Source organism: Klebsiella sp. 2019SCSN059, assembly GCF_021739525.1.
GTDB classification, from domain to species: Bacteria; Pseudomonadota; Gammaproteobacteria; order Enterobacterales; family Enterobacteriaceae; genus Klebsiella; species Klebsiella quasipneumoniae.
On record NZ_JAKKOM010000028.1, the window covers coordinates 1 to 57,671 of the forward strand.

The 57,671-nt window shown below is 45.4% G+C and carries 59 protein-coding genes and 3 pseudogenes (1 of these 62 running past the window's edge); 27 read left to right on the forward strand and 35 right to left on the reverse strand.

What is annotated here, in order from left to right; all coding sequences use genetic code 11:
• The first annotated feature begins 107 nt into the window (after positions 1–107).
• Positions 108–221, forward strand: a complete 114-nt coding sequence (locus L2I46_RS22285; protein ID WP_048336589.1) for a small membrane protein — start codon at positions 108–110, stop codon at positions 219–221.
• Positions 222–578: 357 nt separating this feature from the next.
• A complete protein-coding gene (locus L2I46_RS29825; RefSeq protein ID WP_223226702.1) occupies positions 579–869 on the forward strand; it encodes a LuxR C-terminal-related transcriptional regulator in 291 nt (96 codons plus the stop codon).
• A gap of 190 nt (positions 870–1,059) precedes the next feature.
• On the opposite strand, the gene L2I46_RS22290 is transcribed toward L2I46_RS29825, so the two are convergent.
• The 4 genes from L2I46_RS22290 to L2I46_RS22305 all read right to left on the reverse strand — a co-directional run bounded on the left by L2I46_RS22290 (position 1,060) and on the right by L2I46_RS22305 (position 4,847).
• Positions 1,060–1,806 carry a hypothetical protein gene (locus L2I46_RS22290; RefSeq protein WP_017901081.1) on the reverse strand — a complete coding sequence of 249 codons (747 nt, stop codon included), beginning with the start codon at positions 1,804–1,806 and terminating at the stop codon, positions 1,060–1,062.
• Positions 1,807–1,872: 66 nt separating this feature from the next.
• Positions 1,873–2,631, reverse strand: a complete 759-nt coding sequence (locus tag L2I46_RS22295; RefSeq protein ID WP_017901080.1) for a hypothetical protein — start codon at positions 2,629–2,631, stop codon at positions 1,873–1,875.
• Positions 2,632–2,882: 251 nt separating this feature from the next.
• A complete protein-coding gene (locus L2I46_RS22300; protein ID WP_024266320.1) occupies positions 2,883–3,617 on the reverse strand; it encodes a plasmid SOS inhibition protein A in 735 nt (244 codons plus the stop codon).
• A gap of 630 nt (positions 3,618–4,247) precedes the next feature.
• Entirely contained in the window at positions 4,248–4,847 is a 600-nt protein-coding gene (locus L2I46_RS22305; protein WP_025999330.1) for a hypothetical protein, read from the reverse strand.
• A gap of 1,351 nt (positions 4,848–6,198) precedes the next feature.
• On the opposite strand from L2I46_RS22305, the gene L2I46_RS22310 reads away from it, so the two are divergent.
• Positions 6,199–6,531, forward strand: coding sequence for a hypothetical protein (locus L2I46_RS22310; RefSeq protein WP_049593900.1), 333 nt, complete (start codon positions 6,199–6,201; stop codon positions 6,529–6,531).
• Positions 6,532–6,541: 10 nt separating this feature from the next.
• On the opposite strand, the gene L2I46_RS22315 is transcribed toward L2I46_RS22310, so the two are convergent.
• Complete coding sequence (locus L2I46_RS22315; RefSeq protein ID WP_024266313.1) at positions 6,542–7,027, reverse strand: hypothetical protein; 486 nt, start codon at positions 7,025–7,027, stop codon at positions 6,542–6,544.
• Between the two features lie 395 nt (positions 7,028–7,422).
• A complete protein-coding gene (locus L2I46_RS22320; RefSeq protein ID WP_024266312.1) occupies positions 7,423–8,694 on the reverse strand; it encodes a DUF1173 family protein in 1,272 nt (423 codons plus the stop codon).
• A 179-nt stretch (positions 8,695–8,873) separates the two neighbouring features.
• Between L2I46_RS22320 and L2I46_RS22325 the strand changes: the two genes are divergently transcribed.
• From L2I46_RS22325 to L2I46_RS22335, 3 genes are all read left to right on the forward strand, one after another.
• On the forward strand, positions 8,874–9,368 hold the full coding sequence (locus tag L2I46_RS22325) for a thermonuclease family protein (RefSeq protein ID WP_017901073.1): 495 nt from the start codon (positions 8,874–8,876) through the stop codon (positions 9,366–9,368).
• A 108-nt stretch (positions 9,369–9,476) separates the two neighbouring features.
• A complete protein-coding gene (locus tag L2I46_RS22330; RefSeq protein WP_024266310.1) occupies positions 9,477–10,298 on the forward strand; it encodes a phospholipase D family protein in 822 nt (273 codons plus the stop codon).
• 244 nt (positions 10,299–10,542) lie between these two features.
• A complete protein-coding gene (locus L2I46_RS22335; RefSeq protein WP_024266308.1) occupies positions 10,543–11,337 on the forward strand; it encodes a DUF4942 domain-containing protein in 795 nt (264 codons plus the stop codon).
• A 26-nt stretch (positions 11,338–11,363) separates the two neighbouring features.
• Here the strand turns inward: L2I46_RS22335 and L2I46_RS29830 are convergent.
• Positions 11,364–11,450, reverse strand: a pseudogene (locus L2I46_RS29830) (YceI family protein); the annotation flags it as partial.
• A gap of 267 nt (positions 11,451–11,717) precedes the next feature.
• On the opposite strand from L2I46_RS29830, the gene L2I46_RS22340 reads away from it, so the two are divergent.
• From L2I46_RS22340 to L2I46_RS22355, 4 genes are all read left to right on the forward strand, one after another.
• Entirely contained in the window at positions 11,718–12,074 is a 357-nt protein-coding gene (locus tag L2I46_RS22340; protein ID WP_017901071.1) for a hypothetical protein, read from the forward strand.
• Between the two features lie 373 nt (positions 12,075–12,447).
• Positions 12,448–12,846, forward strand: a complete 399-nt coding sequence (locus L2I46_RS22345) for an H-NS family histone-like protein (protein WP_014839899.1) — start codon at positions 12,448–12,450, stop codon at positions 12,844–12,846.
• Between the two features lie 136 nt (positions 12,847–12,982).
• Positions 12,983–13,591 carry a DUF2913 family protein gene (locus L2I46_RS22350; protein ID WP_024266306.1) on the forward strand — a complete coding sequence of 203 codons (609 nt, stop codon included), beginning with the start codon at positions 12,983–12,985 and terminating at the stop codon, positions 13,589–13,591.
• A gap of 535 nt (positions 13,592–14,126) precedes the next feature.
• Positions 14,127–14,441: a hypothetical protein gene (locus L2I46_RS22355; protein WP_017900830.1), complete on the forward strand. Its 315-nt coding sequence runs from the start codon at positions 14,127–14,129 to the stop codon at positions 14,439–14,441.
• Between the two features lie 76 nt (positions 14,442–14,517).
• Here the strand turns inward: L2I46_RS22355 and L2I46_RS22360 are convergent, their stop codons facing one another.
• The 11 genes from L2I46_RS22360 to L2I46_RS22410 form a co-directional block, all read right to left on the reverse strand.
• Positions 14,518–14,862 carry a hypothetical protein gene (locus tag L2I46_RS22360; RefSeq protein WP_017900829.1) on the reverse strand — a complete coding sequence of 115 codons (345 nt, stop codon included), beginning with the start codon at positions 14,860–14,862 and terminating at the stop codon, positions 14,518–14,520.
• A 121-nt stretch (positions 14,863–14,983) separates the two neighbouring features.
• Positions 14,984–16,618, reverse strand: a complete 1,635-nt coding sequence (locus L2I46_RS22365; protein WP_017900828.1) for a Na+/H+ antiporter — start codon at positions 16,616–16,618, stop codon at positions 14,984–14,986.
• A 293-nt stretch (positions 16,619–16,911) separates the two neighbouring features.
• Positions 16,912–17,487, reverse strand: a complete 576-nt coding sequence (locus tag L2I46_RS22370; RefSeq protein WP_223226691.1) for a hypothetical protein — start codon at positions 17,485–17,487, stop codon at positions 16,912–16,914.
• 103 nt (positions 17,488–17,590) lie between these two features.
• Positions 17,591–18,580, reverse strand: coding sequence for a hypothetical protein (locus tag L2I46_RS22375; protein WP_017901392.1), 990 nt, complete (start codon positions 18,578–18,580; stop codon positions 17,591–17,593).
• A gap of 265 nt (positions 18,581–18,845) precedes the next feature.
• Positions 18,846–19,448: an HAD domain-containing protein gene (locus L2I46_RS22380; RefSeq protein WP_017901393.1), complete on the reverse strand. Its 603-nt coding sequence runs from the start codon at positions 19,446–19,448 to the stop codon at positions 18,846–18,848.
• Positions 19,445–19,960: a hypothetical protein gene (locus tag L2I46_RS22385; protein ID WP_087549171.1), complete on the reverse strand. Its 516-nt coding sequence runs from the start codon at positions 19,958–19,960 to the stop codon at positions 19,445–19,447. The genes L2I46_RS22380 and L2I46_RS22385 overlap by 4 nt, the downstream gene beginning before the upstream one ends.
• Before the next feature lie 80 nt (positions 19,961–20,040).
• The gene (locus tag L2I46_RS22390) at positions 20,041–20,985 is read right to left on the reverse strand and encodes a DsbA family protein (RefSeq protein WP_017900919.1); all 945 of its coding nucleotides are present in this window, start codon (positions 20,983–20,985) and stop codon (positions 20,041–20,043) included.
• Positions 20,986–21,047: 62 nt separating this feature from the next.
• Positions 21,048–21,257 carry a hypothetical protein gene (locus L2I46_RS22395; protein ID WP_017900918.1) on the reverse strand — a complete coding sequence of 70 codons (210 nt, stop codon included), beginning with the start codon at positions 21,255–21,257 and terminating at the stop codon, positions 21,048–21,050.
• A gap of 63 nt (positions 21,258–21,320) precedes the next feature.
• Positions 21,321–21,662, reverse strand: coding sequence for a hypothetical protein (locus L2I46_RS22400; protein WP_017900917.1), 342 nt, complete (start codon positions 21,660–21,662; stop codon positions 21,321–21,323).
• Between the two features lie 13 nt (positions 21,663–21,675).
• The gene (locus L2I46_RS22405; RefSeq protein WP_017900916.1) at positions 21,676–21,981 is read right to left on the reverse strand and encodes a hypothetical protein; all 306 of its coding nucleotides are present in this window, start codon (positions 21,979–21,981) and stop codon (positions 21,676–21,678) included.
• Positions 21,982–21,997: 16 nt separating this feature from the next.
• The gene (locus tag L2I46_RS22410) at positions 21,998–22,726 is read right to left on the reverse strand and encodes a thioredoxin fold domain-containing protein (protein WP_017900915.1); all 729 of its coding nucleotides are present in this window, start codon (positions 22,724–22,726) and stop codon (positions 21,998–22,000) included.
• Between the two features lie 133 nt (positions 22,727–22,859).
• On the opposite strand from L2I46_RS22410, the gene L2I46_RS22415 reads away from it, so the two are divergent.
• Positions 22,860–23,453: a lytic transglycosylase domain-containing protein gene (locus tag L2I46_RS22415; RefSeq protein ID WP_017900914.1), complete on the forward strand. Its 594-nt coding sequence runs from the start codon at positions 22,860–22,862 to the stop codon at positions 23,451–23,453.
• Between the two features lie 301 nt (positions 23,454–23,754).
• On the opposite strand, the gene L2I46_RS22420 is transcribed toward L2I46_RS22415, so the two are convergent.
• Entirely contained in the window at positions 23,755–24,423 is a 669-nt protein-coding gene (locus L2I46_RS22420; protein WP_024266297.1) for a DEAD/DEAH box helicase, read from the reverse strand.
• A 268-nt stretch (positions 24,424–24,691) separates the two neighbouring features.
• Between L2I46_RS22420 and L2I46_RS22425 the strand changes: the two genes are divergently transcribed.
• Positions 24,692–24,979 carry a hypothetical protein gene (locus L2I46_RS22425; protein WP_017900912.1) on the forward strand — a complete coding sequence of 96 codons (288 nt, stop codon included), beginning with the start codon at positions 24,692–24,694 and terminating at the stop codon, positions 24,977–24,979.
• 107 nt (positions 24,980–25,086) lie between these two features.
• A complete protein-coding gene (locus L2I46_RS22430) occupies positions 25,087–26,415 on the forward strand; it encodes an IS4 family transposase (protein WP_017900911.1) in 1,329 nt (442 codons plus the stop codon).
• A gap of 36 nt (positions 26,416–26,451) precedes the next feature.
• Here the strand turns inward: L2I46_RS22430 and L2I46_RS22435 are convergent, their stop codons facing one another.
• The 6 genes from L2I46_RS22435 to L2I46_RS22460 all read right to left on the reverse strand — a co-directional run bounded on the left by L2I46_RS22435 (position 26,452) and on the right by L2I46_RS22460 (position 35,233).
• Complete coding sequence (locus L2I46_RS22435; protein ID WP_025999309.1) at positions 26,452–30,390, reverse strand: conjugal transfer protein TraG N-terminal domain-containing protein; 3,939 nt, start codon at positions 30,388–30,390, stop codon at positions 26,452–26,454.
• A 1-nt stretch (position 30,391) separates the two neighbouring features.
• Entirely contained in the window at positions 30,392–31,801 is a 1,410-nt protein-coding gene (locus tag L2I46_RS22440; protein ID WP_017900909.1) for a conjugal transfer protein TraH, read from the reverse strand.
• Positions 31,791–32,828 (reverse strand): conjugal transfer protein TraF, encoded by a 1,038-nt coding sequence (gene traF, locus L2I46_RS22445; RefSeq protein WP_017900908.1) that lies wholly within the window; start codon positions 32,826–32,828, stop codon positions 31,791–31,793. Before traF ends, L2I46_RS22440 begins: the two co-directional genes overlap by 11 nt.
• Positions 32,829–33,200: 372 nt before the next feature.
• Positions 33,201–33,743: a hypothetical protein gene (locus L2I46_RS22450; RefSeq protein ID WP_024266295.1), complete on the reverse strand. Its 543-nt coding sequence runs from the start codon at positions 33,741–33,743 to the stop codon at positions 33,201–33,203.
• A 16-nt stretch (positions 33,744–33,759) separates the two neighbouring features.
• Positions 33,760–34,284 carry a hypothetical protein gene (locus L2I46_RS22455; protein ID WP_017900906.1) on the reverse strand — a complete coding sequence of 175 codons (525 nt, stop codon included), beginning with the start codon at positions 34,282–34,284 and terminating at the stop codon, positions 33,760–33,762.
• Positions 34,285–34,477: 193 nt separating this feature from the next.
• Positions 34,478–35,233, reverse strand: coding sequence for a hypothetical protein (locus L2I46_RS22460; RefSeq protein WP_017900905.1), 756 nt, complete (start codon positions 35,231–35,233; stop codon positions 34,478–34,480).
• A gap of 608 nt (positions 35,234–35,841) precedes the next feature.
• On the opposite strand from L2I46_RS22460, the gene mobI reads away from it, so the two are divergent.
• The 8 genes from mobI to L2I46_RS22500 are packed head-to-tail and all read left to right on the forward strand — an operon-like array spanning position 35,842 to position 45,894.
• The gene (mobI, locus tag L2I46_RS22465; RefSeq protein WP_017900904.1) at positions 35,842–36,306 is read left to right on the forward strand and encodes a conjugative transfer protein MobI(A/C); all 465 of its coding nucleotides are present in this window, start codon (positions 35,842–35,844) and stop codon (positions 36,304–36,306) included.
• Positions 36,306–37,115 carry a hypothetical protein gene (locus L2I46_RS22470; RefSeq protein ID WP_014839910.1) on the forward strand — a complete coding sequence of 270 codons (810 nt, stop codon included), beginning with the start codon at positions 36,306–36,308 and terminating at the stop codon, positions 37,113–37,115. Before mobI ends, L2I46_RS22470 begins: the two co-directional genes overlap by 1 nt.
• Before the next feature lie 14 nt (positions 37,116–37,129).
• Positions 37,130–40,066, forward strand: a complete 2,937-nt coding sequence (locus L2I46_RS22475) for a TraI domain-containing protein (protein ID WP_014839911.1) — start codon at positions 37,130–37,132, stop codon at positions 40,064–40,066.
• On the forward strand, positions 40,056–42,182 hold the full coding sequence (gene traD / locus L2I46_RS22480; RefSeq protein ID WP_014839912.1) for a conjugative transfer system coupling protein TraD: 2,127 nt from the start codon (positions 40,056–40,058) through the stop codon (positions 42,180–42,182). The genes L2I46_RS22475 and traD overlap by 11 nt, the downstream gene beginning before the upstream one ends.
• Before the next feature lie 2 nt (positions 42,183–42,184).
• Positions 42,185–43,282 carry a hypothetical protein gene (locus L2I46_RS22485; RefSeq protein ID WP_014839913.1) on the forward strand — a complete coding sequence of 366 codons (1,098 nt, stop codon included), beginning with the start codon at positions 42,185–42,187 and terminating at the stop codon, positions 43,280–43,282.
• Between the two features lie 12 nt (positions 43,283–43,294).
• Complete coding sequence (locus tag L2I46_RS22490; RefSeq protein ID WP_024266292.1) at positions 43,295–43,969, forward strand: DUF4400 domain-containing protein; 675 nt, start codon at positions 43,295–43,297, stop codon at positions 43,967–43,969.
• Between the two features lie 8 nt (positions 43,970–43,977).
• On the forward strand, positions 43,978–45,114 hold the full coding sequence (locus tag L2I46_RS22495; protein WP_014839915.1) for a S49 family peptidase: 1,137 nt from the start codon (positions 43,978–43,980) through the stop codon (positions 45,112–45,114).
• A 6-nt stretch (positions 45,115–45,120) separates the two neighbouring features.
• Positions 45,121–45,894 carry a nuclease-related domain-containing protein gene (locus L2I46_RS22500; protein WP_017900900.1) on the forward strand — a complete coding sequence of 258 codons (774 nt, stop codon included), beginning with the start codon at positions 45,121–45,123 and terminating at the stop codon, positions 45,892–45,894.
• A gap of 51 nt (positions 45,895–45,945) precedes the next feature.
• Here the strand turns inward: L2I46_RS22500 and L2I46_RS22505 are convergent, their stop codons facing one another.
• From L2I46_RS22505 to L2I46_RS22525, 5 genes are all read right to left on the reverse strand, one after another.
• Positions 45,946–46,302, reverse strand: a complete 357-nt coding sequence (locus L2I46_RS22505) for a hypothetical protein (protein WP_014839917.1) — start codon at positions 46,300–46,302, stop codon at positions 45,946–45,948.
• Positions 46,303–46,929: 627 nt separating this feature from the next.
• The gene (locus L2I46_RS22510) at positions 46,930–47,277 is read right to left on the reverse strand and encodes a hypothetical protein (RefSeq protein ID WP_014839918.1); all 348 of its coding nucleotides are present in this window, start codon (positions 47,275–47,277) and stop codon (positions 46,930–46,932) included.
• Positions 47,278–47,438: 161 nt separating this feature from the next.
• Complete coding sequence (locus L2I46_RS22515; protein ID WP_017900898.1) at positions 47,439–47,843, reverse strand: hypothetical protein; 405 nt, start codon at positions 47,841–47,843, stop codon at positions 47,439–47,441.
• A 167-nt stretch (positions 47,844–48,010) separates the two neighbouring features.
• A complete protein-coding gene (locus L2I46_RS22520; RefSeq protein WP_025999308.1) occupies positions 48,011–48,298 on the reverse strand; it encodes a hypothetical protein in 288 nt (95 codons plus the stop codon).
• 89 nt (positions 48,299–48,387) lie between these two features.
• Positions 48,388–48,603: a hypothetical protein gene (locus L2I46_RS22525; protein WP_017900896.1), complete on the reverse strand. Its 216-nt coding sequence runs from the start codon at positions 48,601–48,603 to the stop codon at positions 48,388–48,390.
• Positions 48,604–50,137: 1,534 nt separating this feature from the next.
• Here L2I46_RS22525 and L2I46_RS22530 point away from each other — a divergent pair.
• Entirely contained in the window at positions 50,138–50,515 is a 378-nt protein-coding gene (locus tag L2I46_RS22530) for a hypothetical protein (protein ID WP_014839919.1), read from the forward strand.
• A gap of 360 nt (positions 50,516–50,875) precedes the next feature.
• Here the strand turns inward: L2I46_RS22530 and L2I46_RS22535 are convergent, their stop codons facing one another.
• Positions 50,876–51,847, reverse strand: coding sequence for a hypothetical protein (locus L2I46_RS22535; RefSeq protein WP_009653249.1), 972 nt, complete (start codon positions 51,845–51,847; stop codon positions 50,876–50,878).
• Between the two features lie 540 nt (positions 51,848–52,387).
• On the opposite strand from L2I46_RS22535, the gene L2I46_RS22540 reads away from it, so the two are divergent.
• The gene (locus L2I46_RS22540) at positions 52,388–52,648 is read left to right on the forward strand and encodes a hypothetical protein (RefSeq protein ID WP_009653224.1); all 261 of its coding nucleotides are present in this window, start codon (positions 52,388–52,390) and stop codon (positions 52,646–52,648) included.
• A 207-nt stretch (positions 52,649–52,855) separates the two neighbouring features.
• Here the strand turns inward: L2I46_RS22540 and L2I46_RS22545 are convergent, their stop codons facing one another.
• The 3 genes and pseudogenes from L2I46_RS22545 to umuC form a co-directional block, all read right to left on the reverse strand.
• Positions 52,856–52,978, reverse strand: a complete 123-nt coding sequence (locus L2I46_RS22545; protein WP_223256846.1) for a type I toxin-antitoxin system Hok family toxin — start codon at positions 52,976–52,978, stop codon at positions 52,856–52,858.
• Positions 52,923–53,075 (reverse strand): annotated as a pseudogene (locus tag L2I46_RS22550) (DUF5431 family protein); the annotation flags it as partial. The pseudogene L2I46_RS22550 and the gene L2I46_RS22545, both read right to left, overlap by 56 nt.
• 605 nt (positions 53,076–53,680) lie before the next feature.
• A pseudogene (gene umuC, locus L2I46_RS22555) lies at positions 53,681–54,823 on the reverse strand (translesion error-prone DNA polymerase V subunit UmuC); the annotation flags it as partial.
• A gap of 61 nt (positions 54,824–54,884) precedes the next feature.
• On the opposite strand from umuC, the gene L2I46_RS22560 reads away from it, so the two are divergent.
• The 3 genes from L2I46_RS22560 (at position 54,885) to arsH (ending at position 56,663) form a co-directional block, all read left to right on the forward strand.
• Positions 54,885–55,400: a phage integrase N-terminal SAM-like domain-containing protein gene (locus L2I46_RS22560; RefSeq protein WP_224050183.1), complete on the forward strand. Its 516-nt coding sequence runs from the start codon at positions 54,885–54,887 to the stop codon at positions 55,398–55,400.
• A 211-nt stretch (positions 55,401–55,611) separates the two neighbouring features.
• Positions 55,612–55,944, forward strand: coding sequence for an ArsR/SmtB family transcription factor (locus L2I46_RS22565; protein ID WP_001549890.1), 333 nt, complete (start codon positions 55,612–55,614; stop codon positions 55,942–55,944).
• Between the two features lie 5 nt (positions 55,945–55,949).
• Positions 55,950–56,663 carry an arsenical resistance protein ArsH gene (gene arsH / locus L2I46_RS22570; protein WP_025801347.1) on the forward strand — a complete coding sequence of 238 codons (714 nt, stop codon included), beginning with the start codon at positions 55,950–55,952 and terminating at the stop codon, positions 56,661–56,663.
• 57 nt (positions 56,664–56,720) lie between these two features.
• Here the strand turns inward: arsH and arsC are convergent, their stop codons facing one another.
• Positions 56,721–57,149 (reverse strand): glutaredoxin-dependent arsenate reductase, encoded by a 429-nt coding sequence (arsC, locus tag L2I46_RS22575; protein WP_001549888.1) that lies wholly within the window; start codon positions 57,147–57,149, stop codon positions 56,721–56,723.
• A 435-nt stretch (positions 57,150–57,584) separates the two neighbouring features.
• Between arsC and frmR the strand changes: the two genes are divergently transcribed.
• Positions 57,585–57,671 carry the beginning of a formaldehyde-responsive transcriptional repressor FrmR gene (frmR, locus tag L2I46_RS22580; RefSeq protein WP_001141270.1) on the forward strand. Its footprint extends 189 nt past the window's final position, so 87 of the gene's 276 nt are visible here — the first part of the coding sequence; the start codon lies at positions 57,585–57,587; its stop codon lies beyond the right edge, outside the window.

Here is a 57,671-nt window from a genome sequence, read left to right on the forward strand (position 1 = left end):
CTCATGATGAACCCTGTTCCATGGCTCCAGATGACAAACATGATCTCATATCAGGGACTTGTTCGCACCTTCCTTAGTTACTGTTCCCATTCATCCGGAGATACATGATGTCTAACCTGTTTGCACTGCTGGCCGCTATTGTACTTCTTTTCATCGCTGTGTATTCACTGGTGTCATATCTGAAAGACCAACGTAGATCAAAAGGAAGCTTTAAACGCTAAAATCATGACAGTATTAGCTACCGTCACCGTGTATCATTCACAGACGGAGCGGATACTATACATGGAGTGACAGAGAGCATGATTTACGTCATTACGGACAACCAGTTTCTGTTTGCTGGAATTGAGTTAATACTCAGAAAGTATGAGATCACCGTATACCAACTATCAGCGGATGACCTCAGAAGCCATAAGGTCCGTAAGGACCATGTATTTTTCATTGAATGCCCACTACGTGAGGAAAATTTACATTCACTGAGGAAGCTCTATCAATACGGTGCACGTGTCTGCTATCTGATGCGCAGTTCAATAGAATGTGACCGAAAGAATGCCTCACAGTTTATCGATATCACAACCGAAATGAATGTGTTTATCGCTAAAGTACTGAAAACGATCAATAACTCTGCATGTCCACCAGCAGTTAATATTGTCCGGTTGACTAATCAGGAATTCACCGTAGCGCGTCTCGTACTTTGTGGCCATTCCGATGTGGACATAGCGTCTGAATTATTAATCACCAAACGATCATCCCAGGACCATATCAATCGGGTTCTGAAAAAACTGGGGGGTAAATCCGTCGCGGATATCTACCTTCAGCGGAATGTGATTTACGGGAGTGGTACAACACTACAGAAACAGAAGTCACGGTAGTGACGTACATCCGCCTGATGTAACCCCGCCCGCATGCTTCCCGTCGCCAGTGCGTAAACCCGCCCCGATATTCCTTGGGGGGCCATTTGTGAAAGTTACTTTTACTGAATGTGAACCACTCTTTCTTCGATGCTGGTGGATAACCTGTCCCGCCGAACCAGCCACCTGGCTCAACGGGATAGTATTAAGATTATGACCGCACAAGCAGGGATGCATCATCATGGTAGGAATGACGATCAGGCTCAGCACTACCAATTTGCACCCCGGAGTGGTCCGGCGTCAGAATCAAGCCACCCTGTGCTACATGCATATGCAGGAGGATATCACCTCCGGCCACGTTAAGATGCAAAGCAGGGACACCGTGGTTAATCTCCAGCCGTACACCAAAGGATGGCTCACCAGACTCGTCCTCAAGTTCAAGTGATATCTGGTTTGCTATATGGAGGGTAGCGGTGTAAGGCCTTCCGTCTTCCTCATGCAACAGCTCACAGCCTTCCGCAATTCGCCAGTCTGCCATTTTGAGTTTTAACTGCTGTTCGATACCCAGTGCAAGACCGGCATTACTTAACATCCCCTGAATATCTGCTCGCTGTGATTTCACTGTTGCAGGAACAGATACAGCCTCCAGAACATCAGCTTCTTTCCAGCCTTCAATGTGATAGTTTGCCCAGACATTTTGCTCCAGCGAAGGGAGACGGTCATCTGCTTCAATATGCAGACAGGGTGTGCTGTAGACATCTGAAAGATAGGGACTCGATATATCTCCGTCAGTCACCCCGTTAACGATACCACCACAGAAATCAGCTACAACACATCCTATGGCCTTCATGAACTCCTGATGAGCGACACGTGTGTCCAGTTCGCCCAGCAGTTCAGGTTTAACCAGTAGAGCGGTTACAATTTCGGCCAGTTCAGCAGGTAAAATTTGTTTTGTCATCTAGTCACCGGAGTTTCAGTTAAATAGTGTGTTAAGAGGCGGGAGACCAATTCCCGCCTCCGTGGATCACATCACCTTAAGGTACTTTGCCATCACCCGGTACTCATCCGGAGTAACAGGCTCCAGGAGGGCATTTTTGAGAGATGAACAAGAGGAAAATTTAATGCTACCGTCGATATTGGTTTTTCCACCACTTCGATAGTTAAGCAATATTTCATTATAGCGCTGAGATGCATCTACATTAGACGGGCAACATAGAATGAAAGTCACAGGACATTCCAGCTCACCGATAACCTCAGTAAAAGAACAGAAGTAATAGTGCATGCGTTCAGTAAAGGCGGTTTCTTCAGCTTCAAGAAAATCGTAATTCCCCGTCCAGCGAATAAATTCACGGGAAACTACGCAGGCAGCACCGCCATAACCATCAGTACGTCTGAAGTTATCGCATGTATAAGATATCTGAAAAGATAAAAGCTCATCTTTCCCGAAGGCAATTAGAGAAGCCTGGGCAAAAAGCGCTGCATGCTCTGAATTGAAATTACCGCAATCACTGTGGACAAGGAAACCCTCAGAACATATTTCACCATCAAATGACCAATCGCAGTCTTCAATAACTTCAACTGTAGTTTTGTCCGGGTGATTCAGCACACAGTGACGCACAACACGTTCCATTTCAGAAAGACCGTCATGGCTATCACCAGATGTAATGCGTTGAATAAAATCATTGTCAGGCTCAAACAACTCATGCATTGCTTCTAACAGAACTTCACTTTGCGCTGGTGTAGCTTCAATAACAAACGCAGAATTTGAATAATAGTCAGCCATTTAAATCACCTCGATATTAACATTTGCTACAAATCAATTGCCCGGATAGAGAGTCCATCATACTAAATAAAAACTGTGCATCAAGAGTCTATTTTTATTTAAAACAAAAACAAAAAACATTACCGAGGTGTTTTCTGAATGTTTTCGGCATGCCGTGGAATTTATAATATAAACACTCACAAATTACAATAAAAATATATTGGCTCATCATGCCGTAATTTCTTAAAAAGTACACCAGTTAACTTACAAGTTCATTTATCTGACTGAAAAGCAATACTCAATGGCAATGCTGAAACACACAAATTGTATTCCAATAAAGTCATTGAGCTAAGGACATAATCAATTTCGTCAAGTAATTCATGTAATGAATTGCACCAGATATAATCACTACGATATCGGGTAACCCAAAATTTTGACCACCATGTTCTTAGCATCATGTAGATATCGCTTTCACGAAGACACTGACCGTGGATCTCATCGTGCCAGTCCCTGAGCCATTGTTTATGCTCTCCTGGACGGCAGAAAATGAGGCGCTGGCTTGAAACGGTCTTAGCGTTCTGGAACGATATTTCTTTTGATTGCAAATGGCTGGTGGTCTTACGCTGGTCACGCAGTTCCATAATTTTTTCACGGTGATCGCGTCGCTGTGATACCCGGTTCTGTATGCCTGGAAACATCGCAACAGCCACAGACCATGAGAGCGGCAGGGTAAAGACTTCTCCACGCGTATCAATAAGGAGATCGATAGCACGCATGTAATCCATTTTTGTCGACTCACCGCGAACTGACGGGTCATAAGATGCATCGACCTGACGGACATCACTCGATGTAATTTGAGCCTTACCCGTTAATGCTCTGAAAAAGGCTTTTGCATAGGCCAGCTCCCCCAGATTCCTGCCCATTGTTCGACGGTGTTCCACGTAGGCTACAGAAGCCATTGCACAGTGTTGATACACGCCAAGAGGAACAAGTGCTGTACTTTCCATGAAATTAACCCCTCATTTAAAAAATGGACTAGTTGATATGAATATCCTACCAGGTTTTATTTCTTACGTAAGGGGGGTGTTTTTAAATATGAAATCAACAGGAACCAAAAAACCCGGATAAACACTGAATGTATATGAAAGGGTACAAAGAGTGAAAAAAAATCCTTTTGAAAACCTCAGTGTTAAGATGATTTCGTGAATGTTATCTTTGGTTTTAAAGGGGCAGCATGAAATATAAGCCCTAAGGGTTGTAAGTGGCTTCGTAAACTACTATGCGCCAACCACTATCTCACGAATACTATATCTTTTAACATCTTCAGTCTTTTTCGTGTCAAGCGTTGCATTCCACTACATACTTACAATGCCGTTTATAAGGGTCTGGTATGTTATTTCCATGGTTTACTTCAGAGATGCCGGGATATCCCATTTAATGGAAAAGATGAAAGATGGGATAGAGATATGTTATTTTTTAAATCTACCGGCATCATGTTTATATGTGGCATATAAAACTTGGATAGATTACAGAAGCGATACGATTACGCTACCTTAAAATTCAATACCAATGGATATCATCAAGTCCGGCAAATAGAAAAGGGAAGACCAGATAATGCCAAGGCCTTCCCATGCAAACTAACTGATAATGCTCTCAATTAAAGAATAAATATAGACTCTGTCAGCATGGCAACCCGTTAGCGTTACGGGATCAAAAACGATATTGTCAGTATCGACATAACGGAGACGAAGGTAAACATCCTTCCTTAGTTCATTTCTCCTGTTTTCCATATGGACTGGAGAATAATCCCTTGGAGCTATTAGCATTATACATAAGGCAGCGACAATGCCTATTATCATATAAAAGTAAAACGAACTTTCAAATAACTCTACTGCTGTCTTTGACAACTCAAAGTCAGTGAGAATGAGAACTCCATATGCACCATAAGTGAGAATGTTCAATGCGATGAATCCCACAGCCAGGTACATTAACAGTTCATGCATTCTCGATATATCCGGTTCTGCTGTTTTGCCCTGAGGAGGCGCAAAAATAGCCGATCGCCCCGTCTGATTTGTTTCGCTACCAGAGTATCCGCCACCTCCCAGAACTACGCCGGACTGTGATAGTCCACCGCCTAAAAGTGCGCCGGATTTTTGAGTGGTTGTCGTCTCTCGCAGATATAAACCACTAATGGATACTCCATCAGTGGGGCCGTAGCTGACCTCAATAATTTTCATAAAATCATCCGTTTGTTCAGGTGACAACCATCTTAACAACTGCGGTACCCGGCGTTTTTCCATACGGGCAGGAAAATTGCTTTTAACCAGAAATTTTTTAGCTCTTCATATCTGGACATAAAAATGTCGAGCAGGACTGATCACTACTCGCTGGGTAAATGCTATTCTTCGTGAAAACCGGCAAAGGATTCAACTAACCAGGGGTGGTTTGTTGAATGTGGAGCATTCGGCCCTTTGCCGGTTTGACACTTCCCGGCTGTACCCGACAACTCTGAATCTGCAGGATATTAAACTCTGTCCTGACCATCTCGTTGAACACGACTGCGCTGCTCAATTCCTGTTCATAACCATGGTAGTTGCGTGACAGTGTCACATATCGCCGAAAATATGAGTAGTACCGCATCGTGAATGCCACATGCAAAACAGATAGCATGCTAACACTAACTCCGTGCATCTGGTTTTAGATTAATGAAAAAGCATTTCATTAATCTCACCACAATCCGTCCGGAAAGATAACTTCAGATTTTAAGGATTATGGCGATCGGGTATCTATTTGGTTGAGTTTCAGGCATTTTAACACTTCGAATAAATACCATTATTCCATGTGTTAATATTATGTTAATAACCATAAAGGGGGTACCCGGCTTCTAAATCAGTCCAAAAGTTGCTTTTCGAGTGGTTTTCACACAGGTGGCGCTACGTGAAATCTGGAAAAAAACGGAGGGGTGAGTACGTCAGATTTCACGTAGCGCACGCGATGTAAAATATACCTTCTGGATGAGAACGGGCCGGTTTACGGTTCAGAATGGAAGTCACCGGATGAAGGACTGCAGGGCTGAACCCCTTTATACGCCAAAAGTTACTTTTACACTTGGCGGGAAGAAGAACGGTAGGGGGCAATCTCGTCCTTGTTTGCCGTCATGAGCAGCATGGTCATGTTATTTAAGAGTCTTGCGAGAAAGGCAGGCAGGCTTTCCGGTCAGAATGTTTAAAATAAAACATTAACGATATAGTTGATACTGGTCTGGATTATTAAATAATTTTCAAAACAAACACATTGAAACCATGCCCTATAATTTATAATGTGATATATAATTATAAAACTGAATCATGTTTAGAAAAGTAATGGACTCAACAGCACACGACCAGGTGTATTTATCACCCTGTGTAATATACACATGAAAATAGACCAGCAGCATAACGAGGAGGATGGCGGTAAGGCCCTGAAGCTTTTTTAAACCACGTCAGTAGCGAAACGATACGACTAATCCCGAATACCCAATAAATCTTAATGACAGTAAGCATGTTAAGTTTTAGAAAAATAACTTTCTACATTGATAAAGGAACGACTATGAACATCAAAGATATACCACACTCTCAAGACACTGGATTAGATTTTAATTCAAAATTAAGCGACGACCTTACGCTCAGGAGAACCCTGTTATTTGTGACTTACTCAATCATTCCTGTTATTGCTCTCTATTACTTCTCACCGTTTCTGGCTGAAGCCACGATAAATGGTGTCTTATCAGTTGGAATTGAGCTTAAATATGCGATGCTTTTTCATTTTCTGGTAACCTGGGTGATTTTCTGGGGAGCAATAAGTGTACAACGTGATTTATATCAAGGCTTTAGGTTGGTGTATTTCGGCGTTAAATCTTTAATAAACAAAAAGGGCCAATAGGCCCTTTTTACTATAAGCGTATGGCTGAAAAACAACTTCCATTGGTTATACAAACTTTAACAAAAGGTACATTTTTACTATTCTTAACTACGCTTTCGATAAAAGAGAATTCTTCAAACTTTTTTAAACGTCCGTTTCTGAGTTCTTCTTGCACTTTTTCAGTGGGTGAGGTAATCGTTAGGATGTCACCCTCTTTGATTTGATGGTAACTAAAAACCCCGATCGTATCGTTTTGACCGATTCTATAATAGTTCCACTTAACGCCAGTAACTCTCTCCTGGGTCGTTGTTTTTCTGACATCGGAAGGGTCAACTTTCTTTACTGATATTGGATTACCTGATACAAACCCTTCACTATCATTGTAAGTGGTAGCCACTTCATGATCGAGGCCTCTCAACATGAAATGAGATAATGATAAATATGCTATGTAAAGTACTATTGCCAGCCAGATGCTAAAAAAGAAAACTTTAGACACAACTGTTTTTACTGTTGGCATGATGATCTCCTTAACGATGTAAAGCAGGTAATAATCTCAGGATAAGAATAACATGATTAGTTTGTAAAAGTTTAAAATAGGGGCTTAATTAAATTTTATTATCCCAGGTAAAGAAGGGAAGGGTGATATAGCCAGAAATGGATTAAGTGTTCTTTTGCAAACTGTACTGTCTGCAAAAAAAGTAACTTTTCTGAGATCGAGCAAATAGCATGCGTAATCAATCACAATTATTATGTGAAGCAATACAGTTGCCAGGATTGAAAGGCGGCGTAGCTGTGACTAACAAACGAATGAGAGGGGCAATAAATTGCCTTTTATCAGTCAGAACTCAACCATGGTAGTGGAGATGTGAAGCCGGGGAAGGAGTAAAGGGCCGAAGCCCTTATAACCTGGGGCTAACTTCTGGCTTTCGGTGGCAACTGAGGTAAGGGGCCAGCCGGTGCAACCCATGATGCCCAACCGTTCTTTCCATATCGTTCATTATAGTAACTTTCTTTAATCGCCTTACGGGCCAGATATGAAGCTGTATCCATGCCAAATACCTCAATAGGAAACAGTTCATGCCCCCCTGTATCCGTCAGGCAGAAATCAGGAAAGACATCATTATTAGAGGCGTCATATCTTAGTGGCTTGATGAAAGCTCTTCCCTGGTTATGAAGATAATTAAGCATAGTCAGTTCATAGCTGGAATCTGCAGGGATCCAGTTATCATCAACGTTCATCAGGGCGATCTGGAGGGGCTTGAGGTAGTACGTATCTTTACCCTTAAACTTACCAGGTTCGCCTATAGCAATACAGATGACATTGCCACCTGCTCTCCAGTTTGCTATCTCAGAGGGGAATCTCTTCTCCAGTAACGTCCAGTCCTCTGTATTCATCAGCACGACCGGCACGCCAGAAAAATACCTTACCGGAAGCCGCTTTGACACATTCGAATGTTTCTCGTAGTTATATTTAGACAACGCATTGATGCAAATCAGACGCTCCTTGCTTTGCATAACCGCATCTGTCATTTTTATGTTTTTGGTTTCCTGAGGAGTAGAAGGATATGTGCCAACCAGTAAATGTGTGGAGAGTGGATGTGATGCAATTTTAATTTTTTCCGATGAACTGGTAATAAGGTTGAATACCTTTCCTGGATTACGTTTCCCGGTCATTTTGGGATACCAGCGATTCAGACCACTGTCATCCCACAGGAACTGGAGCAAACCTAGCAGCGACATGCTATTTTGCGAAACGCCACCAGGTGTGTTCCTGTTATCTACAGGCACGATCGAGGTAGATTCCGAGTCAGATGAAGCTAATGCAACGTCGAGTCTGATGCCGAAGCCACCATCTTTAAGGTCTTTGACTACGCCATGTGTATAGCATTTTAACCCGGAATTATCTTTATCCAGTGTGAAGAAAATACAATCAGGAGAATGCTGGCTACCTGTATTCGGATACCGTGCCAGAAAATACGTATCGCCACCTGTATGATATTTTACGGCAAGTAACTTTGGACCTTTACCCTTACAGGAACAGCTTACCTTCGAGTCTACAGAAGCGTGCGCACGAGATAAAACTGCATACCAGCTCTTTTTAAATTCCTCTTTGGTCTGGAAGTCTTTTGAATACCTTTTACTGTCCACTCCATAAGATACAATCACATCATTTACAGTAGACATAAGCCCCCCTTTTCCTGAGCTGACATGCTTTTTTATTCGCTTTCGGCAATAATTTTCATATAGATTGACACAATAGCATGTAATTAATAAAGTAACCTATACTTCGAAAGTAACTTTTCAAATTCATTGTGTTTTTTCTGTTCAACTCACAATAAATGATTATCACCCAGAGACAGCAAATGATTAAATTCCGGATGACCAGATTTGCCATTGTCCCTTTGTCCGTATTTATTTTATCGGTGCCGATGCTTTCCTGTGCTCAAACCATTTCAGGGAAAGTTGTGCGGGTAATTGATGGCGATACTGTCCAAGTTTATGACGGCGCTACAAATACCAGAGTGCGGCTCTATGGGATTGATGCCCCGGAGAGTAAGCAGGCCTTCGGTCAGAAGGCAAAGCAAGCCATGACTCAGATGGCAGCAAACAAAGTTGTCGTTATTGAGGACCACGGGCAGGACGTGTATGGGCGTATGCTTGGTACCCTCTATCTGAATAACCAGGATCTTAATGCCGTTATGGTCGCAGAAGGCATGGCATGGGCATATCGTTATCAGGGGCGGCTAACGGTTCCTCAGTATGGGTCTCTTGAGCTAAATGCACGTAACGCAGGTAAAGGGTTATGGTCTGACCCACACGCGGTAGAGCCACGCCAGTGGCGTAAAGCAAATAATTAAGCACTGAGTGACATTTCATCCTTTAAGGCATCGAACCAGCGGCCATTTAAAAAGTAACTTTTATTTTGTCGCTGTCATTCAGAAATTACAGAAAAATCGAGGTTTTTTATGGTCCAGATTCTCAATACAACGGGTTTGAATTATCACGTAGAGCAAACTATAGCGAATGCCGAAGAGCGCATTATCCTGATAAGCCCTTACCTGAAACTAAGCGCCAGAATTAAGGAGCTAATTGAAGATAAAAACCGTATGAAGGTAGATATTCGTATCATCTACGGTAAATCTGAACTCAACCCAAAAGACCATGAATGGCTAGTCAGTTTGCCCTACGTTCGGCTCAGTTTCTGCCAGAATCTGCATGCTAAATTTTATGCTAATGAAAGTCAGAGCCTGATATGCAGCCTGAATCTGTATGATTTTAGTCAAATCAATAACCATGAACTGGGGGTATTAATTGTAAAAGATGAAGACCGGGAAGCATTCAATGCTTCTATTACCGAGGCCCAGCGTTTAATCCGGATCAGCACAGAAAACATTCCATCCCCAACATCATTGCAAACCGCTGACTCTGATTCGAAAAAAAATCAGGAACAGAAAAAAGATTTTTCGAAATCATCCACAAAAAATGACGAAAAAACTTTCGTATCCATTGATAACAAAACAACTGATTCGGATGACAGCGCAGGAAAAGACGATGAAGCTAATGCCGAGCCTGCAAATAAACTAACCACTACAAATTTATCAAAACAGCACAAGATGGGGTTATCCGACATGTATACGAAGCTTATCACTGCGGGATACCTCAAAGATAATGATGGTAAGTATGAATTGACACCGTTAGGGATTTCCATTGGCGGTGAAAGCAAACCTAATCGATACAAGAAAAATGGAGAGATGTATTTCCTGTGGCCTTATGATATCTCTATCTAATCTGGCCTGCGGCTAAAATAGTAGGGTGGTTTTGATAACAAAGCCACTCTTGATTGAATCATTGCTTCAATGCTTCTACCCAGTCATCATTCTCTTAACGATACCCGCCTGAAAGTTACTTTTCTCCAACTACAGCAATATTATGGTCAAAATTCCGCGTTCGCTCTATATGAGTATGTGAATTTAAAACAGGGTATTGACGAAGCGATCTAATATGTCATCCTTTTAAAAAAAAGGAGATAATATGACATCCCACGAACTGAAAGAAACTAATCTTGTAGAAAGCGTTGTGTCAGAGCGGGACATGGCAATGAATCTTTTTATTAATGGATTAACTGCAATATCCGAAGCGGAAAAACTGATGGGCATCTCCCTTATTGATCAGCTCAGAATTGCATATGTTCGCTTTAACCCTGCCCATTTAGATAAACAGATAGAGAGGGCGAGAGTTTTGATTGATAGAGAATCATGGAAGAGACTCATCGACAGAACATCATTAAATATCTACTGGAATGCACCTCAACTAAAATCATTTATTGACGAACTGGTAACAGAACCACCAATTATGACGATTCAGTCAGCAAGAGAGAAAGTGGCTCATACGGTTAACAATCGGGCAGACATACTCTGCGAGGGTCTGGTTTCATGCCTGGGTAATCTGAGCCATGATTTTAAAAAGAACGCCCGTAGCTTTGTTATTAATGAAAATATGGTTATAAAGAACGGGTTCAAGAAGGATGTATACTACCTTGACATGACGGATCGAGACCTGAACAGCCTCAATGATCTTTACAGGATTTCCCGGTACATAGAAGGGCTATCTTACAGCCAGCAGGATGTTATCGTACCTAAGCTTTTTGCTCTTAGAGAGAAGAATGATTATCAGAAAGTTGACTATATCGACACGGATTTAAATATTAAATTTATTGTGTATGGAAACGGAAACATCCATATGCGGTTTATGGATAAAAAGGTCCTGGATGGTCTTAATGATGTGCTTGCATCATACCAGAGAAACAACCTGCCTGACGTGAAGTAAATGCCCCGGCACTGGGTGCCGGGGTTTTAAATACCTTCGACAGAGATAATAAGCTCAACGTCCTGTGAGGCAGGTCCAGGGCCGGTATTGATATGATTGAGCTTAACATGACCTCATACCGTGGCTATTTTATATGACGAAATAATTTCACTGGTCGAAATTTAAACTCGTCCCGGATGTGCTGCCCGTCTTATCGACTACTCCATCTTAAGATGTACAAGCTCATTATCATTGTGGTTTAACAAACCTACATTGAGAAGCTTCAATTTTTGGTTTTGTATACTCCAGGGTCTGATACTGTAGGTTTTCTGAACTTTGGTTTGATTCTTAAGTCTGTAGTATAATTTTACAATCTGTATAGAAATTTCTTATGGTGAAATATGAGCCTTAATGTGAAGAAGCTCTTTGCTATGAAACGGCCTTGCAAAGATTGTCCCTTTCTTAAAAATAATCCTATTCCCTTAGTAGAAGGACGCATCGATGACATAAAATCGACGCTTCTCGCCAATGACAATATTCCTTTTTTTTGCCATAAAACAACATACACTACCGGTGCTTTCAATGACGATGAGACGGGCCAGTATCAACCTTCAGGGCAGGAAACATATTGCATGGGGGCTATGGCATACCTTTACGCAAAACAAAGAGTTAATGTGCCGATGCGGTTAGGTTTAATCCACGGACTGTGTGATATAGATGATATTGAAAAATCAGTTCCATACATAATCGTTGAGTAAACATTCAGACTTCACTGTAATGGTTAAGCCTGGTGATATAGACATCATCCTGAAAAAATGAATCAAAGAACATTGATTATTTTTTTTATGACCTTTACAATTTAAAAATCACCTGTTCATTGGACTCTTTTACTTGAGTCATAAACGGAGTGGCAGATTTTACGAGATGCAATTGTTCGTTTTCTATAAGACAATGAACATACCAACACCAGGGCGTATCCGGGTTACAGAACATACAGACAGCATGAGAGCCAGAATTTTTTAAATCATCTCACGATGATAATAATTTAGCTTGCAACGCCTCCTGCTGACATTTAACTGTAAATTTAATGTTGTTATGTAGCTGCATAACGATGTTCAAGAAGAGGTAACTATGAGCGAGACATTACAAGTTCTTAATAACATCCGTACACTTCGCGCCCAGGCGCGTGAACTGCCTTTAGAGGTTCTCGAAGAACTACTGGAAAAACTCACTACGGTTGTCTCTGAACGCAGTGAAGAAGAAAAAGAGCTCGAAGCCGCTAATCGCGAGCGTTTGGAAAAACTCAGTCACTATCGTGAAATGATGATCGCTGACGGTATTGATCCGAGTGAGTTGATGGAAGCAGCCGTTAACGTTAAAGTGCGCAAGCAACGTGAACCACGTCCTGCTAAATATGCGTACATCGACGATGCTGGTGAGCGTAAAACCTGGACTGGTCAGGGTCGTACACCATCTCCAATTAAAGCTCAACTGGATGCCGGTAAAACTCTTGATGATTTCCTGATTTAAGCGAAAAAGCTGAGTCATTCCGAAACCACCTTAAAAAGGTGGTTTTTTTTCATCCTGAAAAGCCTGGGGTACGTCAGTGGTTCTCTTGTGGTATTCTTGGTCTTTCACCAGTTGCTGAACTACGCCGGAGAATTCTTTGACTGTTCTGCCTACCAAACGGCCAGATACTGAACTGGCGCATTTTTCATGGTGTATCCTGATCGCAGTTGCGCTTGCCCGAAGGGAAGGAAAGATTCAGTCTTCGCTACAAATCCATATGTTTATTATGCAATGGCTATCCACTGCCCAGAAACGCAAATTGTTTCCCAGGTCATTAGCGCAGGATATTCTCTGGTTGCAGGAACAGGGCAAGGTTAAAGGCCCGTCTGCACGCTTATATCAAAAGGTTGAATACCTGTGGCTGGCAAGTTCAGGTGAGTTTACAAAACAGAGTACCTTATTCCGGTTCACCTGCATGATTGACACACTTCGAACAATGGGGTGGCAGGATTATCTGCTGTCGGATACAGACTGGCAGAATGGCTGGACATCCAGCCCCGGAAAGCCTTCTATTTATACGCAGCAATCAACGCTTTCGGATAAATTTACTCAATCAGGAAAGCTCATCCAGCCTCTTAGTTTACGCCTGTCCGGGTTAACTGACGGCATTTTTCCCTTGTTAGAGCAGTGCAAGCTAAGTTACGTGTCTCTACCTTCAACCCAGAAATTTTCCGTTCTGCAGTTAAATGCTGATACTAAAGAATGAGCACGGTATCCCGGGAAGAAAGACGATCTCCTCAAAAAGTGAGATAGAATACAATGTTTGACGTTCAAATTGAGACAGTTATGGATTTGTTTAACGGTTCAAGATATCTAATCATTGCTGGTATTCTTCTAATTTATCTGGTGTTGATATTGCGTTTAGTCAGTCATTATGAAATTTATGCTGTCATGAACCGTAGACAGGCAGCATCCAGAACTGGTGATTATAAAGATGAGTCCCCAGATTTAACTAAACTTTTCATAAACAAGAGTATTGTTTCACTGTGGCTTAACGTTATTACGTTAGTCTTGATGAATGTTCTCATTGTAATGATGTATGTGTCAGCCTGAGTTTGTTGTGTTCATATTGGCATTTCGTATATCAGGCCATACCCATATAAAATCAAAAAAAACCTGTAAAATCAAAGACTTAGTGCACATAATGTACGTTATGTTAAATACGTACTGTATATGTATACAGTATTTTTTTATCGAGCACTAACCTCTCACTTTGTAAGTCTTGCATCAGGGTTAATGCTATGAATGTCCATAAGAGTTATCAAACTATCACCCACTACCATTTTGATTGGTTGACCCCAGCTGGCGACTACCCCAAGTCTGCTATTATGGTAGTTGAATGCAAGGATGGCCGGTGGATGATAGTTCAGGAGTTTGGGGAAGATTACGGTTGCTTCGAAGGTGTGCTGAAGAATGAAAGCGATCTTATCACTAAGCCTGCTTTTTATCCCGACTTGCGAAGTGCAGCTATGTCCGTTTTTGGTATGATGAAGCAAATATACCCACTGTACGATGATAATCTCTTTAATGAATTCCTCTCGGAAATTCCGGGATAGCTACTCTTCTGCAATAGTCAGCTCATTATCGCTGCAGGCGTGGCTTCATTCGGGATAGATGGAATCTTTTCTGGCTTTAATGCCATGAAACTTCAAATACGTCACCAGCTGATACGATGTTGCCTGATCCAGAAACAGATAAATGCTGACCTGTTCTGATGACTCCGTTACCCATTTGCCCTACGACCAGATTTTGCCCATCAATACGGGTCTCGATATGCCTGAACCCGTCCAGGTCCCGGGCAGCCACCACCAGTTGAAGCTTAGATCCACAAAAAATGACGACCGGCCATGCACCTTTGATAATGACTTTCCTGATTGTCTGAACCGGCCTCTCTTCTTTTTGGTAGCCGTTCGCGCGTTTCCACTCTGAATCATCTGCAGCATCAACCATTAAGTTTAAAGAGGAACTGGTATTCATGATGTTTTCCTGGGGTTACATTACGAACCGCGTGTCGTCGAAGAAAAGTAATATGCTGAATTAACAAAGCCTTCAGCCTCCCCGCTCATCTCTGAACAGGGAGGACTGGTACGGACACCGGTTAATGAAGGCTTTCTTCTTTGAGGTCGATCGCCCTGAGCGCCTGATGGAAGGCGGTATCGCTGATAGTACGGGCCTTTCGCATACGGAAAAGCTCATTACGTTGCGCGATAATGGCCTCACGTTGCATAAACTTCTCAAGCCTGGTGCGTTTCATCAGCTCCAGCCCGACGTCGGTTTGTTCATCGCTGTAGTTGTAGTGAAGCCGTCGCTGGTATGTCTCAAGGAGCATATTTCCGGCATCAGCGCGTAAGGCCTGCTCATCGGGATCAGCGACTGGCTGGCTGAGCAAATCGGTCAGTCGGTTGATGGCCGCTTCCGTCAACGCTGCTCCGATATTGCCGCTCCCGGCGTCATGAGGCAAATCCTCTCCGAGAGAGCGCGTCATGAAGGGAAGACCTACAGCAGCCACAATAAGTGATAACAGGATCACCGCCATTGAGAGAAAAATAAGCAGCTCTCTTCCCGGGAACGGTGACCCGTCATCCAGTACGGCCGGAAGTGTCAGTATCCCCGCCAGAGTGACGGAACCCTTCACACCGGCGAGAGCCATCACAGCCATCGCAGAGAACCGGGTGCGCACCGTCGTGACCTTGCCCCGCCGTTTCTGACGAAATACCGTCAGGGTTATGGACAGCCATACCCAGGCAAAACGCATCACACCAAGAGCCAGTGTGATAACCACGGCATACAGCAGTAAGTACCACGGAGATGACACTCCCGCTTGCTGTGCCACTTCCGGCAGAGTCAAAAGCATACGTGGCAACTGCTCACCCAGCATCAGGAAAATCATCCCGTTCAGCGTAGTCTGAAGCATATTCCACACGGCACCGCTTTTCATGCGTGTGGCCGGTAAACGAGGACCCGACAGCTGTTCATAGTGCATGGCGATGCCAGCAGCTACCGCAGCCAGGATCCCCGAGACATGGAATGCCTCAGCGAGAATATACGCGGCAAACGGGATAAGAAGGCTAATCAGTATCTGGATGGCCGGTTCCTCGCGTGTCCGTTTCACCAGAAAATTATTGCACTTACCGGTTACCCAGACGACCACAAGACCGCTCAGAATACCGCCGAAGGCCATCAGGAAGAATTTGGTCACCGCCTCTCCCGGGGAGAAGGTACCGGTGAGCACTGCAGCAATCGCAAAATTAAAGGCCACAAGGCCGGATGCATCGTTCAGAAGGGATTCGCCTTCGAGGATATGCGCCATTCGTGAGGGCAGCGGTGAACTGGCGGTCATAGCAGAGACGGCCACCGGATCCGTTGGAGACAGGATCGCGGCAAGCGCAAATCCGGCGGCCACCGTGATCGCCGGGATAAGCCAGTGAATAAACCAGCCAATGCCAATAATGGTGACCAGGACAAGGCCAATTGCCAGTGACAGGATGGGTTTCAGATCACTGAAAAATGCATCCTTGGGTATTCGCCAGCCATCCAGAAACAACAGCGGCGGGATGAACAACAGCAGGAAGATATGCGGTTCGAAATCAACCTGGAAGCCTCCGGCAGCAAGACCCGCCCCGGCAGCTATCTGAAGCAGGGGTAATGGAATTTTTACGGGCAACAAATGAGATATAAACACAGTAACAACTATCGCCATCATGAAAACAAGGACAATGGTGATCAGCGACATATTGCCCCTCCTCTTCCGATGGCAAACTCTTCATGCATATTGGTTCATCCTTATGGGCTGGTGGTACTCATAGTGCGCTTATTCTAGGGGCGCGGGGATCACCGGACAATATGAAATGCTGTCTTTTCTGTTAAACCCTCCCGGCAATCCGTTGAAGACAGCCCCTTACCTCTGGATTGAGTATCTGCGTTTCATAATCGGCGTTTATTTCATCGCGTACAGAATATGAAACGCATGCCTTCATCCGATATACTGACGATATTTAATGATGACTGCTGATACTGTTTCGTCAGTCATCTCTCCCCCTTCTTCTCTTCATACTTTATTTTAAGAGTAGCAAACCCATCAAACTCATTATTTTCAAGATTAAATTCACCTGCTATTAATTTCAGTCCTCCCAATGAAGAAAATGGCGGAGCTGATAATTTAATATCTTTTATAACATCAGTGTTACTTACTGCTGTATTTATATCCTTCATGGCTTTATTCAACCAAAAATGACTATCCGCCATAAGCGAAAGAACATACTGTACATCTTGCTCTCTTTCACAGATTATGTTTCTTCCATCAAACTTAACTGTCTCCTGGTTGAAGTATTCTGCCAAAAACTTCAAATGTGCATTGCTTAAAGATAAGTTTCTGTAAGCGTCTTTCATGCCGCCGTTGTACTGAGAGTCAGCCAAATGAAAAGCCTTATAGACTTCCTCATACTTGTTATGCAATCTTTTTTGTGACTTAATGCTCTTAAATAGCATGTAAGATAAGAAAATAATCATAATCATCATGCTGTTGAAAAGAATGTTATGTTCAAACATAGATATGACCTTTTTATATGTAATGTTGAGTAAAATACCTAGCTCAATCTTCATTAAAGCAACCATTAATTCACTTTTATCCCTCACATGTAAAATTCAATAAATATTAGCCTCCTTATATCAATGCCCGATTGCACCGGGGATTACGGAGCTTTAGCTAGATATCCCTGTTTTTGAAGTGCGCACGATAGCTGCACGCTATGATATTCAGCAAAGCAATTCGTATGCTGGGAAATTCTTTTATTATTCTATCTTCATTCAACCACGTACGAGATTCCAGTGCATTCGGGTTATGTCGATGGTCAAAGCGACCCTTTCTGTATATAACTAGCTCAGCCCCCCCCGTTTGCGGGTTAACCAGTATGCTGCTATAATAGCTATCACATGATAAATACCCTTCCGCATGAATAACAATTTTTCCGTTTTCAGCTTTGCACATATACGGCATAAAAATCTCAAGACCTTCACACATTTCTTCATAATTCATTTTACTCACTGGATGGCGAAATCCTATCTTTAATGGTTCACCTGGATTTTCAAGCTTCCCTGGTTCCCCTGGTTTTCCATTTTTAAGATGCAGTGAAAATGCACTGACATACCAGTAAAGTAAATTCTTACAAAACCCAGGGTAAGGTGGATTGATCAGAAGTTTTAGATCCGGACGAAATTTGGCGTTTATCTTATATTTGTATTTTAGTTCCTGCGGACATAAATATCGCTCATGATACCTGATGCTACGGGACAGTTCAGGTTTTTTCTCATACATCTCTCCCATTCTCTCATCAATTTTTATGTCCTTTCGATATGCTACATAAGCAGATAAGGATTTCAGGCTAGGGTGTATAATATCATACGTTACATTTTCGTCGTCTATTACACCGCCCCATTGAGCAATCAGAGCTCTTTCATACTGCTGCCTTAGCTCATACGTTTTCTTTACATTTAGAAATACCGTTTCAAGTATCATGCTTTTTTCGGTAATAATTTTTATAGACTGGGCATTTCGTCGTGCGCATCCTTCATCTACCCTCATCGCTTCACGTTGACAGTAATCTGCGTACATATCTTTTGTTATATTTTCTTTCGTTATGGCATCCTGCAACGTTTTAAAAATGTTTGCCACATCATTATATATGTTTTTTTTCATTTTCCATGCCGTCCTGTAATAAAGTTTTAAAATAAACTACTAAATGCTATAGTTAGTTTTACTATTTGTTCATCCTTATGGGCTGGTGGTACTCATAATGCGCTTATTCTAGGGGCGCGGGGATCACCGGACAATATGAAATGCTGTCTTTTCTGTTAAACCTTCCCGGCAATCCGTTGAAGACAGCCCCTTACCTCTGGCTTGAGTATCTGCGTTTCATAATCGGCGTTTATTTCATCGCGTACAGAATATGAAACGCATGCCTTCATACGATATACTGACGATATTTCATGATGACTGCTGATACTGTTTCGTCAGTCATCCCCTCTCTGTATTTTGTAGACACCAGATTTTCACACCCAGGTGGAAAACGGTGCGACTCATCATCTATAATAATAAAATGACTGATACCCAGATATCGGGCATTTGAAAGGCACTCCCTGTACCGGATATATTCAATATCCGGTACATCCTGAAGTGAAGGCGTAACGCCAATGATTCTGTGCCGGTATGAAACCGGGAAAAGATGCTTTAGCCCCTCTAAAGACATCGTCTCCCTCCAGCTGCTGGAGATCACTATGAGGATTTCAGGGCATTGAATTAAAATTTCTTCCAGCAGGGGCATTTTTTCAAAGGACTCATTCATTCTTCGATGTAGAACACCATCAAAATCAAGATAGAGCAGAACAGTACCTTCTGGATGAGTTCCAGTTGCTGCTTCATGCGAGGCTAAAAATTCATATGATTGAACATTTCGAACACGCCTTTTGTTTAAACTGTCGTATAACATAGCACTAAGAATGAGAATAACCACAGAGGCGGCAAACACCACCCCACTAGCAGAAAGTGAAAACAAAGCCCCTGTCATCTCTCCCCCTTCATCTCTTCATACTTGATTTTAAGAGTAGCAAACCCATCAAACTCTTTATTTTCAAGATGAAATTCATCTGCTATTAATTTCAATCCTCCCAATGAAGAAAATGGCGGAGCTGATAATTTAATATCTTTTATAACATCCGTGTTACTTACTGCTGTATTTATATCCTTCATGGCTTTATTCAACCAAAAATGACTATCCGCCATAAGCGAAAGAACATACTGTACATCTTGCTCTCTTTCACAGATTATGTTTCTTCCATCAAACTTAACTGTCTCCTGGTTGAAGTATTCTGCCAAAAACTTCAAATGTGCATTGCTTAAAGATAAGTTTCTGTAAGCGTCTTTCATGCCGCCGTTGTACTGAGAGTCAGCCAGATGAAAAGCCTTATAGACTTCCTCATACTTTTTATGCAATCTTTTTTTTGACTTAATGCTCTTAAATAGCATGTAAGATAAGATAATAATCATCATGCTGTTGAAAAGAATGTTATGTTCAAACATAGATATGACCTTCTTATAATTAATGTTGAGTAAAATACCTGGCTCAAGCTTCATTAAAGCAACCTAAGGAAGGAATATGTTTAGTTGTCTTTTGCTTTATCAATGGCCTGCTGCAAGCGATAAGAATCAGGCGCACCGGGAATAATGGTGGTAGTTTTGTTTTGCGGGTTCTTAATGTTCATGATGATGAATACCGGAGTACCACTATAATTGAGCTTATCAGCCAGCATCATATTCGCATCAAGCACATTCTGGAGCTGGTCACGTAGTTGTGCAGTCAGAAGGAAGTTACCGTGTTCGTCAAGAATATCTTTATACCCCAGCCCATGAACCAGCGTTGCCAGATTCTGCGGTGAGTAATCCTTTTTGGACTGAAGCGCTATTCCGGTCTCGTTCATTAATTTATTATGAAACTCATAATATTTATCCTGACCGTATGTCCGAAAAATATAAAGACCAATTTTTGCGCCCATACCTGAAATCGGAGTACGGTCTGCGAAAATAGTGAAGTCTTTAAAGAACGTTCGCACATTTTTGTTCGCGCTAATGGCCTTTTCAAGAACCGGGCTGGATTGCTGGCAGAAGTGGCACATGTAATCAAAAAACTCGATCACGGCGACATCCGCATTATCCGGACCGTAGTTTGGAGTGTAGGTTGATTCCAGGAGAACGTCTTTAGTATTCACTACATTAGACATTTTCTCACCATCGCGGTTAGACTCCAGGCGTTTACCCGCTTCCACCAGGTTTTCAGGGTGGTCGATCAAATATTGCGCCGCAGTCTTTCCAATCAGCTCTTTGTCCTGTTCTGTCAGAACTAAACCGGCTGACTGATTCGCCTGAGGCTCTCTGATTAGCCGATTAAACTGCTCGATCATGCGTTCGTTAGCAGGTTCTTTAGCCGATTGATTCGATTTAAACAGGTCACTGGCAGGCCCCCAGACAACTGAGCCAGCTACAAAGCCACAAAGGGCCAGACCAATATTAATCAGCATACGTTGATTAGGATTTTGCTTCTTTTCCATGGTTTTTCCCCGGAAGTCATTTTATGATTTTGTAAATGCAACTGATGTATATGAAAGAACACTTATTGACCGGCCATTCGGCGACTGCTTTCTGACTCGAATGGATCATCATGACTTACCTTCTTTACAGTCATGATTTCAGAAACATTACCCAGCACCCCGTTATTTATCATTAATTTCAACATACCGTAGTTTACTGAACCTAATAAAAAACCTCCCAACACGAGGGCAGAACAAATGATGACACGATGATTTTTTCGTTTATTTATCATGCTAAACCTCCTGTATTCATCTAACGATCAAAAGAAATACATCTGAAGACCAGAAATTCCATCTTACTGACTGTTTTTCCGGCTACTGCTGTCAAGTTCATCCACTGTATCCTGAATAAGCTTCTGGATATCGTTATTACCGGCCATCATGACGACTTCGTTGAATGAACCACGGATATCATGTTGTTCACCCATCATCCCGACTACACCTTCCATTACGCCATGGTTTTTCAATGCGGCAATGGAATCCGCTAACACTGAGGACTTCATAATGTCATTGCTGGTCAGCGATGAAGGCAATTCAACATCCGGAAGTGGAATATTATCTAGACTATCTTTTGTTTGTGAATAGGCAAATATGCCGCCGATGATACCCACATAGACCAACGTTCTGATTAATCCCATGTCGGACTCCGTATTATGCGCTGTAGATTTTAATCGGGCTTAACACCCGGTTCATTTGTACCGGCGACGATTTATCTTTATGCCCGGATACTGAGGATTTCAGCTCGGTCTGAATTGTCTTACCGGTAGTGTTTACATCATCAAACACCCGGCCCATAGCACTCTTCGACGGAGTCTCCGCAGCATCAAGCAGCAGGATCGGTTTTTCGGTACCATCGACATCAACAAAAGTAACTTTGCAGCCACTCTGACCACACAAACTGGACTGGGCTGAAAATGACACAACCACCACCGCTGCAATTGCCATAAATTTCTTCATTGTCTCTCCCGGAGAGCTATTTTTTCTGATTGGCCGTCTTCAGGCTGTTCAGCATCTGGTCAGGGTCACGTAACCCAGCAAATACCATCGGTTCACCTTTCAGGCTTAAACCGCTAGGCGTGCCTGAGAGCTTGAACATGTTCCCTGCATTGAACTGGTTCTGAACGGAGTCCATGCAGGCCTTTGTCGGTTGCTTATCCGGCAAGCCATCACCTTTCATGGCTTTGGTCAACGCAGCGGGTTTGTCGTCTGCACACCAGACCGATGCCATGTTCCGCGCAACCATGGAGTTCATACCGGCGCGAGGATAAGCGATGTATTTTATGGTGATCCCTTTCTCCAGATAGAATTGCAGGTCGTTATGTAATTTCTGGCAAAAGCCGCAGGTGATATCAGTAAAGACACCGATTACATATTTCTCATCCGGCGCTTTGTAGGTGATGGTATCGAGCTTCTCAATATAGGATCGCATCCCTTTGCTGATAAACTCATCTGTGGTGTTTTCCACTTCCGCACCTTTCACCTTGAATAAATTCCCGGTGAAGATGTATTCCCCGTCAGACGTGACGTAACTGGTCCCCTCTTTCGAAAAGACCGAGTAAATCCCTTCTACAGGCGACTTCTCCGCATAAAAGGCATCAATACCAACGGCCTCAATTTTGGCTTTCACATCCGCTGATAAATTAACGTCCGCATACGCCGATACGGATAACAATGTCAGGGCGACTGCAATTGGTTTAATCATGTCCTACCTCCTTAAATACTGTATCAAACCAAAAAAAATAATTTTCCGACCAGGAGGTGTTTTTACCCCCAGCTAGGAAAAAATTTTTTTGATGACGTGTAACCTGACAAAGTAACTTTTGAGGAGCGGGTTTATGACGAAACTAATATCTGGCGCTGTGCTGTTCGCAACGTTAACAGTCAATGCCAATGCAGCATTCAATCCGCCCAGGGATCGCCCTAAACCGCAAAATGTACCCGAGACGGTCAAGAATGAGTGTTTAACTGACGCCGCTCGTTTCTTCGGCATTGACCGTGACCTTGTTTTTACCCTTTTTGATAATGAAGGCGGCAAGATTGGTTCTTTTGTCCTTAATACCAACGGTACATGGGATATTGGGCCAATGCAGATAAATTCATCAAATCTGGCGGAAGTGAAATCTCATTTCCCCGCGATAAGCTGGCGTGAGCTTGCTTACGATGCTTGCGCCTCTTTTTGGGTGGGTACGTGGTGGCTGCATCGTAAAATTATTGATCGTAAGGGGAATGTGTTTGAAGGCATCGCCGACTACAACAGTAAGACCCCTCGCGTCAGAGCCAACTATATATTCAATTTTATGGTTCGATATAACCGGCGATTACAGCGAAACGGGAAAATGCAGCAACTCAATGCCTGGACAGGGATTGATCGCGTAAACCCGAAATTAGCGGAGATACCGGGTAAACTCGCGAACAACCCACCCAGATAAAAGTAACTTTTGAAGTGATGGCATCTGGTCGTCACTTCGACAGGTGACAGGGAGAGCAGAGGATGTGCTGTTTCTCTTACGCCCGCACCATCTAAAATGAAGGTGGTCGTAATCTGTCAACGCGGCCATGTCAGTAAATCCTTCATCCTGCCAGCCCATATGGTGCTACCGTTCCGGTTAACATGCGCCGTACTGTGTATTCTGGTAAAGTCGATACCGTAGTTACCTTTCCGCATTATAGTGATCAAGTTTATGAGCCGGTACGATGGCCCGTTTCAGGTGTTAACAGGCATGGCGCTTATCAGCGCCATTCCGTGGTTAAATACTCTTCCAGATACGACACTGGCGTGTTATTGACGATCACCGGTTCTTTTAGATCGCCCAGCGCCCGCGACAGTGTTGAGAAATAGGGTAGCTTCTCCCATAATCCCCGCTCCCCGATAACGTAAATTCGCTGTTTTGCCCTGCTTACCGCGACGTTCAGAAGATTGGGTGTGCCCGCTGCCCATGATTTAGCGCCGGGATTCTGTATGTTGCCTCCCAGCACGAGGATAACCACCGTAGCTTCTTTTCCCTGTGTTTTGTGTACAGTGCCCGTTTTATCCCTGCTGAACTGCAATTTCTTCGCTATATCGGCAAGTCGTTTTGCACAGTCCCGGAATGGCGAAATCAAAAACACGTTGTCAGCCGTGAGCGAATACTGATGACGCAAATCCAAAAGTAACTTTTCTACTGCCGTCCCTTCCTCTTTTACCCAGTTCCCCTCGCTGGTCCTCCCCTTCACATCCAGCCATCCACTTTCCGGGAGATTCATCTGGGTCGTTTTTTTCCCGTGGACCATCAACCCGTCATAGGCAATATCATTACTGATGCGGAACATTGGTTCATCACAGCGCCGGTGAACCCGTAACGGGCAACCTACCCAAATCTGTTCTGATTCAATGTCGGGCAGATAAGTGCCAACGTCCATTGTCTGGTCTGCCAGAATCTGTACAGAGACCTTGCCAGGCCACCAGCAGGAAGGGACCTTAAAATGTTTTGCCAGCGCCCTCTCTACAGTGGACGGAATACTGGACAGCGGAAACAGCTGTGTATCACACGGTTACACTATGAACTATGCCCTGTAAAGCCCCCTTTTTGAGTTGAGGCTCCATTCGGGTGTGTTGAAAATAGGGGGTTGGAGGTGAGGTTAAATAGTTTATAATCTAATCAATTGTGAATGAATAGAGGGCTACCCAATGATGTACGAACTGTTTGGTTTTGACCTTGCCGACTTCAAAGAGCTCTTCTATGTCTTTTGCCTGGCAGTGCTTGTTTACCGCTACATCACTGTTGGTCGTAAGCATCCGCTCTTTCGGAGTACAGCTAAATCAGAACAGAGTTCTGAAAATTCAGTAATTTCTTCCCAGGCCTCTCTCCCGGACTCGTTTAGAATTCGTCATTGGGATATGTCCGATCCGCGCTCTAATGAATACAATTACAACATGAAAAGGAATGAAGAAATCTTTAGCCCGGATGATAAGTGAATTTATAAGGCCAGCATTTGCTGTAATGCCGATCAGTTAAGGATCGGTTGATCGATCCAGTGGCTGTGTAAAAATCCGGAAATGCTCACCCTTTTCCGGATTTTTTTATGCACATTGGACAGGCTCTTGATCTGGTATCCCGTTACGATTCTCTGCGTAACCCTCTGGCTTCTCTGGGCGATTATCTTGACCCGGAACTGATTTCCCGCTGCCTTGAAGAGTCCGGCACTGTCACGTTACGCAAACGGCGCCTTCCTCTGGAAATGATGGTCTGGTGCATTGTCGGTATGGCACTTGAGCGCAAGGAGCCGCTTCATCAGATCGTTAACCGGCTGGATATCATGTTACCCGGCAATCGTCCGTTCGTTGCACCCAGCGCCGTGATCCAGGCCCGCCAGCGGCTGGGAAGCGAGGCCGTACGCCGCGTGTTCACGCAAACAGCGCAGCTCTGGCATAACGCCACGCCGCATCCGCACTGGTGCGGTCTGACCCTGCTGGCCATTGATGGTGTTTTCTGGCGAACACCGGACACGCCAGAAAATGATAAAGCTTTCCCCCGCCAGACGCATGGCGGAAACCCGGCACTTTATCCTCAGGTAAAAATGGTCTGTCAGATGGAGCTGACCAGCCATCTGCTGACGGCAGCGGCCTTCGGCACGATGAAAAACAGCGAAAATGAGCTCGCGGAGCAACTGATAGAGCAGACCGGCGATAACACCCTGACGTTAATGGATAAAGGTTATTACTCCCTGGGGCTGCTGAATGCATGGAGCCAGGCGGGAGAGCACCGCCACTGGATGATCCCGCTCAGAAAGGGTGCGCAGTACGAAGAGGTCAGAAAGCTGGGTAAGGGCGACCATCTGGTGAAGCTGAAAACCAGTCCACAGGCACGAAAAAAATGGCCGGGTCTGGGAGATGAGATGACAGCCCGGCTGTTGAGCGTGACGCGCAAAGGTAAAGTCTGCCATCTGCTGACGTCAATGACGGATGCCATGCGTTACCCCGGTGGGGAAATGGCAGATCTGTACAGCCATCGCTGGGAAATTGAACTGGGATACCGGGAGATAAAACAGACGATGCAACTGAGCAGGCTGACGCTAAGAAGTAAAAAGCCGGAGCTTGTGGAGCAGGAACTGTGGGGCGTCTTACTGGCTTATAATCTGGTGAGATATCAGATGATTAAAATGGCCGGGCATCTGAAAGGATACTGGCCGAATCAGCTGAGCTTCTCAGAATCATGTGGCATGGTCATGAGAATGTTGATGACTCTTCAGGGCGCTTCACCAGGGCGTCTCCCGGAGCTGATGCGCGATCTTGAAAGCATGGGGCAACTGGTAAAATTACCGACAAGAAGAGAAAGGGCCTTCCCGAGAGTGGTAAAGGAAAGGCCATGGAGATACCCCACGGCCCCGAAAAAGGGCCAGTCAGTTGCTTAACTGACTGGCATTACAGCATTTGCTGGCCTTTTTTATTTAAGATTTTCGATGCTTATCAAGAAACTGTTTTGCCCTATCAGATGACTCCGTTTCGCTCAGATTTCCAGGTAAGCTACCTACAAATTGGGGATACTCTGCGGCTACCTCAGGTCCATATCTAGGGTCATCAGATAAACGGCGTTGTACATTACTCATCATCTGTTGACTCTGATCTGACATCCTGTTGAATTTATCTTCCGTAATACCTGGACTGCTTTGTGCGCTAGCGATTGTCTGTTCCAGTTGAATGTTATTAGCCATATTACCTATGAGTGTTGCCTGAGAAGGCCCACTACCGATTTTCATTGAATCAGCAACATGACGATCCGAACCAGCTCCAGTTAAGAGTCGCTGCGAAACTGGTGAATTATCGACCACCTTCTCAGCCGCCGCTCCAATTTTGTTCATTATCCCTGGCGCATGCCCATTGTTATCACGTATGCCTTCACCCAGATTATAATCAGCTGTACCGGTGGCAGGACGCGCACCTGTCGTTCCCGAACCACTGACAACGGATTTAACGACATCTGATAACCCATTTTCAAATCCATTGTTTTTTCCGTCTGCGCCTAATCGAGCAACACGAGACACATCAGACGTTGTCAGATTTTCACCGGTTAAATTGTTATATGACTCGCGATAGGCTTCACTCTGGGCGAGGCTTTTCTCTCTGGCCTCGCCAGTCTGATGTCGGGCATTTTCGCTATGCAATGCCGCCTGGGTTAATGTAGCTTTAGCATCCTCTGTTTTATCTCCAGAAGGAAGGAATGATTCAGCATTTTTTGGCGGTTCTCTTGATTGCAAATTACTCATTGTTTGTTGTGTTGCTGAGTCGTAATCTACTGACTCTGCATCACCCAGTATTATAGACTGAACGCCACCGGCGATTTTTACCGGCAGGGAGTCTTTATCAGCTGTCTGAAGAGCTTTTTCGAGGGTTCCTTTTTGATTGCTCTCAGGCAATTGCTCCCGGACATTGTCAAGCGATTCTCTCTGACTTGTAGAAAGGATCCTGCCCTCATTCTCACCAGACCGATTAGCGATAAACTGTTTCGCATCATCTTCTTTGAGAGATTGTGCTGACATACCCCCGATAGTTGTACCAGGCTGTGCTTTCGCTGCGTCCTGGCGTGCGCCTAGTCCACCTGTAACCTGACTGCGCTGATTATTGAAGTTGCCTGAAATGTCGCCAGCTCCCGGTACAGCAGAAGTATCAGGGGCTTTCTGCGTTTGCTCCTGGTGGCTGGCATAGTTGCCTCCGCTACCGAGACCAACGAACTGATCCAGTTTTTCAGCTGCTGGAGCAAGAATCCCAGCATTAGCTCCCATCATACTTATCGCATTCTTAAACATTTGCGATGTTTGCTGAATGTCACCAAGATTTTGAGCCACTGTTTCACCGGAGCCCATCTTGGTCAACTCATCTGCTTTGTTAAACATTTGTTTAACAAATGCATCATTACCATTCTTAGTGTCTCCCAGTGTATTGCTACCGTTCAATGTATCCTTCATGGATTTCCATTCTGCAACTGCAGCTTCGCGGTTTCCGCCAAGTGACGCCCAAAAGTCGCCAACAGATTTCTCGGTGGCAGGTTTGCTCATCGTGTCAGACAGCACTCCTCCGTCGATGTTGAGGCTGCTGCTCATTGAAAGCTGAGAAGCCTGACCACCAGTTTTACTGAACGCATTAGTTTCAGAATTACTGATAGACTGAGCATATTGTTGCATCTGTTGCGCAACTTTCTGATAACTATCTGAATCAGTAAATCCGTTCTGAATACTGTTTGCTTCGAATTTAGCGATATCTTTGGCAAACGAACTGCCGTCTTTAAATAAGTTATTCAGACTGTCGGTATAGGCTTTTTTCTGACTATCGGTTAAACCCGAGTCATTCATAATTCGCCCTTGTATAGATGCTTGTAATCCGCCAGCTGCATTAATCATTTTTCCAAGGAGACTGCCACCGGTACCGGTACTTCCACCCTTACCTCCGCCACCTAAGCCAAGAGATATGTCAGCCCCACCTCCAAATACTGCCTGGAATGATTTAGCTTCTTTAGCATCAACGGATAATCCTACATCGCTTCCAACCCCATTGCTTAAAGCTGTACCAATATCCTGAAGCAGTTTCATTCCACCCTGAGTTGTGCTTGATCCGGTCTGTGTCCGGTTTCCCTGTGACGCGTTGGCCCAGGCTTCGTTTAAAGCCTGTGAAGCGGTCCTAGTTGATTGTCTTGTAGTCCCAATTTCATTTTTACCTGATGCAGATACAGTATCCTGAAGGGCTGAACCGAGGCCAAGCGTCGGCATCATCCTGGTCGGAGAATTCAGAAGCCCGCCTGATGACATACCGCCACCGGTTGAAGTGGCTGCGGTGTGTGTCTGGTCACCAAAGGACTGTTTACCCGCATTACCCGCCGACCACACTTCTGGTGTGACATGGCCAGTATTGGCAGGAGCATCCGGCGTGACATTTTTCAACGCTCCCATCATAGGATGAATGCTGGTGGTCAACAGGAACAGCGTCAGCATTGGCACCATGCAATACAGCGCTGAAGCTACAGACAGGTAGCTCCCGTACGTCTCCTGAATACTCCCCATATTTGCCCAGTTCATCGTGGTCTGTACACCCAGCGATGACCATGTGTCAAACTGCTGATTTAATACCATTTTTACGTATGCATTGACCATGACCGCTGTTATCGGCCACATGTTAACGAAGACTATCAGTTGAAGGTATTTTGCAGCTGAAGTTATGCCTTCACCTCCCAGGAAGAGGATCGCAATCAGGGCAAATGGTGCAACCATGTAGCTGAACATTTCTAGGAACGATATTGCAGCGCCTGAGATGTTCAGCCAGAGTTGCCCCTGACTGACCATGGCGTTGGTTCGTTTCATGCTCGCTTCGAAAAGCTGGTAGTCAGCCGCTATACCCAATGACTTGCGATACTGCAGCACACCTTTATCTATTTGGTTGAGTACAAATGCAGCAGTAGTAATATTGTGAGCCTGACCGGCACTTCCAAAAAGCGTGGTGGCTGCACCACCGATAAAATCAGTTTGTTGGCCACTATCCTCTTGCTGCGGTGCGACAAACTGATTCATCTGACCCAGATTACGCATAATAGACGCGCCCTGAGGAGAGTCGAATGCGGCTTTAACCGCCGCCCAGGCATCCGTACAGGACGCATACTGCAAACCTGTAGATGTCACCATTGGGACGCTTGCTGTCTTGAGGCTGTTGGCAGTCATTGAATCCATCACGTTCATTACAGACGCAAGATCAGTGGCATAGATTTCATTTAACGCCACCCCTCTTAGTGGTGTCTGAACCTCTGAGTCTTGGGTCGTTTTAATACAATCGCGTGCAATAGACTGTATGATTCTGCAGACATCAAAAGTGACAGGTTTTTCGCTTCCGCTCATCGTATTCGGGAATGCCTGACAGAACCCGCTCGACTCCCCGCCCCACTCCATATATCTGACCATTTTGGTCATAGGGCCCAGTGTCAGGCTGTCATCCAGCGTGTCACTGACCTGTCCTACCGGGGTAAGCGGGTCAAACGCTGCCCGCCAGTCTGTAATCAGGCCATGTAATAACCCGGTAGTGAGCTCGCCCGAGGCAGCAATAAATAGCGGGACATCATCGATATTTCTGACCTCGCCTGTTTTCACCGATTCCAGCGTGACATCGGCTTTAATGACGGCAATGGAATAGAACAACAGGCCCATTATCCATGAGAATATTGGGACATCCGTTTTATTCGGAGCCAGTACCCACTTCATTGATTTATAGAAGAGTCCAATAGTGGCAGCATAAGCAGCAAATCTGATCCATTCATTGGAACCATGAGAGGAAAAAATCAGTGCGATCCCGTTGAATGCCGTATAGACGAAATCAATCTCACTAATGGTGTATATCGTGAAATTATCCATATCAGCCCCCGTTCCCGCTATCGCCATAGGTGCGTTTTTTAATGAATGCCATATCCCAGTAGGCCAGAACCGTTTTTTCCTCAGTATTCTGGATAGACTGTACTTCTGAAGCGCTGCGGATCTGATTTCTGAAGGTCTGGTTTATTTTGTCTAGTTGGTCCTTAAACGATGTCATCGCCTCTGAAGGCAAAGTCATATTTGTCATTTTATTCTGTACACTACTCAGCAACTCTATCGTGAAATTTTTTGCCGCGATCGTGCTGATATCTTTGATGTATTGAACACCCTCAGCAGCTGACAAGGTCTGAAGCGTAGGAATGATGTTATTAACACCTAACATGCTGATAAGTTTACGTTGGTCCTGCGTCAACTCAGTGTCATTCCTGACAGCCCGCTGAACTTCGAGCAATGTCTCAATAATGGTTTCAGACAGTCCTTTGAATTGAATAGACTCCTGACGCATTTCAAGACACTGTGCTTTCCTGTTACTGCGTAAATCAGGAGTTGGGTTACAAACATTTAACTTAACATTTCCTGTTCCTGTCCCCTTTATGAAATCAGCCGCTTTCATCGTAGGCGGGACGGGTGTTATCGCAGAATTTTCCCCATTACTATCCCAGCTGACGATAAGTGTTCCTGTAAGTGACATTATTTGTTCGGCCAATTTGTAACCTGTTAGTTCAGTCACGCCCCCTACATTTATATTGCCGTTATCAATGCTCATGAATCCCTGGTAAACAATATTACCGGCGTATTTTTCCTTAAATGCATCAGGATCTTTTGCATAGTTCTTTTTGTTTACTTCACTCGCAGGCTGACTCATGGTGCTACCAAAATCCGGGAATATACCTGATACCATGGAGTCAACAGCGCCGCCACCGAGCCCGATTTTCTCAGTAAACTCCTGAGGAGTGCCCAGTCCGTTTTGCAAAAACTCATAGGTCGCGTTACAGCTGTCTTTGGCAAATTTGTTCAGCGCAGCGAGCTTGTCCTGAATGTTCGCGATAATCGCTGCACAGTCGGCGCAGATAGCAGAAACTGCGGTGTTAAAAGCATATACCGCTGAGCCCTGTGCGATACCGCGTCCAATCTGTACAAGCTGATCACCGTTGATCATGCTGAAACTGCCGAGGAAAATATCAATACCGTTACACCCGACGCTGGCTTTCGGGAAACTGACGTTGACGAGGTTGGTATTCACCTGAGGCTGGCGGTATGAGAAGCTGCCGCCCACAGCTCCGACACGTGACGCCGTTCTGACTGAACCGGGATCAGTTGATGCAACCATACCTGTGAATATGCCTTCCATGACGTTGGCAGCATGGACCTGCTGCATTGAGTAAGCCCCAAAAAAAATGGCCGATAAAAGTAACTTTTTCAGGAAAGTTACTTTTGGAAAATTAGTAGCCACTAAAGCCCCCTTCATTTTCTGAGAAACGGGCATCTACCCGATCGGTTGTAGGCATGTCGTACTCACCGAGTTTTTTATCCATTAAGTTCTGAAGCAGATAAGGGTCCTGTTCATAGCTAACTTTGTTCACGGTCAGGACGTCTCTGTCGCCAATCGCATATTGCTTCTTAATGTCGAGCGTATTCTGGAATGTGGCCTCATCGAGGAGGTTCATTCCTCTGGCCGCAAGAATAATCGTATTTTTAAGTTCGTCTGCGGAAACAAGACCGGTACTGACACGTGTCGCCTGAGAGCCATCATTAGACATGAGATAAACAGTAGGAACTTCAGTAATGGCATACCGTTTAATCATATCCATCGTTGCCCTGCCATAGCGGGGAAATAAACCATTATGGAGAGGACGTCCGTCGATACTCACCGGCATAATGTCAACGTGATAATAATTCTGCATGAAATTAAGAATCTGGCTTTGTTCATGACAGTACTGGCAGGTGCTCTGGAAAAAGAAAAACAACCCGCCCTTCTGGAAAATGGAGGTCAGTGCTTTTTGCTGCTTATCTTCAAGACCGGCCCGGTGTGCATTTAAAGCAACTGTTTCAGTCGGCTGGCGTCTCTTTTCTGACATCATCGGATTACTGATGAAATAATCCCGGGTACGGTCAGAGAAACGGGTGGCAATATCAAGCATTAAACGTTGCGCAGTATAATAACGGGACAGGTTTTCGTCTGTCGGGTTATCCATTGCTGCATAACGGAGATTAAGCAGGTTTTCTTTCAGCCACCGGGAATCCAGCTTAAGTTCTTCATTCTTGTCCTGAGACGGCGAACCCGTTAAAGGCTGTTGCGGTTGTTCTTCTTCATCCTCAACCGGCTCTTTATCGTTATACCAGAAGAAACCTTTTTTCAGTGCCTGGCCGGAAACAAAAGGTGTATTCCCGACATACTGTGTTTCAGCCATGCTCATAGTGGAAAGCACCAGCAACGAACTAATGGCTGTTTTAAGGAAGAAAGTTTTTATGATCTGCATATGCTACCCCTCGATGGTTAGCATTATCATCCCATAAAAAAAAATTCGTTTTCTTCAATAAGGAAGGTGTTCTGTGCGAAATCTGAAATTTTTCTCACGGGCTGTTTCAGGCCGAACAATGGCGCAACATATCCGCGTCTGGCGAACCGGAGACAGACGCTGCTGGTAATGTATTAGCCTGACAGGTGAGTATTCCTGCTGACCTTCAAAGGGAAAACCGTATGGTGAATGAAGGAGTGCTTTTTCAAAGCAAAAAAAACAGGCAGGTATACAAAAATCGACCATGAACGCGAAAGCGATGACCTTTTTCTGCCTGAAAGGTCTACCCCAGGATGTGGCCGTTGATGAAATTTAAATGCAGAAAGAATGCGGTTAATCTTTCCTGACTTTGCCCGGGGATTTAAATCTGGACACTGTTTCTTCCGCCTGTATCAACAGCATCAACTGGTGAGATAAATTACAGTTTCTGGATGCAAGGATTTTCTCTATACGGGCCTTACGGTCCGGATTTTTTATCATCCGGAGAAAACGGGAAGGTCCCGAAAGATATTCGGCCAGACGAATGCTGACCGCTTCCGAACTGGCCGAAAACATGGCATCAAGTTCTTTTTCAAACCGGATCTTGCCGGATGGACAGGTGGCCCTTTTTAACGGCGTCAGCTCCTGAACGAGCTGCAAGATGCAATCAGGAAAATGGTTTTTGAGGTCATCTGTTTTTAACTCTGTATGGATGACCGGCAGGAATAAATAAGAAGCACAACGGACATTCAGGTCGGGCGAAATCGTACGCAACCGGTGATGGATCGAGTCTGAAAGATGAAAAAATCCTTGTTCATCTGAAGGCGTCGTTATTCCTGTTGATGCAAACGCGATATGACAGATAGTGCTTGCGGTGTGTAAAAGTTGATTTTCCATGAGTGATGAATGTCTTTTATTCAAAGGGAACAACGGGCTGCGAATAACGCATAATTGCTACTTTGCATTTTTTTGCGCTGCATGTCGGACAGGAGTCATATTTATCCGGCGCATGAATGAAGGGTTTTTTGCAGACCAGACAGTAGTCTTTATAATCCGCCTCACTCATCCCGTTGAGAACCTGAACTATCCTGTTAACCTGGAGCGGGTAGTATTCTGGCGAATATCCTGTCTGTATTAACAAATCAACCAGTGCATTAAAATCCATTTCTTTTGTGGATTCTGTAGGGTTTTGAGGTTCATATCCGAAAATATGTATTGCATTGTTCACAACAACGTTAGAGAGCAGCATCGCAGATTTTTCACCAAGCCACGACCCTACTCCTGATCTGGTATTCACTCCTTTGCGATACTCCAGTCTGTCAGCAACTTTACGGCCATACAAATGCGTTATCGTATATTTGTTAGCATCATATTCCAGTAACCTGATGGCTTTTGCCAGGCTATCCAGCTGGCTTACCTCACTCTTTTTTAAAACCATTATCCGTATTCTCCTTAACGTGACCCGGTACCGGGTCAGACGACCGGCTGAAAAAATGACTGCGTGTGGTTCTGAAAAGTAACTTTTTAACTAAATTCGTTCGGGGTCGTGTATTCGTTATCCTGTATGAACCATAATCACTCTGTCGCAATCCTGACTGACAGTGGTGAGTCAATATAAACCCACTGTGATACTAAAATTTCTTTAACTTCTCATACGACTCTTTCAGAGTGAACTCTACCCGTAAGTTTTCCATATTTTCTCTGGGTATAAATCCCTCAAGCAGATCAGCCAGTATCTCGTACCCCCACGCATAAACTTTGGAACCACGTCGACCGGTATCATAGGTTATAAACCGGGGAAAGAAGATCACATTCGTGACCTCAACGAATGCAGACATTTCTGTTTCAACCAACATCTGAAATGCATCATTTGACAGGGCTAAATAGGACTGGACAAAAGCAGGTTTAAATCTGGCGAGATTCCACAGATTAACGAGGAAGTTCATCTGTATAGAGACAATATTTTTCCGGAATAACTCAAGGTCGACAGGTTTGTAGACATAACTTTTCCCGCTTATTAATTCGCACGGGGCATTGGGTTTCAGCTCTGAACTGTCAAATGGTCGCCCGTATGCATCAAACTTCAGGTAATGCGAGTCATCCAGGATCAATTTGATCAACTCGCTCCATAAAACAGGTTTTCCGTTTACACGCGGAATTAACAGACTCCCGGGCCGTGCCTCTGATTGTGCAATTCGATTAAGACGAGTATCTGTAGATGGATGGAAAAAACGGCCTAGGAGGATATCGGGAATATAGCGATAATCCGACGCGAGTTCACGAGGCAACACGCTGAGCAGCTTTTGCTGACTCCGGATTAACTGTAACTCCGAACGGAGAAACGCTTTAATGACCGAGTCAGTCTGTACGTTTTGTTGTACGTCCATACGTTCTCCAGGACACTTTTGAGTCGATATCTTACTGCGCTACTTCTGCGCGTCAAAGGGGCTTTTATTATATCACAGCAACCCCGGCAGGGTGTAGAAAAAGTTATTCACAAATATTATAAAGCACTATCTGCATTTTAGTACCTCGTGTTAGATCATCGATTTTTTCACGTATATCATTAGACACTTTTATGCCAAAACTGGCGCAAACCATCATCTTTCATTGCTGCTTTTTTTAAAAAAATTCACCAATGGGAAAAAAACGTCATTTGTGAATTTTACCAAAATAGTGACCAATGGGCTGTGATTTTCCAGGTTTCGTCATGTGTGAATTTTCCCAAAATAGTCACTTATGTATAAGGGTAACTATTCCAGATTCGAAAAAAGTTACTTTTCTGGTACCCCCCCCTCCGGAGTAAGGTTCTCTGTTCACTCAGTGGGCTCACGGTGCCCGGCTTGTAGGCGATATTCGTCTCAACACGTAAAAGTCACTTTTTTAGCCGTGGCAGTGTGCCCGCAGAAAAAAGTTAAAAAAAAATAAAATCACCCTTGTTATTCCTGAAAAATTTTTTTGAACTCCTGTAGCCTGTTTGTCTGGAGGAGTAGATATGAACCCGATAATTACCAATCATCAGGAAACCGTTATCGCGAACTCGGTACGATACATCGAGTTACTGAAGCTGGAAGCTTCAAAGGTTTTGGATGGATATTGGGCCGCCTGGAAGGCGCGAAACCAGTTGATATCACAAAACACGTATGCAAATGGCGGGAGATTTATTCCCGGCAGATACGCGCCAGTGTTACAAAAGGTCGGTTCATCGCAAAAACTGACTATTGTCTGGAAGGATTTTTCGCCCAGGTTCAAAAACAAAGTTGAACATTATGGGGTTGTTGTTAAACCGAAGCTGGGAGGCTACAGCGTTAGTTGTTTTAAAAAAGCGTTAGACTGGGAACTGGAGATGATCCAGGAGACAGAAAACAAAATTAAACCGATCCGTGAACTGCTTACGGAATGTCATCAACGAAAGCTAGCCGACATCAAAAGACTGGAAAAACTGAAGAGGTTATTATAATGGTCGACAACGTATCCCCTAAAAATGAACAGCGTAATCAACGGAACGCCGGTAACAACCGTCCTTTAGGGATGGTCATTTCAAAATTAAAGCCACTTTCCAGTGATTTTTATAATCATTTCCATGAAAAAAACAGAGCCTGCCTGCGTCAGTTCAACGCCATTTCTAATGCTATTTATAATATCTTCCGGCTGGTCGAAGGTGATCAGGCAACCAGCACCAAAGTTCAGAAATGGCTTTCCGGGGTTTATGACGAACTTTCTGGTAATGTCAATACGTACAAAGATCAGATTGACAAAAATGTCTCCAAACTCCCCATCGAAGATTCATCATTCGATGGATTTGACTATGAAGAATTTGAGATTCGCTGGAATCACCCATTAACCTATAAATTGCTGAACATTATCCAGACCATCAACGTACTGACTCGCCAGGCGCACCAGCTGTGGTTATATGGTCAGATATCTCAACAGATCCACGACCGTATTATCCTGCAACTCCTGAGCTCCCTTCGTGTCGCCATGGATAGCATCAGTAAAATACTGAACGCAGAAAATCGCGTGAATGGTAAATATGATGCATTGCCATTCATTCAAAGCATTAAGCGGTTTAAATCCGTCGAACTGTATATTGCGAGCCTCGAACCAAAACCCGATGCTGAGACGGAGCAGGCGTTAAAAAAAGAAGAAACGGTAGTCCAGAGTAAGACAGCTGATAAGGCCGAGAATACTGTCACTCCCGTTCCGGTAGTCCAGAGTAAGACAGCTGATAAAGCCGAGACTTCTGTCACTCCCGTTCAGGTTCAATAAACTCACAGGTTGATATGAGTATTATATCCAGGCTTTTTTATAAAATCAGGGTCGCCCTCTCAGGAGGGCATGACTACGACAGTATCTATGATACTGATGATGAGTATGATATCCCACACACGCCTAACAAGGACGTGCAAAGCTATCTTGACTATCCCAGCAAGCCTACGGGTATAACACTCTTTTCAGAGCGTGAAATCTTATCCGTCCATGCAAACCGGTTACAGGAAATCAATATGTATATCGGTTTGCCTAATTCAGACCTGAGTGAGGATGCCTATACTTTAACGAATCTGGTTATTAAGCCATTGATGGAATTTACGCGCTGGATTCACCTTTTACCTGCGTCTGAAAATCATCACCATGCTGGCACCGGTGGCCTGTTAACGCATAGTTTAGAAACTGCTTTTCTGGCTTTAAAATTTGCCTACAGTACTGAATTACGCCCCATTGGTTTACAGGATGAAGAGCAGATACGAAAACGTCGTTACCTTTATGCGGCCTTTATTTGCGGCCTGTTTCATGATGCAGGTAAGATATTTGATGTGGACGTTATTTCATCCACCCCGGGGGTTAACAGTACGTGGCGCCCTCTGTCGTCCAGTTTAATGGATTGGGCCAATGCAAACCGTATTCTGTCCTATGAGGTTATCTGGCGTAAAAGGCTGGCTAACGAGCATTCTGTACGGGCACCTGTATTCCTAGAACGCTGTTTAAACGATACGTGTCTTAATTATTTAAGTGACGTTGTCAAAGAGCGTTTGTACGATAAAATGCTGGCGGCATTAGGTAATTATACAACCAGTGATGATTTTATTTCGCGCTGTATGAGAACGGCTGACTGGCATTCTACCGGCACCGATACCAGCTATCGGTATGATAAACAATCCGGTATCCGGGCATCCGATACAGCTGCCCGAGCCGTCGCGATTCTGAAAGACAATATTAGTATTCTTAATATCAATGGATTTGATTCATCGTCTGAACGCTTTGATAAAAACTCGCCGCCTCCGGTCCATATTATGATTATTGGGGGCTCTGTTTACATCAACGAACATGCGGCCCTTGATTTCATTCTGGGTCAGTTTAAACACCTCAGAATTAACTTCCCGGATGGTGAAATTGGTCGCAAAGCCTTAACCGACCTTCTGTTAACCGGCGGCTATATAGAGCCTTACGGCGAACAACGGATAGCACACTTTTTCCATCGCGGTGATTTTTCAGAAACGGACATTCAAAGAATGTTTGATGAGGGAATCAAAGGCCTCAGCTGGTTCTCTCTTTTAAAAATTAAATGGGTAGGCTTCCTGTTTAAATACGATATCCTGCCAGAAAGTACGCCAGGCATTTTCAGCATTAACGACACGAACGACTATGTTTTTGTTGACCGCAAAGGGCATGACACGCTCTATGCACGCCCTCTTTCACATGGATCAAAATCAATTCGCCTTGGCGTAAATCAGTCATCTGATAATGCTCCAGTTTTAAACGCTGATAAACATCCTGTAGAGGATAGTAACAGTGCTGTTTTAGATTCTGATAACACTGCTGATGTTGAAGAAACCGAGGCGACAGCTGATGAGAATCAACCGAAACAGGAACCGGAAAGTACTCAAGAAACGGCACTGAACTCAGATGAACCAGAATGTAAAACAAATGAATCCGATACCAGGAAAACCGCTAAAAAACGCCGTAAAAAAGAAGAAATAAGTCCTGGCGAGTACATATCCAGACTCCAGCACCAGTTCAACAATAATGCAATTAATGCAAATGATCTGGTTTTAATCGATGGGGTCTTGTATGTGTCAGAGCACCATATTCGCTCTATTGCACCGCTTGATGAACCACGCTTAATGGGGTCCGGTCTCTTTGTACTTTCATTACGTTCAGGAAGTCTCGATGAAGAATTTAGCATCCCGTGCAACGACGGAAAACGATATGTCCAGTTAATTGACGAAGTATCGCTTGTTCAGTTACGCCATCAACCTGATATTAAAGAGGTTGAGATGCTGCCATTGCTTTCTGCTGATTTATTTGGTGGTGTGAAGTCCGAAAATGAAATGTTGTCTTTCTCTTTCCCGCCGCCACTGGTTATGGTGAATCCTGAGCCGCTCCCTCCTGAACGTTACGAAGAGGAAGCACCTGAACTGGACCACGCTGAACACGAACCGAATGGCATACCTCCAACCGAATATCCCGATGTTCAGGAAGAGGATGTTGAACAGTATTGGGATGATTACTCATCGTATTCTCATGGTGATAATTTTGGTTATAGTGAATCTGGTGCGATAAACCAAACCCGTGACAACATTGATGTTGATGTTGATGTTGATGTTGATGTAACGCAGGACAAAAAGTTACTTTCTGAGAGTACGCCTGATAATTTTGCCTCGGATACCGAACAATCTCCGGAGGATGTGGAGGCAGATTCAGATGAAGGTATCAGGGACATTAACAGCGATTTTGAAGCGTTATTTGCCCGTCAGAGTCAAATCGTCACTGATCCGGCTGTCGTCATTGCACACGACCTTGAGCAGTCAAAATCTCTTACGCCATCAGTTCCGGAGCAGGCTGACATCAGTAACAGCGAAACACTTCTCTCCGATATCGATACGATTATAAATCTCCTGAATCGAGTGAAGAACAACAATAATTCAGCGCATATAAGAGCATTGCAACGGGTCGTATTGGTCACTGATATCAATTTTTGTCTCCGTTTTAGAATTTTAGATGATGCAGTATCCTGGGGGCTCAGTCAGGATGAAATTCGTCAGTTAAATCTAGCGTTGGCTAATTTCCCGGTTGCCGCGTTAAAGATAACGATAGGACAAGCAATACGGCACTACATGATCCGCCTTGATGATCTTCAACAAGGCGCTTTGCGCAATAACATTTTTTACGAAGAATTTATTTCGTTTTTTAACCATCAGGACATAAGCAATGAAACGTAGAAGCCGAAACAATCTGCATACTCAGGAAATGCTTTACCGCCCTGCCCTTGAATTTCGTTCAGCGGTACTCCTGATACTATTTTCTATCTATGTCCTTATCGACTCCTGGACCAGCAAGAACGGAATCAGTGAAATCCCCTTCTATTGCTCTCTTGGTTTAATCGCTATGGCTTGCTGGAGGTTATGGAATGGTGTGCCTATCTTTAGAGCGCACTGGCGTTTATTTCATCGCACGATAGATTTTTTGTCGCTGGAAGACTTCCGGATGATTAATAACGCTCAATTTTTTGCAGATGACCGAAAGTACCAGAAACTGGTCGGTTTTCAGGCGTCTGGAGGAGCCCCCTCTAAAAAACTGGTTAACAAGCTCTTCCGTAAAAAAGAAAAAGTCGAGATCCCCCAGCGTACTACTTTTTTGTGTAATGGCTTCAAATGGGGACCTGAACACTCTGAACGTACCTATCAGGTACACAACCTTTCCAGTGATATGCATGAGGTTCAGTTACCTTTTATTCTGAATCCTGTTACTCGCCACTATCGAAAACTTGCGACTGAACTTGGTGGGAATTATTCAATTTTTGGTGTTGATAAGAAGGTGCCGATTTTCGTCAATGAAGAAAATTTCTTTGGTCATACCCTTATCACAGGAAACGTAGGGACAGGGAAAACGGTTCTCCAGCGTCTTCTTTCCAGTTCTATGCTTCATCTTGGGCACATCGTCCTCGTAGTGGACCCTAAAAACGATTACCAGTGGCAGGACGGGTTACAGGAAGAATGTGAAAGCCTTTGTAAGCCTTTCCTACATTTCCACGCAGGTAGTCCGTCCAGGTCTATTTCTTACGATGTCAGCGCTAACTATGTTAAGGATACAGACCTCTCGGCCCGTATTATGAGCATCATTGCTGGTACCGAAGGTGGTGAAGACCCGTTCTTACGTATCGCAGAGGGGCTTGTTACAACAGCTATTGGTGCGTTGAAGCTGGCTGGTACAAAACCAACTATCCAGAATATTTACTATGCAATCCGCTCAAAACAGGACCTGGTCGTTACCACCCGAAATGCGCTACGGGGTTTTTATATTTACCATCTCGGGCCGGAATGGCATTTAACGGTTCAGGTTTCCCCCAATCTTCCTCTTGCGGACGAAATTGAACTGCTGAAGAACTATTTCTTCAGCAACTACTTTGAAGATAACACCCCCAAAGTTATGCATGGTATGGATACGGTTCTGGAATGTTTCAAATACGTAACCGGTGATGAATCTCACTATTACAAAATTACAGCCAGCCTTATGCCAATGCTTAAGCGATTATCCCAGACTCCTATGGATATATTGCTTTCGGCGAACGATGTCGAGAACCCTAATCGAAACATCGTTAACAGCCATGGCCTTTTTAACAGTGGTGGTGTGCTCTATATTTCACTGGATGGCCTGTCTGACCCGGCAACTGCGCGGGACCTTTCCCAGCTAATTACTTCGGATATCGCCGCTGAGGCAGGTAGCCGCTATAACACGGCGACTGATTTGTCCGCAGCGCCAAGGGTTTCCATCTTTATCGATGAGGCCCATCAGGCCATTAATATGCAAATGATTAACCTGCTTGCCCAGGGGCGTGCGGCTAAGATCGCATTGTTCATCTCTACGCAGACGATTTCAGACTTTGTCTCGGCCACCAGCGCTGATACCGCTGACCGGTTGACGGGGCTTTGCAACAACTATATTTCCACACGAGTTACTGACGCGAAGACCCAGGAACTTGTCCTGACTAAAGTCGGCCAGGCTAATGTTTCGATGAACCAGGTGACTTACACCACCAGCACGGGCACTAAACAGTCCCATACAGATTTCAATGGCTCGATTTCCGAACGTAAGTCCACAACAATGGTGAGTGCAATTCCGCAGGAATTACTGTCAATGATACCGACCCTGCATTTCATCGCCTGCTTACAGGACGGGCGAAAAATCGTAGGCCAGATGCCTATTACGGTGCCGGGAAAATCAATGCGTAGAACCACAACTGTCATTGATATGATCACAACATCGCCCTTCAAACTTAAATTGAGACGTAATCTCGACGTTGAAGAAATACTAAGCAAATCCCAGAAGGTGGCCTGACTATGGAATGTAAACGAGTATCAAGAGCATCTTTGCTCGGTATGAACTCTTCGCAACCCAAATATATTTCACGTGCAAATAAGACACTGAAACAGTATGGCATTAATGTTGACGATGAGTGTCTCCCGGAAATATTGTCACGCTACGCCAGGAAGCTCACTGGTGACATTAGCAAGGTATACGCACAATACACAGTTGATAGTCTGGACGTAGTGGCCCGCACTCTGTCTGAGTTTTTTATTATCCGTCATAAGGTGACTATCGTTACGCACGATGAGCAAGAGATCGTCAGTAACTGGTCTGTATCTCAGGGACCATTCACCGCGTGGCTCAAAGAACTGTTGAATACCTGCATGGCAAAGAGCCATACAGTTGAGGTACAGATTGATGATAATCAGGAACGCATGGAATTTATCCAGCTTAATGCGGAGCGTCTTGGTTGGTACCTGTTGCCTGAGTTTATTGATATTGCAGGCTTCCTGCCCGTTTTCCTTGATATACCTGAACAGGTTGAATACCAGGTAATGCGGCGCAAGCGGCACGGTAAGGTGCCTGACATCCACCAGCACGATTTGGGTATTTTCGAAGAGGATGCGCTGATATCCGGTTTGAAAGAAAAGCTACTTTTCTGGAGTGACAACCTGAGCGACCCACACGATGAATACACGTCTCTTTTTAACCGTGTTATCGACCTTTCCATCCTGGGCAACCGCCACCAGCCAGCAATGTACCGCAAGAGCTGTATTATTCAGTCGTTCCTTGATGAGTTTTCCGCCTCGGTGCTGACTCTTCCCGTCCGCTTTAATGACGGTACTCTTCACGCACTCTGGACGCCATGGGCGGAGCCCTTTAGTCAGTTCTCGCGCTTGCGGCCGGTTGAAGAAGATACCGTATACATGCCAACCCCGGGACAGGTCCGCTGGATAAATGAAGATGTCCGCAGGAAAGTGACTTTTTCACTTATATCCCGGTTAATCGCATCGGATGACCTGGCGTGTTCGGGCATTCTTCATGGCTGGAAGAATCACTACCTCAACAGAGAAAGCAATATTCGCCTGGCAGCCCTTTGGGCAGAGCTGTTCACAAATAAAACTGACTGACAGAGGTGTAAAATGGCTGGAAAGGATATGTCGGCGCAGAGAATGACGATGATCCGGTTCGGTTTAGGGCTGGGTCTGTTGATTTATTTTCTGTTTAACGTTTACCTGGAAGACACCAATAAGCTTTATAAAGATATCAGCGCAGAGGTGAAATCCAGCAAGTTGCTTATGGATGTGGAGAGATGGCAGGATGTCACGCGAAGAACGGAAAAGACGTTTAATTACTTTTTCGTCGAATTAAATTTTACAGGGTACCTGAATAAGTGGCTATTACCCGAGGACGATAAAACCAAACCGGCGCGGGGGATGAACCTTGCGGCAAACAAATTCATGAGCCCGAACTACAACGCCGCCCGAAACGTCCCGTTAATGGCGTATCAGGCAATTTACCGTTGGTATTTGCTGGTTGGCTGGTTTTTCACGTTCCTGCCGTTGATGATTGCTTTGGCACTGGATGGTTATTACCAGTGGAAAATGAAGAGATTTGTTTTCGGCGATGTTACAATTCAGCTTTATCGCCTCTGGTTCCGTTCTCTGTCGATAATCAGTGTATTGATAGTTGCATATCTTGTTATCCCTAATTTGAATTTATTTAACGGGCTGACACAGTATTTTCCGCCGCTTGCACTGGCGTTGCTTGCTATTGCCATTAACCGGCTTCTTGCGCATTACCAAAAACTCATGTGAGGAAATACATGTTCAAAAAAAAACCACCTCAACCTGAAACAGGCTCTGTTCAGGATGTGGTATCGCGTGAAAGTAAGAAGTTTTACCGACTGTATAAATCGCACGTATTATCAAAAATGGCCCTGACGATTATTGGTATTGGGTTTGCTGGTTACAGTGGTTTCACCATGTATCAGGATAAACAGAAAAACGGTAAGGGAGCCGACCATATCGCAGTTATCCGTATCCATGGAGAAATGGGCACGGGTTCGCCAACGGGCGACGGCGTTATCATTGCCCGCGCTTTACGTGAAGCGTGGGATAACCCGCATGCTAAAGCGATCCTGATTGAGGCTGAATCGGGCGGTGGCGGCCCGTCTGACGCCATTAATATTTACCGTGAGATAAACGAGCTTCGCAATTCCCTCCATGGAGCGCCGGGGCTGACGATTGAGGATTCTGACCCTACAGCGTCATCAAATAAAAAGGAAGTTCCACCAGCGGCTAATGACGCTGTTAAACAGGCATTATTGAAAGCTGTTGGTACCGGTAAAGGGAAGCTGCCAGCTGCTGCCCGTGACGTCCGTCCGATAATTGTCAGCATTAAGAATATGTGTGCCTCGGCCTGCTATTACGCGGCTTCTCCGGCTGATGCGGTTTATGCGGACCCAAACGCCATTATCGGTAGTATCGGCGTGCGCATGGACCACTGGGATGTGTCAAAGATTATGGACCGTCTTGGAGTGGCTAACGAGCCGTTAACGGCCGGTGCCTGGAAGGCTTCGCTTGACCCATGGCGTCCGATTGACGACGAAACCAAAGCGTTTCTGCATAGTGAGCTACTCGACAAAATGCATGAGCAGTTTATCAGTGATGTCGAAGCTGGTCGGGCAGGAAAGTTACTTTCTCGTGAGCAGGCTGATAAAGAACAACTGTACACGGGGAGATTCTGGTTGGGCGACCGTGCTAAAGCGTTTGGTCTTATCGATGACACAGCCACCAGCACAGAAGTGCGTGAACGACTGAGTATTGTTTACGGAACCACGCGGTTCCGCGACTACAACGCGCCTAAAGCATCGTTAAGCAGCATGTTAGGATTGTCACTGGACGTAAACCTGAAAGAGGCTTTATCCGGTGCGCTTAACGCCACCAGCACGGTGAGGTAGCGAACAATGGATTTAACAACGTTAACGACTATCTTTCTGGTGTTCGTCATGTTGGTCCTGTCGTGCATCATCCTGTGTGTCTGGCCGCTTGTCAGTAATATGTTTAGCGAGCAGCGTACACGAAATGCATTAAAGGGTGTTTTGGCTGACCTTGATGGGACGCTTCTGTCAGACGTTACCCTACCGCTCAACGCATCCCAGACCACACAGATAGACCATATCTTTATCAGCACGAAAGGGATCTTCATTATCGAAGAGAAACACTACTCCGGAGACATTTATGGTTCTCTCGATGATAGAGTGTGGACAGTCGTGTACCGTTACGGTGAACAAAAACACAAGATGCAGAATCCGTTCCTTCAGAATAAAACCCATATATCTGGAGTGTGTCGGGCTCTGAAGCGTGACGAAAAGAATATTTTCAATGTCGTGTTACTGACGGGCAGCAGTAAGTTCATGGTGAGTCCTGTGCCGGAATGGTTGTGCCGTAACTGTACTGAACTTGGTAACAAGTTCATCGCGTACGATACAGAGCCTGTTTTAAGTGTTGAAGAAATTGGCTGGATAGAAAGTGACTTGCGTAAGGCGATGTTGCCCCAGACGCTGTTAACTGACCTGGGCCATGTTTATTCTTTGAAATTAAAGCACCGGCAAAAGATATCAGTACCGCACAGAGTGACCTATTTTACGTTGCTGACAACCACCCTGTTCTTCCGTGCGCTGAAAAAGTTATTTTCACGTAAGCGGTCTGAAGTCATCCATAAAGAGTACCGCGAATAGCGCGTTTCCCGTTCGTCATCAGGTATAAACAGGGCCACCAGCGGGCCCTGTTTAATTAAAGTAGTCAGATGCAGGAGGATTCAGGTACGGCACGGACTGCCACGCGCGGATCATGTTGACCATTTGCTCGGCGATCCCCATTGACTGGTTTAGCCGGTATGCCGTTCGGGCCACCATCCTTTGCTGATGTTCATCAGATTTCACATCCACCAGCCTGAAGCGCCACCACTCTCTACCACAGTGAATGACACAGATATCGAACTCGGCCTTGACCACCGGCAGGTAGTGACGGAGATTCAACTCCTGCAGAAGTGAATACGCCTGAGGCATATAGCGTCCATCGAATGAGCCCGCCCAACGATACGTTGCGATGAATGGCGGTGAGTCCAGAGATTTAAGAAATGTCATGTCAGGTCCACCAGCAGCTTTACCAGCCTCTTATTATAAAGATTCAAACGCCTCCTCAAAGCCCCTATTTTCATCCACGCTATTAAAAACGGATGCAATAACAGTTGCGGGAATGCGTCTGATAAACAGTGAGAAATAATGGAGTCGATATTCAACCGGTGTTTTTGAATAAGATGATCAGGTAATCATAAACAACCAGAAATTATGAGGCGCTGTGATGTGATGACCCCGGTGAATCCCGGTGGTTAAAAGTGACTTTTGTGCTGAATAACACCCGGGAGGAATGGTGGGTTAATCGATTTCTGCCACGTCCTGTTTGAATGGCGACTTAATGTCAGTTCGTATCAGATGGCTTACGGTTGAGCCCGCAACTGCGAGTCATCGCCCTATGGGAGCCTGCACTACGGCATCATTCCGGCGAGAATGTGCTATGGCAGTGCACGGTAGCCCGACTGTACAGACAGATGCCAGTAACGCCGCAGAGAGCTTGTGCGTGCCTCCCAGAGGCGGTGTACACGAGTCGCACTGTGAGAATTATTGTTACTTCTGATTGCCATTTGCTTTTTTTGGGCCTGTCTAATGCACCAGCCCACAATTTACCTTTTGGCTTTAGAAAGAGCGAACAGCCTATCTGATAAAATCAACCAGCACCCTACGTGCAATACTTTGTTCTGGCAAATCACTGTATATCCGCCGCATCGCCGCTTTGTGGAATGGGGTACGATTAACCACGTCCACCAACGTTAGCCCGCTTTTATCGAATGATGCCCTGACTTCCCTGTAACGCTGGTAATGAAACAGCCTGTGGAACAGGTTCATGGACAACGCCTGATCGCCTGTGACTTTGAATCGTATTACTGCATCCCTTACCTCAATCTCTTCTGCAGGGATTTCGCCATCAGCGTAGGAACCCACAATAGCTGGCGACAGTAAGTATTGCTCGTCAAGAGGATCGTTCATGAAACGGCTATACATTAGCAGCTCCTGTTTCTGGTAAAAATCTCACCCGGGGCAATCAAAAAAGTTACTTTTCCGGCGAATATCGTCGTAGGTCGCAAAGAACATAAAGTGGGAACAACAGGCGCAACATCAGGAGTTTCGCACGAACCTGCTTCATGACACTGTGGGAAGCCTGCTCACCACGGTGAGTCCTTCACAAACCGGCTGACTGATATCATCGCGTCATTCTCTACATACCAGTCCACCAGCAGTTTGTCGTTCATCCCCTCTGGGGTTTGGATAACAGCATTGGCCGGGCCTGAATGAACTTCTGCTACCAGTATCAAGCCTATCGTACCTGCAATGCCCCTGAGTTCGGTGAAGCGGTGTGTCAGCTCCACATCAAGCTCAGCGAAGCGTACGCCATTCAGAGAGAAGATAAACGGTAAGAATGACAGATTGCTTTTCCGTCCCGCGCGAGACACTGGGGCATCTGGTAATGCAGCTATCTGTTCGACTGATAGTGTGCTCAGGTACCGATTGCTGTGGCTTAAGGGCAAAACCAAACATCCAATATTTTCTGATTGATGTTCATTTGTCATGTTGCCTGCCTTTGGTATTGGCTTAAGATGTTGTCAGAATGGTAACGCTAAGCACTTCCTGAACTACCATACGGATAATAATGCGTTATTCCCGGTGTACCAGTCCACCAGCTGTAAGACGAAAGTAACTTTTGCCTTATTAGTCCGGTGCCCTGCTTCTTATGCCACTAGAAAAATTCGTCTGAATTCCTCGTCACCTTAATACCAAGCCAGAGCACGTTAGCCTGTAATGCATAGGCGGATAGTTTAATGAGCATCCCCTCCTGCATAAGCCCTTTCAACGGTATATTGTTCATATCACAAAACAAAGTGACCACCAGCAATACATAGAAGAATGCTAAAGGAAACGTTCTGAAAAAATATACTGTCATTGCCGCAAGCCCACGAATTACGTAGAGCGTACTCATGACAAAGGTTTGAGTACGAGAAGGTGGTTCCTGAATTTTGATATTCATGTGAATGTCTTTTTGTTGGAGGATGGATTTATTATGCTCAGGTGAAAAGGTTAACCAGCATACCCAGCTCAATTAACCCACTCCACACTTCAGATAGTCGGGCTGACTTCTTTGTACCAGAGTCGGATTGCCTCGAACCTGCTGGAAGTGCTCGCCATGGATCCTGAGACTTCAAAAATAGTTTCAACTGATATAACGTCTATGTTTTTATCTTCCAGCCATTTATTCATGTCGATGGTGGCCTGCCACTCCCCCCTGTCAAAGGTTTGTCTGTCATCTCTGAAATCATGAAATTTAATGCCCATATTTGACTCCTGAAAAAATAAGTAATCATTAAAAACGCGAATGACTGTCTTTCAGCATTATACATAATCATATTGTCTGTCGTAGCCACTGGTTAGAGCATTCAGCTCATTTCAGGTTTTTTTATATCATCGCCCATTCATAATCACCCTGGCATTTCAGGGTTAGTATCCGGCGGTAGATAAAAGTTACTTTTCTCTGAATGCCTGCCCCTGGTGACTGCCAACATCCACCAGCAAAACCAACATCATCGATGTGATGATATCCCCCCCTTCGGGCCCAGCACAATGGCATTCTATGGGCGCGCATGAGCCGCTACTGTCAGCATTAACTAACTATTCGAAAAGTTTCTGAGTTACTGAAGAACATTACTGAAGCCGATTATTACGTTTTGCGATTAACTACATTTATCGCCACCAGAAAAGCATTTCAGATTTACTCCATCCGAATATCATGACCTGTTGTGATAATATCATCGCATATTCACCCATCATTAATAGCGAGCCTACATGGAACACAAAAGCGATCGGAAAGAATCATGCCTCATCCCTACTACTTCAGATGATAAGTTTGTATTTATTCTTACACTCACATTGACACTCATCTGTTTCGCCATAATATCTGCCTTGACCTTTCTGGTCTCAGATGAAGAAATTAAATCCCTGAGGGTCTGGTTTTACATCCCTTTTGTATTTTTCTCTTTTGTATCCTACCTCTCATATTGTGCCTGGCGTGGTTCAAGGCCGAAGAAGCCATGAACAAATTAATACTGTCCCTTCTTCTTTGCGTCCCACTTGCGTCAGGCATTTCTGCAGAAAGTGACCCTGATGTCAGACCGCCAGAGAAAAAATAAATAATCGCATTATATGAACTGTCTCCGGTAATCGGATTGATTATTTCTGATATTGCCAGTGTGCGTAGACATAATTGCAATGACACAATGACCATAAAACGTATGCAGGACACACTGGCTAATGATGTGTTTGTGTCCGACACACTGAGACGGAACGCGGCAGATCGTTCATATATGGACTCAGAGTCATACCGGGCCGAACTGAACCGGAACTACAGGCAATGCCACTAAAGAGCGCCAGCTGTCGTGCTGTGCGCATCCTGAAGGCTTTTTACAGCTGATACCAAAGACTGGCCCTCTGGCGTAGAGATAGCGTACCCCGACGTTATGACGTCATTGAGTCCTGGTCGTCTTGTTGCCTGTTTTCCGTCCACCGTCGACAAAAGTTACTTTCTTCGCCTGAAGATTCATTATTGCTGTGTACCCGATAACCCGTAATTTACCAGGCATTATGAGCTTGCAATCACTTAAGGCGGATGTCCCTTACCTCACTCGTATTTATCCAGGCATTATGCAAACTCATACCGGCCCAATGATGCCGATCATAAATAGCTTTTCCTCTGATTGTGTTTTGTTTACCCCAGTCATCCTTTCCGTCCACTGACATTATAAGGGATGGCTGGCATTATGTTTCTGTGTCATATTTCAGCCCGGTGTTAAATTATCGGTAAGTGGTACTGCCCATGATGAAGTTTTTAAAAGTAGCAGGGATATCTGTTTTAGCGCTGGCCGTGTTTATAGCAGCGCTTATTGCGTGGTACTGGCTGGACGCCCGTGCGTCTCTCCAGGCGGATATACGCGCCTGCCCTTCAGTGACGACAGAGCAGGCCACAGCCGCCGTTTTGAAGAATGTCCTGTTAAATGGCGAACGGCTGTTTTCGAAGCCCCATTTAACTCAAAAGGATGTGATCATTGAGGAACGAGGGGTGCAGGTAGGACAGACCGGCACGCTGGTACCGTTCAGGATTGACGGCGTAACTGACCGGCGTTACTTCGGTATGACAGGTTGCGCATCGCTGGATGCGGTTGAATACGCCACGGAATATTATACAGAGCCCTGACAGCGGTATAGCGTTTCACGCCCGCTCTGCACGTCATCACTGCGTCAGCTCCTTCAGGTAATGTGCGGGGTGACTGCCAGTGTGAGCGAAAGTAACTTTTCCTCTGATTGCCTTCATCACTTCTTTCAGAAAACAGTACATGACGTGAGCAACCTGCATCAGTACAAGGGAAAGGATCGGATATGTGCGGTCAGCCACTCCCCCTTAACCCCCTCTGTCCCTGCGAACACTTTTGGTCGTTTGGAAAAATCGCAATCAGAAGAAAGGTTCCGGGTTTCTTGGGTGGTCGGCGTGCGCTAGTTGGCCCGCCAGGTGCTTTAGCTGGTTTGGATTGTACATGCTTGCCCCACCAGCTGACCGTCATTCTATCCCCATGTCCTCGTCAGCGTTAAAGGCGATCGCCTCTTCATCCATGAACGCCGGATAATTAAACTCCTCCACTGCTTTAATAACGTCCGGGTGGTTGCGCCAGTATTCATCCACAATACCGACGGATAACTGTTCTGCTTCCTGTCGCAACTGACGAGCGGTCTCATAGTTGTCCCAGCCGCTTTCGTAGCTGGCTTTCTCGTAGAGTGCCTTCTGTTGCTCTTCAATTCGGCGGATTTCCTCCAGACTAGCAACGTGCCCGTACCATTCCAGGTTGCAGGCATTACCGGCAACCACTAGCCGTTCATTTTCATCCCGGATTTCGATCGTTCTTTCATAAAAGCTGACCGGTCCGCAGTCTCTGCACATCCACGGATCATAACTATCCTCTTCCTCCCCACGTTCGTTCCATTCACCCCGCATAGCGGCTTCCTTTGCCCGTTCCAGCGCATCTGCCACGGTCTGGGCTTTACCCAGCAGGAATGTCCCGTCAGTGATGTAGGTGCCTTGCATCGGGTCATCTTCAGGGTATTCCACACGCCCTGTTACATAGACACTGAACCGATACTGTTTCTCTTTCTGATTGACCAGATAGCTTTCGCGTTTTGCTGTCGCCTCGTCCTGATAAAATGCCAGGGATTTTAACGGAAATGGCATATCCCTTAGCCATTCATCGCGGGCAAGCCGTAGAGCCAGACGCTCGACGTTCGACGCAAGGTCGTACACTGCTTTACTTGTGATAGCCCCGCAGCGCCTGAGTAAGCGGACACATTGTGCAGCGGATTGCCTGTGGCCCCCAATCATGCTGTAAAATTTATCTTCGTCGATATCGATTTCCGCCCGACAGATGGCGTCATGCAACATGAAATCGCCCTCGTGTTTTGCCAACTCCACCAGCGTGGTCATAATATTGGCAAACACATCTTCATTCTCTGCAGCAGTGATTAATTGTGTTGTAGTCATTTTATTGTCCCTGTCTTTAACGTTGCGGCGCTCCCTTAAGAACACTCCGCTGGCTGATAACCAGGATAGCAATTAAAATCAACGCATCAAGACCCAAAATAATTAACGAATCATACCGTTCAAGGGGTACGATGAAGGGTTTAATATTGAGGAACTATGTCTGTGTGATGACCTCAGCCTAAAAAGTTACCTTCCTGTTTATCTCAGGCCATAATTTTGCACTGTTTATGGACTGTGTTATTTTATCGAACAGTTATCTATACTAATAAACTGTCAGTGTCTATATGCCCAGCAATTACCCCCCCCCGGATAATAATAACCAGTCTCGCCGGGTGGCAGTGGTCGGACATTTCTTTTCCTGATTGCAGTTTTTTAAATAATAAATTAACATAACGGAAATTGAAGCATCGATGCATTGATTTAATCATTTATCACCCTGAATATTATTGTTAATGTCGGGTTTCAGGGCGGATTAATAAATTTCAACTTTACCCATAGAAATGTGTTATTACTAACGGTATGACTTATGAGGGGTCCGGCATGACACTTACGGCATATTACCAGTTAAAAAACACAAAAAATGCAGGGCTCGGTATCGAATTGCTGGATAGTGAAGCTGCTGCCTTTATTGTTCTGGAAGAATGCAGTTATGAAAAACCGAATGAAATTGCCCGCTACGGACACAACGGTACAGCTGGCGATCGCTCGAACGCCTTCAGTTGCGCGATGAATAAAGCGCTGAGCTCTCAGAATTACAGCGGCGCAATGTGTGATTACAACGTTTACGAAGAAACCGCCTGAATCTTCCTGTAGTAGCTGTGTGTAGTCTTTGCCCGCCACTGGTGGGCTTTTTTTTGATTTCCCCTCCCCGGTCGTGCGGTTTTTTAATTGGTATCCGGGCAGGAAAAAGGGGCTACCAGCGAACCGGTAACCCCTTCATAAAGCGCTTCAGGCATGTCAGATCAACCCAGCTCCTGAAAAGGCGGGGTTTCCCCCGCCTCCAGGTTGCTACTTACCGTTGGATTCGTAAGCCAGGCTTGCCGCGACCTCCCTGTCCCCGTCCTTTAGCCGGAGTTCGCATAAGCGGTTCCGGGTCAGGCATGTGAATATCAAGAGCGTGATACACACGATTAATACGCACCAGATAAGGGCGTTTCGCGGTAGTTTCATGGTTTACTCCTCCTTGCAAATTGCACGGTAAGAGGCCATACTGGTGTTGACTAGACATACAGTGGGCCTCGGGTTAATTGAAAAATTACTCGGGGCTTTCTGCTTTCTGCCACACAACATCCAAACCACTCAAACATCATGAGGCAAAAAAGCCTCAAGCGCCGTCATCATTATACCCTGTATAACCCCACCCTCCCAGGTCTAAAATGATGATAAGTGAATAATATTTTAGATAGTTTTTGACGTATTTTCTGCCAGGCTCACCAGCCTCTTCTGAGGTTGAGTCGTCTCTTGCTCCCTGCCGGTCTTCTCCCGATTATCCCCTTCTGCTTTCCCTGCAACTGCCCATGTTGTCGTGCCAGGCGGTGACTAACAGTCCAGTTACCACGTTCGTATTGGGCTATGTATGGTTCTGTGTAGACACAGAGCAGCGCCAAAACAACCCCCTTGTTCTCCAGATACGCTCGTACTTTTTGTTTACAGAAGGGTCGGGGCTGCTGTTTGAAGATTAACTCTAAAAAAACGACGAGTGACCATGTCAAAATTCCCCAGGCATTATCAAATAGCAGTAGCGGCATATTGGAATAGTTATTGTTGTGCAAATATCAACCACCAGCTAATGAGACTGAGCAGCCTGTATACATTTTCCCTGATTGTGATACTTCAGAGTGTAGCGATCGGTATGGAGTCCCACTGGGTCGTGTAAGCCGGAGAGAGCATGTCTCTCTTCATTGTCCACGCCGGTGCGATGCCTCGACCTGCAAACCATACTTTGCCTTTGCCTGAATTATTGATCGTATCCAGTACGTTCATGAGTGCATCGCTGTTCGCATAAGGCTTCCCTTCATCAAACAGCGAGAGCTGAGTCACGCCAGCAGGTTTGAAATCGTTCAGCATGACGCCTGCCTTGGCGTAGTTATGTCCCTCTTTCCAGATCTTATCCAGAGCACGCCCAGCAGCTGCAATAAGGTCTCGTGTATCACGTGATGGGATGCTGAGTCGCTCGCTTGCAATTTTGCTGTAATACGGTTCATTTTTGGAAAAAGGAGAGGTTTTAATGAAAACAGACAGGTGGCCGCAGTACTGACGTTCCTGCCGCAGCTTTTCCGCAGCACGTTCAGCATACTGGCAAATTGCCTGCCGCATGGATTCATACGTTGTAATGCGCTGTCCAAAGCTCCTGCTGCATATGATCTGTTGTTTTGGCGGAGGGGCATCCTCCAGATTAATACAACTTTCCCCATTGAGTTCTCGTACGGTACGCTCAAGGACTACAGTGAAGTTTCTTCGTATGAATGCAGGGTTTGCCCTAGCCAGTTCCAGCGCAGTGGTTATGCCCATTGCATGTAGCTTACTCGTGGTTCGCCCACCAACCCCCCACACCTCCTCTACCGGCATCAGAGAAAGCATCTTATCGATCCGATTACGCTGGCCTGCAGTCAGCGCGAGTACCCCTCCGAACTGGGGCCAGGTCTTGCTTGAATACTGGCAGGCTTTCGCAAGGGTTTTGGTCGGCGCCAGCCCCACACCAATAGTCAGTCCAGTACAGCGGAAAACATGATCGCGCAGCTGATGTCCGTATTCCTCGAACGTCATGCAGTTATCAATACCACCAGCCAAAATAAAGGATTCATCGATGCTGTATTCTTCCACCTTAGAAGATAATTCTTCCAGACAGAAATGCACCCTGGCGCTCATGCTGGCGTAGAGCTCGTAGTTACTGGAGAAGGCCATAACCGGCTCCGGGAACTTCTGTTCCCGCAATTTGAACCAGGGCAATCCCATAGGGATGCCCAATTTTTTGGCTTATATGTTATTTGGAATTGACTATCCTTAGGTTGTGCTTTCTGACTCGGAAGGAAAGTGTATGCGTGCATCGTTGCTGGCATCTTTACCTTACATGATGGCTGAGCCTACAGCTTTTCGCTGGTTATGCTTACAGGAAAGTTTGCTGAAGGCGCCAAATACGGTTGAAGCTTATGCCCGTGGGATCGATGATTGGCTGCGTTTTTGTCGCCAGAATGATGTGAGCCCTACAGAAGCCAGCCGGGAGATCCTGGCTTTGTATGTTCGTCATCTTAATATCTCCCGCAATCTGGCGGCTGCCAGCCTTCGTCATCGACTCACTATCGTTCGATTATATTGTGACTACCTGCGAGAAGAAGGATTAATAGTACTGAACCCCGTAATGAGAGGCAGCTGGCATCCTGGCGGAGGTGGGCGCAGGGGGTTCATTCAGGCACAGCGACGCCTGCCATGGATACCGAGTGACCGTGACTGGGAAAACTTACTTATCGCGGCCCGCCAGACCACAATACGTAATCGTTTTAGGGGTCTGAGGTCCAACCATGCGAAAAACCACGTTAAGAAAGCAACCTTCTGAAAAGGCGACGTTTATCAGTTTTTTTTCCGGCCATAAAGGGGGCGGAAATTATTCCCTGCACGGGTATTCGCAAGGATTTCGGTAGTGCTCTGGCTCTGCCCCCCATAACCTGGCGGACAGAGCATGATTGGGAAAGCGGTACCCTCACGGCAGAAACGATTGACGCAGGCTATATTTCTATTATTCTGGAAATATAGATAAAGGAGGTATTATGGATTTAAACACTGCTGCAAACGCACTTCGAGAACTGGGCCACCCGACACGTCTCAGCATATACCGGGAGCTGGTCAGGGCGGGTCATGAAGGCCTGCCGGTTGGCGAACTGCAGAAGCACCTTGAGATTCCTGCCTCCACGCTCAGCCATCATCTTTCAGCGCTGATATCCGCTGGACTCATAAGCCAGGAACGGCAGAGTCGTACCCTGTTCTGCAGGCCCTGCTATGCGCAGCTTGAGCAATTGATGGCCTTTCTGACAGAAGAATGCTGCGCAGGCGGCAGCTGCAGTCTGTCACCCGCAAAGACTCCCGAAGAGACCCCATTGTGAACAACCTGACTGATGCCCTGAAAAATATCGATCCGGCCCTCCTGGACGCGCCGCTGACGGAAGATAAGCTGAAGGCCAGAGAGATAACGCATCCGCCCCGCATCCTGATGCTCTACGGCTCGCTGCGGGCGCGCTCTTACAGCCGGCTGACAACGGAAGAAGGTGCCCGGCTGCTGACGGCCATGGGCGCGGAGGTGAAAATTTTCAACCCGTCCGGCCTGCCACTGCCCGATGATGCGCCGGAGACGCACCCGAAAGTGGCTGAGCTGCGGGAGCTGGTTCTCTGGTCGGAAGGCATGGTCTGGTGCTCTCCGGAGCGTCACGGGGCCATGACCGGCATCATGAAGGCCCAGATTGACTGGATACCGCTGACGTCAGGCGCGGTCCGCCCGTCACAGGGAAAAACCCTGGCCGTCATGCAGGTCAGCGGCGGCTCACAGTCGTTCAACGCTGTAAATCAGATGCGTATTCTTGGACGCTGGATGCGGATGATCACCATCCCGAATCAGTCATCCGTGGCAAAAGCCTGGGCCGAGTTTGATGAGGATGGCCGCATGAAGCCTTCTTCGTATTATGACCGCATAGTGGACGTCATGGAGGAACTGATGAAGTTCACCCTGCTGACGCGCGGTCGCAGTGATTATCTCACCGACCGCTACAGCGAAAGGAAAGAGAGTGCCGCGCAGCTTTCTGAGCGGGTCAACCAGCGCAGCATATAAAAAAGCCGGCAGATGCCGGCTTTTTCCACACTGTTATGCCCGCAGCCTGGTAAAAAATCAGTGGCTGACGCGGTTCCCGTGCTCATCAATGACGGCTTCGCCGTCCTCTTTGGTAAACGCGCCCTGCTGCGGGTCCGGCAGTATGTCCAGAACCACTTCGGAGGGACGGCACAGCTTCGTGCCGAGCGGTGTCACTACCACCGGGCGATTAATGAGGATCGGATGAGCCAGCATGGCATCGAGCAGTTCGTCATTGCTGAAGCGGTCTTCTGCCAGGCCGAGCTGTTCGTACGGTTCGGTATTTTTGCGCAGCAGGTCGCGCACGCCGATGCCCATATCCGCAATCAGCTTCTTCAGCTCATCGCGTGACGGCGGCGTTTCCAGATACAGAATAACCGTGGGTTCGGCGCCGCTGTTACGGATAAGCGCCAGGGTATTGCGGGATGTCCCGCAGGCCGGGTTGTGGTAAATGGTAATGTCAGTCATAAGCGGTACTCCGTAAAGGGGCTGCACGGGCGCAGCCCCGGGGTTAAAGTTAAACAGACAGGCGCAGGGCCAGCGCGGCCAGCGTGACAAAAAGCACCGGCAGGGTCATCACGATGCCCACGCGGAAGTAATAGGGGTCAGTTTGGATATCGAAAATTATTGTACGTTAGGCTCATTTTTTGACCATCAATGATGAGCCAATATCTGGCGAAATTTAACAGAACCGCCTATGCCCCAAATCCCGTATCGGTAGATATCATTTTTGTAGTAACTTTCCTTCCGACAGTATCACAGCCAAAAATAATATAAATATATGATTTATATCGTAAATAAAGGTAGTTATGTTTATTCTTAGTTATACTATAGTGGAGTATGCATTGACGATAATTATATACTCCACTATAGTATATAAAATCAAAAATGGTGAGGTAAATAATGCCCAGTACTCCTGAAGAGAAAAAAAAGGTCCTTACCCGTGTTCGCCGCATTCGGGGTCAGATTGATGCTCTGGAAAGAGCGCTG

Coding starts and splice junctions, on each gene's coding strand:
- traF (WP_017900908.1), bottom strand. CDS start 32,828: ATGCAGATCATAAAAACTTTCTTCCTTAAAACAGCCATTAGTTCGTTG.
- L2I46_RS22565 (WP_001549890.1), top strand. CDS start 55,612: ATGGATTTAAACACTGCTGCAAACGCACTTCGAGAACTGGGCCACCCG.
- L2I46_RS22415 (WP_017900914.1), top strand. CDS start 22,860: ATGACGAAACTAATATCTGGCGCTGTGCTGTTCGCAACGTTAACAGTC.
- L2I46_RS22335 (WP_024266308.1), top strand. CDS start 10,543: ATGACATCCCACGAACTGAAAGAAACTAATCTTGTAGAAAGCGTTGTG.
- L2I46_RS22320 (WP_024266312.1), bottom strand. CDS start 8,694: ATGTCTACTGTAAATGATGTGATTGTATCTTATGGAGTGGACAGTAAA.
- L2I46_RS22425 (WP_017900912.1), top strand. CDS start 24,692: ATGATGTACGAACTGTTTGGTTTTGACCTTGCCGACTTCAAAGAGCTC.
- L2I46_RS22535 (WP_009653249.1), bottom strand. CDS start 51,847: ATGACTACAACACAATTAATCACTGCTGCAGAGAATGAAGATGTGTTT.
- L2I46_RS22330 (WP_024266310.1), top strand. CDS start 9,477: ATGGTCCAGATTCTCAATACAACGGGTTTGAATTATCACGTAGAGCAA.
- L2I46_RS22345 (WP_014839899.1), top strand. CDS start 12,448: ATGAGCGAGACATTACAAGTTCTTAATAACATCCGTACACTTCGCGCC.
- L2I46_RS22340 (WP_017901071.1), top strand. CDS start 11,718: ATGAGCCTTAATGTGAAGAAGCTCTTTGCTATGAAACGGCCTTGCAAA.
- L2I46_RS22400 (WP_017900917.1), bottom strand. CDS start 21,662: ATGGGATTAATCAGAACGTTGGTCTATGTGGGTATCATCGGCGGCATA.
- L2I46_RS22300 (WP_024266320.1), bottom strand. CDS start 3,617: ATGGAAAGTACAGCACTTGTTCCTCTTGGCGTGTATCAACACTGTGCA.
- L2I46_RS22295 (WP_017901080.1), bottom strand. CDS start 2,631: ATGGCTGACTATTATTCAAATTCTGCGTTTGTTATTGAAGCTACACCA.
- L2I46_RS22410 (WP_017900915.1), bottom strand. CDS start 22,726: ATGATTAAACCAATTGCAGTCGCCCTGACATTGTTATCCGTATCGGCG.
- L2I46_RS22540 (WP_009653224.1), top strand. CDS start 52,388: ATGACACTTACGGCATATTACCAGTTAAAAAACACAAAAAATGCAGGG.
- L2I46_RS22390 (WP_017900919.1), bottom strand. CDS start 20,985: ATGGAAAAGAAGCAAAATCCTAATCAACGTATGCTGATTAATATTGGT.
- L2I46_RS22515 (WP_017900898.1), bottom strand. CDS start 47,843: ATGACAAATGAACATCAATCAGAAAATATTGGATGTTTGGTTTTGCCC.
- L2I46_RS22435 (WP_025999309.1), bottom strand. CDS start 30,390: ATGGATAATTTCACGATATACACCATTAGTGAGATTGATTTCGTCTAT.
- L2I46_RS22520 (WP_025999308.1), bottom strand. CDS start 48,298: ATGAATATCAAAATTCAGGAACCACCTTCTCGTACTCAAACCTTTGTC.
- L2I46_RS29825 (WP_223226702.1), top strand. CDS start 579: ATGAATGTGTTTATCGCTAAAGTACTGAAAACGATCAATAACTCTGCA.
- L2I46_RS22285 (WP_048336589.1), top strand. CDS start 108: ATGTCTAACCTGTTTGCACTGCTGGCCGCTATTGTACTTCTTTTCATC.
- L2I46_RS22290 (WP_017901081.1), bottom strand. CDS start 1,806: ATGACAAAACAAATTTTACCTGCTGAACTGGCCGAAATTGTAACCGCT.
- L2I46_RS22510 (WP_014839918.1), bottom strand. CDS start 47,277: ATGTATAGCCGTTTCATGAACGATCCTCTTGACGAGCAATACTTACTG.
- L2I46_RS22495 (WP_014839915.1), top strand. CDS start 43,978: ATGTTCAAAAAAAAACCACCTCAACCTGAAACAGGCTCTGTTCAGGAT.
- L2I46_RS22375 (WP_017901392.1), bottom strand. CDS start 18,580: ATGAAAAAAAACATATATAATGATGTGGCAAACATTTTTAAAACGTTG.
- L2I46_RS22380 (WP_017901393.1), bottom strand. CDS start 19,448: ATGACAGGGGCTTTGTTTTCACTTTCTGCTAGTGGGGTGGTGTTTGCC.
- L2I46_RS22385 (WP_087549171.1), bottom strand. CDS start 19,960: ATGTTTGAACATAACATTCTTTTCAACAGCATGATGATTATTATCTTA.
- L2I46_RS22305 (WP_025999330.1), bottom strand. CDS start 4,847: ATGAAAATTATTGAGGTCAGCTACGGCCCCACTGATGGAGTATCCATT.
- L2I46_RS22505 (WP_014839917.1), bottom strand. CDS start 46,302: ATGACATTTCTTAAATCTCTGGACTCACCGCCATTCATCGCAACGTAT.
- L2I46_RS22395 (WP_017900918.1), bottom strand. CDS start 21,257: ATGATAAATAAACGAAAAAATCATCGTGTCATCATTTGTTCTGCCCTC.
- mobI (WP_017900904.1), top strand. CDS start 35,842: ATGAACCCGATAATTACCAATCATCAGGAAACCGTTATCGCGAACTCG.
- L2I46_RS22560 (WP_224050183.1), top strand. CDS start 54,885: ATGCGTGCATCGTTGCTGGCATCTTTACCTTACATGATGGCTGAGCCT.
- L2I46_RS22470 (WP_014839910.1), top strand. CDS start 36,306: ATGGTCGACAACGTATCCCCTAAAAATGAACAGCGTAATCAACGGAAC.
- L2I46_RS22485 (WP_014839913.1), top strand. CDS start 42,185: ATGGAATGTAAACGAGTATCAAGAGCATCTTTGCTCGGTATGAACTCT.
- L2I46_RS22460 (WP_017900905.1), bottom strand. CDS start 35,233: ATGGACGTACAACAAAACGTACAGACTGACTCGGTCATTAAAGCGTTT.
- L2I46_RS22370 (WP_223226691.1), bottom strand. CDS start 17,487: ATGAAGATTGAGCTAGGTATTTTACTCAACATTACATATAAAAAGGTC.
- L2I46_RS22430 (WP_017900911.1), top strand. CDS start 25,087: ATGCACATTGGACAGGCTCTTGATCTGGTATCCCGTTACGATTCTCTG.
- L2I46_RS22455 (WP_017900906.1), bottom strand. CDS start 34,284: ATGGTTTTAAAAAAGAGTGAGGTAAGCCAGCTGGATAGCCTGGCAAAA.
- L2I46_RS22530 (WP_014839919.1), top strand. CDS start 50,138: ATGATGAAGTTTTTAAAAGTAGCAGGGATATCTGTTTTAGCGCTGGCC.
- L2I46_RS22405 (WP_017900916.1), bottom strand. CDS start 21,981: ATGAAGAAATTTATGGCAATTGCAGCGGTGGTGGTTGTGTCATTTTCA.
- L2I46_RS22315 (WP_024266313.1), bottom strand. CDS start 7,027: ATGCCAACAGTAAAAACAGTTGTGTCTAAAGTTTTCTTTTTTAGCATC.
- L2I46_RS22420 (WP_024266297.1), bottom strand. CDS start 24,423: ATGGACGTTGGCACTTATCTGCCCGACATTGAATCAGAACAGATTTGG.
- L2I46_RS22310 (WP_049593900.1), top strand. CDS start 6,199: ATGAACATCAAAGATATACCACACTCTCAAGACACTGGATTAGATTTT.
- L2I46_RS22355 (WP_017900830.1), top strand. CDS start 14,127: ATGAATGTCCATAAGAGTTATCAAACTATCACCCACTACCATTTTGAT.
- traD (WP_014839912.1), top strand. CDS start 40,056: ATGAAACGTAGAAGCCGAAACAATCTGCATACTCAGGAAATGCTTTAC.
- L2I46_RS22500 (WP_017900900.1), top strand. CDS start 45,121: ATGGATTTAACAACGTTAACGACTATCTTTCTGGTGTTCGTCATGTTG.
- L2I46_RS22525 (WP_017900896.1), bottom strand. CDS start 48,603: ATGGGCATTAAATTTCATGATTTCAGAGATGACAGACAAACCTTTGAC.
- L2I46_RS22365 (WP_017900828.1), bottom strand. CDS start 16,618: ATGTCGCTGATCACCATTGTCCTTGTTTTCATGATGGCGATAGTTGTT.
- L2I46_RS22490 (WP_024266292.1), top strand. CDS start 43,295: ATGGCTGGAAAGGATATGTCGGCGCAGAGAATGACGATGATCCGGTTC.
- L2I46_RS22450 (WP_024266295.1), bottom strand. CDS start 33,743: ATGGAAAATCAACTTTTACACACCGCAAGCACTATCTGTCATATCGCG.
- L2I46_RS22475 (WP_014839911.1), top strand. CDS start 37,130: ATGAGTATTATATCCAGGCTTTTTTATAAAATCAGGGTCGCCCTCTCA.
- arsC (WP_001549888.1), bottom strand. CDS start 57,149: ATGACTGACATTACCATTTACCACAACCCGGCCTGCGGGACATCCCGC.
- L2I46_RS22360 (WP_017900829.1), bottom strand. CDS start 14,862: ATGAATACCAGTTCCTCTTTAAACTTAATGGTTGATGCTGCAGATGAT.
- L2I46_RS22325 (WP_017901073.1), top strand. CDS start 8,874: ATGATTAAATTCCGGATGACCAGATTTGCCATTGTCCCTTTGTCCGTA.